We start from the raw sequence: 57,671 nt of genomic DNA, 5'->3' as shown, positions 1-57,671 counted from the left end.
TATCCTTTGGCACCATCATTTTAGCTCGCACTTTCCCCATTACTTGAATGGCTACTTCAACTTCATTTTCAATGAGTTTTGCTTCATCAAAAGCGGGCCAGCTTTGGTAAGCCAAAGTTTGGTTGTGGCCCAGTGTTTCCCACAACTCCTCAGCTATATGAGGAGCAACCGGAGACAAGATTTTTATAAAACCTTCAGCAAACGTTTTAGGGATTTCCTCTGCTTTGTATGCATCATTAATGAATACCATCATTTGGGAAATACCTGTATTAAAGCGAAGCGCTTCAAAATTCTCTGTAACTTTCTTGACTGTTTCATGGTAGCTTTTTTCAAGCGAGTTGTCCGTGGAGCCGTCGACAATTTTTTCAGAAGCCATTCCTTCATCTGTCACAAATAAGCGCCAAACCCTGTCGAGAAACCTTCTAGCTCCATCCAATCCATTGGTAGACCAGGCCACCGCTGCGTCTAGAGGCCCCATAAACATTTCATAAAGCCTAAGGGTATCCGCCCCGTGGGAAGCGACGATTTCATCAGGATTTACGACGTTGCCTTTGGATTTACTCATTTTTTCATTATTTTCTCCAAGGATCATCCCTTGGTTATATAATTTTTGGAATGGTTCCTTCGTCGGTACCGCGCCAATATCGTATAAGAATTTATGCCAGAAGCGGGCATAAAGAAGATGCAATACCGCATGCTCAGCGCCGCCAATATAGGTATCGACAGGCAGCCATTTTTGCAGCTTGTCATAATCGGCTAGGGCCTGTGTGTTGTCAGGATCGACATACCGCAAGAAATACCAGCAGCTTCCAGCCCATTGCGGCATAGTGTTTGTTTCCCTTCGTCCCTTCTTGCCGGTTGCAGGATCCACCACATTTACCCAGTCTTCTATATTGGCCAATGGTGATTCGCCAGTTCCGGAAGGTTTTATTTCCTTAGTCTTTGGCAGTTCAATTGGAAGGTCTTCTTCATTAACTGCAGATGTTGTACCATCTTCCCAGTGTATGATTGGAATAGGTTCTCCCCAGTAGCGCTGGCGGCTGAATAACCAGTCTCTTAAGCGATAAGTTACTTTTCGCTCCCCTTTTTGGTGGTCTTCCAGCCAATCGATTGCCTTTTGGATAGCAGCTGGTGTATCCAACCCATCAAGAAAGCCAGAGTTTATGTGGCTTCCATCTCCGATATATGCCGCCTCATTAGTATCTCCGCCTTCCACCACTGGAATGATGGATAAATTATATTTACGGGCAAATTCATAATCCCTTTCATCATGAGCTGGCACAGCCATAATTGCTCCTGAACCATAACTCATCAAGACATAGTCCGCCACCCAGATAGGAAGCTTCTCTCCATTAACCGGATTTACGGCATAAGCGCCTGTAAATACTCCGGTCTTTTCTTTGGCAAGATCCGTCCGCTCTAAATCACTTTTTGCCTGGACAGCTTTAATATACTCGGATACCCGAGATTGCTGTTCTTCAGACACAATTTTTGTAATTAACGGGTGCTCAGGAGCCATCACTGCATAGGTTGCTCCGAAGAGAGTGTCTGGCCTTGTAGTAAACACAGTAAACGTCTCATTAAAGCCATCTATGGCAAAATGCACTTCTGCTCCTTCTGATCTGCCTATCCAGTTTCGCTGCATATCTTTAATGCTTTCCGGCCAATCAAGGCCCTCTAAATCTTCCAACAAACGGTCCGCATAAGCAGTTATCTTCAACATCCACTGTTTCATCGGGCGGCGTTCTACTGGATGGCCGCCTCGTTCACTTTTGCCGTCAATCACTTCTTCGTTGGCAAGAACGGTACCTAGGGCCGGACACCAATTAACTGGTACCTCGTCAATATATGCAAGCCCTTTTTCATAAAGCTTGAGAAAAATCCATTGCGTCCACTTATAATAAGCTGGGTCTGTAGTATTTACTTCCCGGTCCCAGTCATAGGAAAATCCGAGTTCTTGAATTTGTCTTCGAAAGGTATCGATGTTTTTTTTGGTGAACTCTTCTGGATCGTTACCTGTATCCAAAGCGTATTGTTCAGCAGGAAGGCCAAAAGCATCCCAACCAATCGGATGAAGCACTTCATACCCTTGCATCCTTTTCATTCTGGATATGATATCAGTGGCTGTATACCCTTCCGGATGACCAACATGAAGGCCTGCTCCCGACGGGTACGGGAACATGTCGAGTACATAGTACTTATCCTTATTTGTATCCGACTTTGATTTAAACGTTTTGTTTTCCAACCAATAATTACGCCATTTTTTTTCTATCTTTTTATGGTCAAAAGACATTGGCCATTCCTCCTTGTCAACTGACAGTATTTATGAATTCGACTTGCCCGCCTTATGTGTCCTGCCTTTTTAAATTAAAAGAGGGTACAAAAAAAACCCCTTCATCCCAGAATATGGGACGAGAGATTTTTTCCCGCGGTACCACCCAACTTAGCGCATTCCTGCGCTCGCTTATAAGCCTTAACGCGAGCAAACGGCGAAAGCTACTGATAAAGTTCACTTCCGCGACATCAAAGGCGAGTTCATAAAGCCCAGGAGCAGCTTCCACCAACCGCTGCCTCTCTTATAACCTGGGACTTTACTAATATTCCTTATCCAAGTCGTTCATTATTATTTGTAATCGTATTGTAAAGAAAGCGCTCCTATTTGTCAAGGCTTGCCATTCTATGACATGACTACTTCAATTGTTGATATTATAACCGGAATTTGCCAACGGTATTATTAAGATCAGTTGTCATGTCTTTCAGTTTAGATACTTGCTCTACCATATGATTAAATGCGGTTAATTGTTCTTCTGTTGAAGCCGATATCTCTTCATTGCCCGCAGCGGACTGCTGGACAACAGCACTGATACTTTCCACATTGCTCAATACTTTGCCGCCAAGCCCTTTGGAATGTTGGATACCGTCCAACAGACCGGTTAATTCTGCAGTAATCCCCTGGACTTTCTGTTCAATGTCCCCGAAAGCTGAAGCAGTTTTATCCATAGAAGTCTGTTCTTCCTCTACAATTGCTGTTCCCTTATTTACTGAATCAGTAATATCATTGATGCCTGTTTCAATAAGTTTTACCATATCAAAAATATGCTTTGTAGCATTAGAAGAATCCTCTGCTAATTTTCGCACTTCTTCTGCAACTACCGCAAATCCTTTTCCAGCTTCACCAGCTCTTGCAGCCTCGATAGCAGCATTTAACGCTAGAAGATTGGTCTGTTCTGCAATCTCCGCAACAGATTTAGCCATTTGGTCGATTTCTCCGGTATAATTTGCAAACGTTTCTGCGGCCTGTTTTATTTGAATGGAGTTATCCGCATTTTCCCCCACTAGTTCTTGCTGCTTTTTAATGGCATCCTGGCCTGAAGCAACAGCCTGCATAGCTTGTTTTCCATAAGCAACCGACTGTTCGGTGTATTCCACGTTTTTCGAAAAACCTTTGTCCATTTGTTCAATCATTGTTACAGCATCCTGCAAATCCTCAGAGATGGTTTGTGTTCCAGCCGATAATTCATCAGTAGAAACAGCTACCTGCTTACTAACCTCTGTCAACGAAAGGTTTTCCTCCTCAATCACTTCAGCAAAACCCTCAACATCCTTACTTACACCTTCAATGGAATAAATCAGCTCTCTTAACTGTTCAGTCATTTGGCCGAATGATCCATTCAATGCACCGAGTTCATCTTTCCCTTTATAATCGATCGGTTCTACTGCGAGGTTTCCTGTTGCAATTTCCTTTGCATTTCCCGCTAGTTTTTGCAGTGCACCGGAAATCGAATTCGTCACTTTTAATGTGAATACGGATGCCAAAATAAGCAGGACAATGCAGCCAATGATAGATGAAATAATGGTAAACTGTATTTGTTTATCCAAATCCTGCTGCATTTGCTGATAATTCTCATTTGCAGATTGATTTAACATATATATATCGTTTAAGATTCCGTCTGTGCGTATCGACAGGCGTTTGGCCTCCCCTAAATCCCTTTCATTAAGGGAAGCAGCAGCACTTTCCTTCCAAACTTCGAATTTCTCTTCGGCTCTGGCCAGATATTGCATACTGTTATTATCTTTAACGAGTTGCTTTAAATCAGTGATTAGTTGTTCACTCGCGTCCATCTTAGTGATTGCCTCTTCCTTTAATGCATCTGTTTCAGAAAAAGAATAATTGCTTAAGCTTTGTTTTGCAGCATTCATTTCAGACTGGAATCTTTCAATATTAAGCAAAATCGTAACTTGATCCGCTGTTGACGATTGGATTTTAAGCATATTAAAAATAATGAATGCAACAATAAGACAAGCTAAAAACAATATACTCAGTGAATTTAACAGAAGCTTTTTCTTAATCGACATAATTTCCTCCTAGCTATCCTGTGAAAAGTTTTGTTTTGCTTTTTCTATTAATTGTTTCTCTTGATCCGAAAGTTCAATGATTCGGACAGGAGCTAACCCAACACCATTGTTGTCAATCCCCAACTCAATATGCCCTGTTTCGATTTCTCCCTTTTCCACTAAGCTTTGTGCCAAGTCGAAAACAGCGATATCGACCTTTTTCATTACAGAGGTGATAACCGCTTTTTCAGCATAAAAATATTGATCTGAATCGACTCCGATGGCAAATATGTTTTGTTTTTGCGCAGCTTTTAAAGCTCCTACACCAGTGAATCCAGCCGCGGCAAAAATTACGTCCACTTCATTATCGGCCATTTCTTCTGCAATCTCTTCTCCAAGTTTGTCATCCCCAAAGTCTCCTGCATACTCCACTTGGATATCAAGTTCAGGGTTCACTGATTTTGCTCCCTGTTCATATCCTTGAGCAAAGTCGTTGATTATTTGCGTATCATCGCCGCCAATAAAACCAATCTTGTTGTTGTCGGTTGTAATCGCCGCCATGATACCGGCCAGGTAGCTGCCCTGGTCAGCTTTAAATGTTACCGACGTTACATTTGATAATTCTGACACTGAGTCAATCAATACAAATTTTTGATCAGGATTTTCTTTTGCAACTTTCTCCAAATCTTCTTGCACCATATATCCTAGACCAATAATGACATCGTTTTCTTGTTCCACGAGTTCTTGCAAGCCTTCCTCATAGCTCCCAGACTCATCTACTTCCCTATAGTCAAATACAACTCCCAGCTCGTCCCTCGCTTTAGCCAGCCCTGTAAAAGCCGCGTCGCTGAATGACTGGTCTCCCAGTCCGACATCGGATAACATAATGCCTATTCTTGTTACGCTATCTTCTTCACCTGTTGCTTCCTGCTGCGAACAACCAGAAACATACATCATCAATAGCAAGACGAGCACAGTAATTTTCTTGATGCCCATTCATAAAACTCCCCTTTGTTAAATTAGTCACAAAAGTAATATCGGATAATCTTAGGGAATTTGTAGGAATATCCTCCTATAATTTAATCATTTATCATATATAAGATTATTCAAAAAATTATAATTATTAGGTGCGGTGAATAATATTGGTTTATCATTCTCTCAATAAAGGGACGCAGCTAGAAAGAGTGCCCGGGCGTTCACCCTTAAAACAGGTGGCAATCGTATATGATAAGGAAACAAAATCCTGGGTTCTTTACAAACTGAAAAACCACTGCCGCTCTTTTAACGGCAGTGGTTTTATTAATCGGCTAAGTCGTTTTGGTCAAGTATCATATCATTCAAGCATTGACTTGCTTTTAAATGCAGACGGTGTAGTTGGTCCCTTTGCTGAGGATTTGCGCTAACCATCATTTTTTCTATTTCCAACTCTATTTCTGAAAGCATTCTTTGGGCTTGAGAATAAGCAGCATCAACTTCATAACCATTTCTATTGGTAATATTAAGCTGTTGTTCTGCTTCGGCAATATACGAATTTGTTCGTTCAATAAGGTTTTCTACCGATTGTCTAGTAGCCATTTAATCACCTCGGTTATAAGATGTGCGAAATTCCCCTAATCCATACGCACACTTGTAAAGGGACCAGCATTTTTACATCTTTCGTGATAAAATTAACTTTCCATTAAGTATTGAAAGCTAAGAAAGGAAGAGAAAAATGCTGCAAAAAGTGATCCCATATGCACACCAACTGTTGAAAGAGGCAATTTACTCAGGTGACACCGTCATCGACGGAACATGCGGCAATGGGTATGACACCCTGTTTTTAAGCAATCTCGTCGGTGAAAGCGGTACTGTTTATGCTATTGATATTCAACAGGCGGCTATTGAAAACACCACCTCCCTTTTGAAAAAACATCAAATCAGCAATACGGTTTTATTATTAGAAGACCACCAATATATCAAACGGCATATCCCTGAAGAGGCATCAGGGACGATTGGAGCAGCTATTTTTAATTTGGGTTATTTGCCGGGGAGTGATAAACAAACAATTACTACTCCCGAAAGCACGATAAGCGCTATTGAAGCAATTACAGAAATACTTAGACCGGGAGGAGTTATTGCCATCGTTGTTTATTATGGACATAAGGGCGGCGAAATAGAAAAAGACGCACTGTTGAATTATGCGGGAAGCTTAGACCAGAAAACCTTTCATGTCTTAAAGTATGAATTCATTAACCAAAAAAACGATCCTCCATTTCTTCTCGCAATAGAAAAACGAACGCAGCCCAAAAAAACGGAATAAAACAGCTGTTTTCATTTTTCGGAGGCTGACTTCTTATTTTTTCCATTTGTTATAAACTTTTACGTTTAAGTAAAAAAAACTGGATCTCAATCCGCTTGCCTGTAATAACGTTTTGGTGACTTCTTTTCCGCCTTCTAATTTTCCTGCTTTAGGATCGGCTAAGTAAAGACCGACCAAGCCGTTATGGACCATTTCATGAAACTGGCGGTTGGGCAGATGCTGCACATGTTTATTGGTCTGTTCTATAAAGAAAAGCAGGCGCTCCTTCATATGGTCTGCGTCTTGATAATAATTGCAGAAATTTAAGTCTCCCTCCGCCAAGTCTTCCTGTTGATCTATATAGTAGTCCAGCAATATATGTAGACCTTGCATAAATGGGAAGTAACTATCAAATAAAAGCGCGGCAAGATGTTCGGACATTTTTTCTCCCATGGCATAAGAAACCATACAAAAGATACCGAGTGTAGACCCGCTCGAAGCTGAAAACTCATACCAGCTTAAATATGGCCACTTTTGTTTGTGGTTTTCATGCCACTCTTGCAAGCGCGGAATTCTTTCCTCTTCTTCGACATGCTTATGGACTTGGAGATCAGCATATAACCCTTCCAGTTCAAGAATATAGTCCTTAATAACCTGATAACTCGTTAATGTCCTCAAACTATTTTGACAGGTTCTGACCAGATCAGATAAGTATTCTCCGTCATTTTCTTCCTTCCGATAGAAATAATAATTTTTCATTTCATTTCCGGGAGATAAAGCATCCTGCATCGATTGGTGAAGCATTTGGAAGTCCGTTGGATCAAGCGACGTACTGCGGTCGCATAAATTATCCAAGTAATCGCTGATTGTTTGGTAAGCCACGATAAAACGGATAGCCTCTTTCCAGTTTGAACCAGCAAGGATACTATAAACCGATCCGCCTTGGCAGTGAAATTTTTTAGTGTGGATACTATCCAATGCTTGCTTTCTTAATTCCTTGTCAGGAATATCGTTCGCTCTTTTCTCCCAATAAGCCAATTCGGATTCGACTGCTGGAAAGATTTTTCGGTATACATGCTTCATTAATATGGGTGAGGTGCGCGGAACGCGGAACGTCAAAATATCTCCCTCTTTCTATTTCGATAAAATGCAGTACATTGTGTTGCTGCCGGTTGTATTTTTTTACTAATACAAATGATTGTTATGATACTATTATCTATAACATCATAATTTACAGGGGGTTTCAAATGATTTACGAATATAAGGGCAAAAAACCAGTCGTTCACGAATCTGCTTTCATCGCTGGCGATGCTATATTAACTGGAGATATAACGATAAGCGAACAAGCAAGCATTTGGTTCAAAACGGTCATAAGAGGCGATGTCGCTCCTGTATATATTGGCAAGCAGGCAAACATCCAGGACCTCAGCCTTCTGCATCAAAGCCCTGGAATGCCGCTGGTAATTGAAGACGGTGTGACAATCGGCCACCAGGTAACTCTTCATTCCGCAAAAATAAGAAAAGGAGCTTTAGTCGGAATGGGCTCAATCATTTTAGACGATGCCGAAATAGGTGAACAAGCATTTATCGGCGCCGGAAGCCTAGTTCCGCCCGGAAAAGTGATTCCTCCGCGATCCCTTGCATTCGGCCGTCCAGCTAAAGTAATTCGCGAATTAACCGAAAAAGATTTTTCCGAAATGGATCGGATTCGAAACTCTTACGTAGAAAAAGGCCAGTACTATAAGGGACAGCAGGAAAAATAACTACATTTTGTCATATTTGCACCCTGTTTTTTTTGTCGAAATGCGTTATCCTAAGAACAGGAGGTGCAGTGGCATCATGGTATTATATTACTTGGGAATATTCGCGCTTATGATGGCACTCATGCTCGTCTATTCCATGAAAAAGGCTGACAAAAGAGGCTCTAAGCTATTTTATAAAACGCACGCTGTCTTATTTGGCGTTTGTTGTTTCATTGTTTCGGTCATCGTCCTGAACAATTATAAGGAAGAATGGCTCCCGCAAACGAAGGCATGGATCAAGCACCAGGCTAACCCTGTCAGGGCCATGGCGGATGAGCTGCCCTCTGCTGAGCTGGAACCAGTCTTCCCTTTAATCGAACAATTTCAGATGAGGTCTTCCGTAGTGTTGGAAGCTCCAATTATTCAACAATATCCTCAGCTTCCCAGAGGTTGTGAAGTCACCAGCCTTGCGATGCTGCTCCAATTCCACGGAATTGATGCATCCAAGATGAAACTGGCCGATGAAATTGCTAAAGATGATACACCTTATAAACAGACAGAAGATGGAGTGTTTTTCGGCAATCCTGCCAAAGGATTTGTTGGCGATATGTATTCACTCAGCAATCCGGGTTATGGCGTTTACCACCAGCCAATTGCCGAGCTAGCTGAAACTTACGCTGGTGATAAAGTACATGACTTTAGCGGCGGCAGCTTTTATGAAATTTTCAAGCATATTAATAATAATCATCCTGTATGGGTGATAACAAACACTGCATTCAAAAAATTACCTAAAAGCAGCTTTCAAACTTGGAAGACTCCGCAAGGACCCATTGACATAACAATGAAAGAGCATTCTGTATTGGTTACCGGCTATGACGAAACATTTATTTATTTTAATGATCCTCTTGTTAACAAACAAAGAAAAGCACCCATTGACGACTTCGAAGAAGCATGGGTGCAAATGGGAAAGCAAGCAATTACGGTTATACCGTAAGCTTGCTTTTTGTTTTATCTTCTTCACGTAATTCAGCAAAAGGGTGTTTTCTTTCAATATAGATCTGGTGCCAAAGCATAAACATCAACACAGTCCAAATTTTACGGCTGTAATCGCCTTTTCCTTGGCAGTGCGCTTCTAATAAGTTTAGAATGTACGATTTATGCAACAAATGCTCCGTTTCACTTTCCAAAATAAGCGTCTTTGCCCAATCGTATAATTCATCTTTGAGCCAATGGCGGATAGGAACAGGAAAGCCTAGTTTTTTTCGATCCAGTACATGGTCAGGGACAATGTCTCTGGAAGCTTCCCGCAGAATGCTTTTTGTGGTTCCGTTAGCGATTTTTAAGTCGACAGGGATTTCACTGGCTACTTTAAACACTTCTTTGTCCAAAAACGGCACACGGAGTTCTAAAGAATGGGCCATTGTCATTTTATCTGCTTTAAGCAAAATATCCCCTCTCAACCACGTGTGGATATCTACATATTGCATTTGGTTGACCGGATGTTCATTAGCTGCATTTTCGTACAGCTGTTTGGTGATTTGCTGGTAAGCCACGCTGGAGTCATAGGTTTTAAGCAATTGCTCTTTCTCGTTCTCTTCGAACATTTTAGCATTGCCGATATAGCGATCCTTTAAAGGAGTTGTTCCCCGTTCCAGGAAGCTCTTTCCCCTAACTCCTTCTGGAAGAACAGATGCAACTCTCGACAATAACCCTTTGGCGGGGCCGGGGATGGAATGAAATAATTTCAGAGAATCAGGCTCCCGATAGATATTATACCCTCCGAATAATTCATCCGATCCTTCACCGGACAACACAACTGTTACATGCTTGCTCGCTTCTCTGCCGACAAAGTACAGCGGGACACATGCCGGATCTGCTAAAGGATCATCCATATGCCACATGATTTTAGGTAATTTTTGTACATATTCTTCCGGTGTAATAGTATATGAAATATTTTCGACGCCTAATTTTTCAGCAGTTTCCTTTGCTACATCTACTTCTGAATAACCATCTCTTTCAAAACCGACAGAAAATGTTTTTATATTTGGGTTAAATTCTCTTGCAATTGCAACAATCAGGGAAGAATCGATACCGCCTGATAAGAAAGAGCCGACAGGTACGTCACTGCGCATATGGACATTCACGGAATCATACATGACGTCCTGGATCCGTTTGATCCATTGCTTCTTTTCCATTAATACAGGCTCAAAACGCGCATGCCAATAACGAGTGAATTCAATGCTTTCTCCCGGCCTTTTAACAAAGAAATGACCTGGCTCTACCTTTAGCACTCCTTCGCTTAAAGTCATCGGTTCAGGAGCAAATTGAAAACTTAAATATTGCTGTAAAGCCTCTGTGTTCACTTGGTCATTATCTTTCATTAAAGTGATACTTTTTTTCTCGGATGCGAAGTATGTACCTTCGTCGGTTTCACTGTAAAAAAGCGGTTTGATGCCAAATGGATCTCTCACACCATACAGAACCTGTGCTTTTTTATCCCAGATTAGGACAGAAAACATCCCACGCAGGTGTTGAAAAGCGTCGGTTCCATGCTCTTTAAACATTGCGATAATAACTTCTGTATCTGATTCTGTATCAAACGAATAACCTTTGGCAATCAACTGTTCTCTTAGCTCAATATAATTGTAAATTTCCCCATTAAAAATCATCCAGTAATGATCATTATCATAATTGAACGGCTGCTGCCCACTCTCTATATCAATAATACTTAATCGCCTAAAACCTAAAGATATATATTCATCATAGAAATACCCTTCGTCATCAGGGCCTCTATGAGTAATTACATTATTTTGCATTTGAAATTCATCTTTATTATTTTGGTCTGGCACTTGAGGTTGGTTGCGGATCATACCAATAAAACCACACATATTCTTGCCTCTCTTTCTATATGTTTACATCTTGTTAATTATAGCACAATCGAAAATTCAATACTAATTCTATTTTGTTTGCTATTCCTTTATTACCCGATTCATTGGAGTAGAAACTCATTGTCCAATAAGGGCATCCTCCAACCCTTATATTAGTCGGAGCCATACCCTTAGGACAGGTTAAAAACTTACCAGAAAAGGAATGGAAGCAGCGTAAGAGCGGCTATCGAAGCAAATGCAATTCCATACCCGGGGCCATACCCCCATCCCCAGCCTGGTCCGTATAGAAAAAGGCCGGGGCCAGGTCCTGAATCGCCTATCCTGTTTTCAACAGGACGGATGAACACACGATCACGGTGGACTCTATCGATAATCCCCCGGTGAACATTCCCATCATGACAGGTGATCTTGACAGCTTCTCCGACATTCCTGCAACATGTTTCATAATGGCTCATTGACAAAAAACCTCCTTTAAAACAAAGTAAGGCATACAAATAAACTAACTACGTTAGTTACAGCCATCATATGACAAATCCTCCAAAACCAATCGGGCGAACAAAACAAAAAAAGAGCGGAAATTAAAAGAAAAGCGAAACCTGCCTGTTTGGCGATGTACAGACTGTGCCCGCGCATCGCGGGTAGTTCGACGTTGCCGCGCATCGTGGTGGGGTTAGATCGAACTTTCTTTCTTTTTGATAAAGAAAACACAGAGCGCTAGCGATGATGTTAACTTATCGGACGAAGGTGCAGGAAGTCTGCTAATCGCTGGGAGGTGGAGTAACAGCCAAGAAAAAAACAACCGGGCAGCCGGACAGGCCTATAGGAGTTTACCGGCTGAAAAATAATGATAGGACTAAGCCAAAGGCTTAGTCCTATCATTGTCTTTACTTACTATTCTGTTCTGCGATTTTTTTCAGGTTGTCTACTTTATCTGTTTTTTCCCAAGGAAACTCGATGTCAGTCCTTCCAAAGTGGCCATAAGCAGCTGTATCTTTATAAATCGGACGTTTTAAATCAAGCATCTTAATAATCCCTGCCGGGCGAAGATCAAATAATTCTCTCACAGCCTCCACTAATTGCAGTTCGGTAACTTTTCCTGTTCCAAACGTATTAATAGAAATAGATACAGGTTCTGCTACCCCAATAGCGTATGCAAGCTGAACTTCACAGGACTCTGCTAACTGAGCCGCTACAATATTTTTAGCAACATAACGGGCTGCATAAGCTGCGGAACGATCGACTTTAGTTGCGTCTTTTCCGCTAAATGCTCCGCCGCCATGGCGCGCATAGCCTCCGTAAGTATCAACAATGATTTTACGGCCAGTCAAGCCTGCATCCCCTTGAGGGCCGCCAATCACAAAACGGCCAGTAGGATTAATAAAGTACTTGGTTTGTTCATCCAATAACTCTTCAGGAACAATCGGGTTTATAACAAATTCTTTTAAATCCTGTTGAATTTGTTTTAATTCTATTTCCGGGTGATGTTGGGTAGAAATAACGATTGTATCCACTCTGACCGGTTTATCATTTTCGTCATATTCAATCGTTACTTGCGTTTTTCCATCGGGACGCAGGTACGGAAGAATACTCTCTTTCCTGACATCAGACAGCCGTTTACTGATTTTATGGGCTAATGAAATTGGAAGCGGCATTAATTCTGGGGTTTCATTGTTGGCATAGCCGAACATCAACCCCTGGTCTCCGGCACCAATCGCTTCGATTTGATCGTCGTAACTTGTATCCTCACGAGCCTCCAATGCTTGGTTCACACCGCCAGCAATGTCTGGAGACTGCTCATCAATAGCTGTCAGCACAGCGCATGTTTCCGCATCGAAACCATACTTCGCGCGGGTATAACCAATGTCTTTAACGGTTTTGCGCACAATACTAGGGATATCAACATAAGTAGTAGTAGTAATTTCCCCGGAGACTAAAACAAGGCCGGTGGTGACTGTAGTCTCACAGGCAACACGGGCGTTTGGATCACTTTTTAATATTTCATCTAAAATAGCATCAGATATCTGGTCACATATTTTATCAGGATGTCCTTCCGTAACCGATTCAGATGTGAATAATCGACGATTTGCAGCCATTCTGCTAAATCCTCCTTCATTTTCTTCAAGTATAATACGGAACTGCTCTTTCCTTTGGTATGTTATTACAGAATAGTTCAGCTGGTGAATCATGCTTTTCGTATCACTGTTTTTATCATTCAATCGGAAAATTGATAAGACCATAGTAGGTAGGCAATAAGCTCTAACAAAAGAAAAAATCCTTTCCTTTATGGGATAAGGAAAGGAAAATGGCCTTTCTCGTCTTATCGTCCAAGGAAAAAACCTTGCATCAGGTTAGCACCTTTTCATCTAAATGATGGTTGCCGGGTTTCTTCGGGCCTGTCCCTCCGCCGACTCTGGATAAGAGAGTATCCGTTCGCATTACATCGTATCTAAACAGACCGCCATTGTCAATAAATTACTACCACTTTTGTCGGGATTAACTCTCTAATTATTGGGGTATTAAGGTATTAATTATTGGGGTATTTTACATACTCCATTGGTGCACTTATTTTTAAAAAGCTGGTACCTATTCTTAGCGATCCATTTATATAGAGGTTCTCCGATAATTTCCGACTTAGGAATATACATTAATATTCCGAGCGGCATGGTTAGTAAACAACGAATTAACATGAACCTGACCGCCTGGTACCCGGTTATTCGATTGCCATTTGGCATAATAATATGAATTTCTCCTCTAATTGCTTCTTTTTCCTGGTTAGACAGGAGATTCGTTTGTTCATATTTCTGTAAGGACACCCAATCAAACACCTTGAACCAGTCAAGGATGTGAATAATTTTCTTTGTCTGCTGGCACAGATAACAATCTTTATCATACAAAACAATGGATTTGCTCTTCATATTTCCCGCCCTTTTCTTTTTTTACTTCCCTATTCCCCATTTTAACCTTAATTAAATTTATAGGGAAATAACGGGTTATTAGTATGGAATAAATGGATTAATGTGTTATACTATTTTATGATATTTAAGTACTAAGCAAGCTTAAAAAAGGATGTGAGCGCAAATGAACAAAATTAATGAAAGCGTTTTAACAAATGAACTAACAGGATTGCCTAATTGCAGCGAAAATTTGTCAATTCACCAATTAACCAGAAAAATCACTGCACGTGGGGAAGGTCATACGACTAATACAGGAGCTGTCAGTGTTGTAACCGGAAAATATACCGGACGCTCTCCAGAAGATAAGTTTATTGTTCAGACTGATGAGCTTAAGGACAATATTGATTGGGGAAAGGTAAACAAGCCAATTGATCAAAACACCTTTTACTCATTGTATATAAAAGTTGTTAATCATCTCCGTAACCAGGATGAGTTTTTCTCATTTACAGGTTATGCTGGAGCAGACCAACACTACCGCCTTCCCATCAAAGTGATTACCGAATTTGCCTGGCATAATTTATTTGCCAGACAACTGTTTATTGAAGCTGATGACAATGATTGGGACTGCGGCCAAGGTTGTTTTACAGTCATTTCCGCTCCTTCTTTTAAAGCAGATCCGGAATTGGACGGAACTAATTCGGAAGCCTTCATTATTATTTCCATGGAGGAAAAGGTAATATTGATAGGAGGAACGGAATATGCCGGGGAAATAAAAAAGTCGGTATTTTCTGTGATGAATTATTTATTGCCCCAGAAAAACGTCCTGCCTATGCATTGTTCAGCTAATGTCGATTACGATGGAGATGTTTCTCTTTTCTTTGGCTTGTCAGGAACAGGGAAAACGACACTGTCTGCTGATCCTGGCCGCCTTCTGATCGGAGATGACGAACACGCTTGGTCACCTAATGGTATCTTTAACATAGAAGGCGGCTGTTACGCCAAATGTGTCGGCCTCTCCCGGGATAAGGAACCGCAAATTTACGATTCCATCCAGAATGGTGCAGTTCTGGAAAATGTCATTTGTACCGACGGTGTACCAGATTTTGATAATACAAGCTTGACAGAAAATACTCGTGCAGCTTATCCGCTGCGCCATATAAATAATAGTGTTGTCCCCAGCACTGCCGGCCACCCAAGAACAATTATTTTCCTTACAGCAGATGCTTCTGGTGTACTTCCGCCAATCAGCAGGTTGAACAAGGAGCAGGCAATGTACCATTTCATGAGCGGCTATACGAGTAAACTTGCTGGAACGGAACGCGGGGTGACTAAGCCGCAAGCTACATTTTCCGCATGCTTTGGTGCTCCCTTTTTACCGCTTAATCCCCGGCGGTATGCTGATATGTTAGGAGAAAAAATTGATAAGCATGGGGTCGATGTTTTCCTAATAAATACAGGATGGATTGAAGGGCCCTTTGGAAAGGGGAAAAGAATTCCGCTTGAATACACTAGGGCAATGGTACGCGCAGCTCTGCAAGGTGAGCTTGATGAGGTTGATTCCTCTGCTGATCCAATTTTCGGCTTGCAAATACCGGTAACTGTTCCAGAAGTGCCAGAGAAGTTATTACGCCCTTGGGAGACATGGAATTCTTATGAATCATACAAACTTAAAGCTGAGCAACTGGCAGCCAGGTTTCACGAAAACTTTGAAAAATTTACCGATGTTGATTCTGCTATCGTTAATGCCGGACCTCTTTATAAGCCAGTCTAAACTCAAATTGGAAGGCTAAGGATATGACAATCCTTAGCTTTCTCCTTTTCATAAAGATACTTCTTGTTTCTCCACTAATTATTTATCTTTACCCTATGGATGAGAACCCCCTGCGTATTTTCGTTCCAGGAAAAGAAACAATTCGAAAACACCCCTTAATGACAACTGCCCATTTAGAGCATGGAGAAAATGGCCATCTACCTAGCGATCTAGCTAAATGAATCAGCGCCTTTTTCGATTTTGAGCTACTCTGTGGGAAAAATAAAAATCTACAAGCTGAGAGGTTGAGACAAAAGGAGTGACGACACTATTTCTTCCTTCGAACAAACTTCAGTGCTTGCGCCGGCAGCATACTTCGCTTCCCCTGGGCACGGCCTCAGCTCCTTGAAAATAAAGGAGCCATTTTTGGTTGCGATGATAGGGCTGTTGGCAGAAAACACTACACAGACTTTCAGTGGAGGGAAGGCCTCGGTGAGACCCCGCAGAGCGCAAGCTCGAGGAGGCTCACCAGCCGCCCGCGGAAAGCGTAGTGTATTTCCGCAGCGCACAGTACTAGCGCTTTACCGATACTACTGTTCCAACGCCATTTATATCCCATTACGCCAGCAATCGAAGCTTGAAGATGCTCTGTTAAAACTTTATAAGCTGTTATCGTTCGGGTTTTGCAAGTGGATGTGTATGTTATGTCCCAACCACTTTTTATTTACTTCCTATGTTTTACTGGGCGTTTCACACAATTCTGGGCTTGCGCATAAATTACAACATATGAATACATCCACTGAGAGGTTGACTAACATGATTAAATATCGATTGTTTCTTTTATCCGCATTAATACTTGTGCTTGGACTAACAGGCTGCAGCTCTGTTGGCAGCAAGACCAATATTAAGATTGCCGAAGTGACCCGCAGCATTTTTTATGCTCCCCAATATGTAGCCTTGGAAGAAGGATTTTTTGCAGATGAAGGTTTAGAGGTGGAGTTAAAGACGACATGGGGTGGAGATAAAACAATGACTGCTTTACTCGCAGATGATGCAGACATCGCCCTGGTCGGGTCAGAAACCTCTATTTATGTTGCAGCAAGAGGGACCAATGATCCAATTATTAATTTTGCCCAATTAACACAAACCGATGGAACCTTTCTCGTAGCTAAGCAGCCAGACGACAACTTTTCCTGGGAAGATTTAAAGGGCAGTGACTTTCTTGGACAGCGCAAGGGTGGTATGCCCCAGATGGTTGGAGAATACGTGTTAAAACAGAATGGTATCGATCCGCAACATGACTTAAACTTGATTCAAAACATTGACTTTGCGAATATTCCCGGAGCTTTCACTTCTGGAACAGGGGAGTATGTACAATTGTTTGAACCGCAAGCAAGCATGTTCGAAGCAGAAGGCAATGGCTATATCGTTGCTTCATTCGGTGAAGAATCAGGCCATGTTCCTTATACTGTTTTTATGGCTAAGCAAAGCTTTCTTGAGGAACATGAAGCTTCCGCCAAAAAATTTACGCGTGCGATTTATCAAGCGCAACAATTTATTCAGCAACACTCTTCCGAGGAAATTGCTGAGATTGTAGCGCCTTATTTTGAAGACACCGACTTACAGTTACTAGCTTCTTCGATTGAACGTTACAAGAGCCAAGGTTCGTTTGCCGAAAATCCTATACTTGATGAAGAGGAATGGGATAATTTGAAAAACATCATGGACGAATCAGGGGAACTGCCAGAAGATATTCCTTATAAAGACCTTGTCAACACAAATATTGCTGAAGATGTGATGAACGAATAGGAGGATGGAAAAATGTCTTTCTTAAAACTTAATCATATTTCCCACCAATATTTTCACGACAAAGGTTATACCAAATCTGTGGATAATATCTCGATGGCCATCGAGGAAGGAGCATTTATTTCCGTCTTAGGGCCGAGCGGCTGCGGAAAAACGACCTTGTTATCCATTATTTCCGGTATTATCCAGCCAACACATGGAGAGGTGCTTTTAAGAAACCAGCCCCTTTCCAATACTGCATCTGGTATAGGTTACATGCTTCAGCAGGATTACCTTTTTCCCTGGAAAACGATTCTTGATAACGTCTTAACCGGGCCAAAGATACAAAGTAAGGAAACAGAGCAAACCAAAGATAAAGCTATACAAATTTTACACGAAATTGGGCTTGCCAACGTCGTCCACTCTTATCCTAAATCCTTATCAGGGGGAATGCGGCAGCGGGCTGCACTGGCCAGGACCCTTATGACCGATCCGAATTTACTCCTGCTCGACGAACCTTTTTCTGCCCTTGATTACCAGACAAAGCTGAAGTTAGAAGATTTGGTATCAAGCCTATTGAAGGAGTATAACAAAACATCTATTTTGGTCACTCATGATATTGGTGAAGCAATCGCAATGAGTGACCGGATATTTCTGATGAAAGCAAATCCGGGAGAAATAGCCGAAATTTTTGAAGTGCCGATTGAAATAAGAAATCTGCAGCCATTTCAAGCTAGAAAACATTTAAAGTACCAATTATTATTCGACCGTATTTGGGAGGAGTTGAATGAACTTGAAAACAAACACCCTGTCTGATGAACAACTTTTCGAACAATATAAAAAGCAGCGCAAGGCATACAGGAAAAGTATTACTTTCTGGCAATTGGTTATCTTTGCTGCCTTTTTTATCAGTTGGGAATTCGCAAGCAGGATGGAATGGATTGATCCGTTAATTTTCAGCTCTCCCTCCAAGGTCGGCCACTTATTCGCAGAAAAATTAATAGATGGATCACTTTGGTTCCATCTACAAGTGACTCTATTGGAAACCATTATCGGTTTTGTTGCCGGTACACTGCTTGGAATTATTCTTGCAGCAATCCTCTGGTGGTCTGAAAAGCTTTCAAAGATACTGGACCCGTATCTAGTCATCCTCAATGCTATGCCGAAAGTTGCTCTTGGGCCAATTATCATCGTTGCCCTTGGTCCTGGTTATGTCTCAATTATCGCAATGGGAGCGATAATCTGTATTATTATTACTGCCTTAGTTGTTTACTCCGCCTTTCGGGAAGTAGACGAAAATTATGTGAAAGTGCTGAAAAGCTTCGGAGCAACTAGATGGCAATGCTTTACCACTGCGATTTTGCCTGCTTCTTTTCCAGCTATGATATCGACTTTGAAAGTCAACGTAGGCCTGTCGTGGGTGGGAGTGATTGTAGGGGAATTCCTTGTATCGGCAAAAGGGCTTGGTTACTTAATTGTATATGGATTTCAAGTGTTCGATTTCACCCTTGTATTATACAGTCTGCTTGTTATAGCGATTCTGGCTGCCCTTATGTATCAGCTTGTAGAAAAGCTCGAAAAATGGTTAATCAAAAATACTGCAGGTTAACTCAAAAACAGTTCAAGGTCTGACCTGAGTTCGGGCAGACCTTGTCTGTTATAACAGTTTGTTTTTATCTGGCATGTTGCTGCAGAAGACAAAGTAAGTAACAGATAAAAAAACGAAATGCTTACCGAAATTGAGCTAATTGGTAAATCCGGTTCAAGCTATTCGGCAAAACATCATCTTTCATCATAAAACTGAAGTCCGGATTAATTTTTATATGTTCAGGCAGCTTTTCCAATTGTACTGGACCAAAGGTTTCATAGTAGGAGTTTTGCTCAATAACTTTTTCAATAGTGGCAAAATAGATATTTTTGATGATGGTCCCACCTTTTCCGGCAACATTGTATTGCCCTACATAGATGAGCTCCTTCACAATTCCGCCGGTTTCCTCATTAACTTCTCTTATAGCCGCCTCTTCTGCAGATTCCCCTTCTTCCACTTTCCCTCCGGGGAATTCAATTCCTCTGTCTTTGTGATTTGTCAGAAGCCATTGCTCTTTCCACCTGCAAATTACCCATACATGCTTAGGGCTCTTTGAAAAAGGATGGTCATCGAATGATAGCTGCACTTCGTTGTTATAGTAATCAGTAAATGTAATCATTGAGTTCAACTGCCTTTAAGACCTCGAATAGTTTAAGAATGTTTAGTGTTTGTAATTTTCCAGCTATCAGTAAAAGTTAATTCTAACTCTATCTTATAGCTTCCGTATAGTTCGGTTTGATTTTCCTGAATGACTTTCACCTTTCCATTTTCCATATCCATCATCTCATATTCTGAGTCACTTTGAAACCACGGCGGTGTTTCGGTCGGTAAAAGATATAGACCATCCGCTTTTTCCGTATAGTATACATCTATGTATTTTTCCGCTACTGACGGTGAGGCAATTGTTCCGAATTCGTCTATAAGTTCTTCCTTAGAATCAAAGTTTTTGACTTGAAAACTTTCTGTGGTTTCCTGCACAAGCTTGTCCATAAACGATTTAGTCACAGAAGTTAGGTGCTCATGGTCAAGTTTTTCCGGCTGACTTTCTTTTTCCCGATGATCTTTCTCATTTTGGGCAGGATTCGATTCGGTAGTAACATTAGCTGATGCATTATCAGCAGTTAAGTCAGGATCACCCGATTGGAAAGAAAGCGTAAGTATAGATAGAATAAAAATAAGTGCAATAAACGCTATAATCTGGAACGATTGCTTTTTCATGCTGTTTCATCCCTCCACTTTATTTAGTTAGTTTTTTATTCCTTTAATCTCAATGTATTAAACTCTTTCCAAATAAATAATTAAAATTCGAAACATTTTTACATAACCATACGTTATCCAGATTCTTCGTTAACCATTTTTGTTTTGGGGTTTTTTTCCATGTGCAGATGTCTTATAATAAGAGTTAATGTAAAGAGTTAAAAAAGGGAGGAACATTATCCATGAAAAGGAAAAGGTTTCTACTACTGGCAGGCTGCAGCTTTCTGCTTGCTTTTTTCACCGCTGCCTGTTCTTCAACTGAAAGTTCGAAACTGGAAGATATTTACCAGAACTCTTTAGTGGCCAGTGAAGAGTTAAAAAACTTTGAAATAAGCGCGGATGTCAGCCAGACAATTGGAACAGGAGAAGCGGGATTTCCGGTGTCTTCTACTATTACGTCCCAGATACAGATGGAGCCAATGGCATTTTATCAAACAATGGAGTCGATGGGACAAACAATTGAAATGTATTATGCAGATCAGAATTTGTTTGTAAAAGATCCAGAACAAAACAAGTGGATAAAAGGGCCTGAAGATTTGGTTGGTCAATTGAATAATCTTTCGGGGCAGGAACAGCAAAATCCTGCTAAACAACTAAAAGAATTGGAACAATATACGGAAGAATTCAGCCTGGAAGAGACCGAAGATGCCTATTTGCTATCTTTAAGTGCTAATGGGGATGAGTTTAAAGATCTTCTAAAAGCCGAGCTTGGGAGTACTATCCCTAAGGATCAGCTGACAGAGGATATGGTTGAGTCTATTTCCATTAACAAACTTGATTATGCTTTTACCATTTCCAAGGATAATTATTATCCGCAGGCGATGACAATGGACATGGACCTTGATGTCGATGAGAATGGAGTGACGACCAATATCGTTCAAACATTTGATGCAACATACAGCAAATTCAATCAACTGGATGAAATTAAAGTTCCCCAGGAAGCTATCGACTCAGCAGAAGAAATGCCAGTTCCTGAACCGTAATTACAAAAAACCTTGCCTTTAAAAATAAGGCAAGGTTTTTACATATTTGGTCAGTAAAAGCTGTCATGCCATTCTCCCACTGAGGGTTATTCCCTTTCAAGAATCTTCATACTGCCGATATGTGCTTTTGTCGCATCATCCCCCAAGTCATAAACCATTTGATAAGCAGATACAATTCCAGCATCATACCTGTCATTTGCTGAATCCTTATGATAATGGATTGGCAAATGTGTACGAAAAAAAGCCGTGATATCGGAATTATACATTTCATCAAATAATTCTCTTAATTGGAAGACCTCCTGATCCGTAGCAAAAATGGTGAAATCATTGTTATCACCAGCTTCCACTTGTGATATTTCGAGTGTACCCATATTTATGAAGAACTTTTTCTTTTCCATCTTTCACCCTCCTATCCTTTAATTTTCGCCATTTGCAGTATTTTATGAACAACATTTTATCCTTTTTGCATAAGGTAAGTTACAAATAAATTTTAGAAAGGGGAAGGTTCAAGTGAAATTTGCAGACAACCTTTTTCAATTATATTTACAACATTTCGATGATCAGGATAAAGATTTCTTAGAAGTGTTCATTCACTCCGTTTTGGAACAAATGGATCATGACGATTTATTAGAGGTATTTGAAGCATGCCAAAAAGACGAACTAGATGAAATCCTCGGCAATTATTTAAACAGTAAATTAGAAACGAAAATTACAACCGCTCCCACCGTGGAAAGTGAATGGCAGAACATTCATTAAGATAGCTTTTCCGTAAATACTCCCGGAAACGACACAAAAAACCCATCGATTGAGGTAATCGATGAGTTAAAGTTAATACTAAACAATATTTTCTTACGAAAGCTTGGCTTGTGAACGCGCTTCTTCTACAGCACTCTTAATTAAGCAGCGGCCTCTGCCATGCGGGATACACATCGGGGTCCCGAACATCGGATCATAAGTAACATCACACTTCATATTAAATACGTCGTGAACCATGTTACAGCTGATAATTTCTTCCGGCCTGCCTTGAGCATATACCTGCTTATCCTTGATTGCGACAATATGATGGGCATAACGGCATGCTAAATTTAAATCATGCAGCACCATTACCACGGTCCGGCCATCTCGTTCATTCAGCTCAAATAAAAGATCCAGAATATCAATTTGGTGAGTCATATCCAAATAAGTAGTAGGCTCATCCAGCAATATGGTATCTGTTTTCTGGGCAAGTGTCATTGCGATCCATGCTCTTTGGCGCTGACCGCCAGATAAAGAATCGACTGGGCGATCCAGCAACTCCAGCATATTGGTTGCCTTCAATGCCTCATCAACAGCCAGGTCGTCTTCCTTTGACCATTTTTTGAACATTGTTTTATATGGATGTCTTCCCTGTTTAACTAAATCCTGTACAGTTAAACCTTCAGGGCTTACCGGGCTCTGCGGAAGAATGGCCAGTTTTTTGGCAACTTCCTTTGTCGGCATTTTAGCTATTTCTTCCCCATGAAGAATAACTCCGCCTTCTTTTGGTTTCAATAAGCGTGCCATTGAACGCAGCAGCGTCGATTTTCCACAGCCGTTCCCGCCAATAAAGACCGTTATTTCCCCTTTAGGGATGGTTATATTTAAATCATCTATGATGATCTCTTCTCCGTAGCCTAGGGTTAAGTCCTTAGCTGTCAAAGTTTCCATTTTGCAATCTCTCCCTTACGAGCGATGCTTACTTCTATATTCTCTTAACAGAAAAACCGTTCTTTCATCAATTTAGGTCTATTACCAGTTTATTTGGTTTAAGCTCTGCCGTCAATGATTTTGATAATCTTTATCAATTAACTTTTTTAGCCGATAATCACTTTCTCTTTTGGATAATGGTAAATATCCTTAGTCACTCTTCCCCTCATTAGGAATAGGAAGGAAAATATTCCTATTCTTCCGACGAACATGAGAAAAATAATAATACATTTCCCAGGGGTAGACAAGTCCGGTGTGATGCCCATCGATAACCCTGTTGTTCCAAATGCGGAGCACACCTCAAAAGCAATCGAAATCAAGGAAAACGGCTCTAAATAATTCAGTGAAATAATAGCAGTCAAACAGAGCATGGCTGCAGTAGTGATAACTATAAACGAGCGAATCACATCGTCATGGTCCAGTTCCCTGCCGAACACCTTTATACTGGTGTTTCCCTTGGCATAATTAAAAATTGATAAAAGCATGATTGCAAATGATGTTGTTCTGATACCACCACCGACACTGCTTGGAGATGCCCCGATGAACATTAATACGCAAATTAACACAAGAGTTGGGGAGGTAAACTCGCCTACATCCATTGTCGCCAATCCGCCACTCCTCGTCGTAACAGATTGGAAGAGGCTGTAAAATATTTTTTCATGCCATATCTTATCAGCTAAAAAAGCATTACGCTCTAAAACAAAAATTAACAGCCATCCGACTATAATAAGAGCAAAGAATGTGACGGTCGTAAGCTTTGAGAACAGTGAAAAAGAATATTTCTGGTTGATATCCGACTGCTGCCCCCTTAGCAGTTCCTGCACTTCAATCAGTACTGGAAAGCCAATAGCCCCTAATATCAGCAGGATAATATTGACGAACTGGACAAAATAATCACCCGCAAAAGGGATTAATGACGAACCTGTAATGTCAAAGCCTGCATTTGTGGTGGCACTGACCGCACCGAAGAATCCCTGCAATAATGCCTCTTGCCACGTATCAAAGTAAGATAGAAAATACGTGCTTAACACAATTGTACCTATCAATTCAATGGTAATGATAATCTTTAGTATTTTTAACATTAATCTTACTAAACCGGATAAGGTTGTCCTGTTTTGGTCGATTTGAATCAATTGTCTTCCCCGGAGTCCAATCTTTTTACCCAGGATAATCCAAATGAACGTCCCGAGGGTCATGATTCCGATTCCCCCAAACTGCAGTACGACTGTCAATGCAATTTTGCCAGCGGTATTAAAGGTGTCGGCAGTCGAAACCACCGTCAGGCCTGTTACACTGACCGCACTTACTGCTGTGAACAATAAATCAATAAAACTTAAATCCATTTCTCCATAGTGGAAAAACGGCATTCCCAGTAACATGGTAGAACCTAACACCGTAAGTAAATAAAACAATACGATCAGCCGAATCGTTGATAAATGGGTTATTTTAAATAGTCTCGAAAATATATTCATTCTAATTCTCCTTGCATCTCAAATACAGCAATGTAAGTTTACCAAAAAAAGCAGATTGTTTATAGAGTTTTTTTGTGCCTCGCTCATCTTTAACAATGTTTACTCATTGTTAGCATAGACAGGGTGCTGTTTGCAACTGAAAATATCCTGTGCAAAACCTGCTTGGAATAAATTAACACTGTTTAATTGCCGGGCAATGGGTTATATTATTATCAATAAGAACATACGTTCCTTGCGAGGGGGGATCCTTTTGCTTTCCGCAAATCTTAAATTACCTGAAAACAGTATCCTATGTATTGATATGCGTTCTTTTTATGCTAGTGTCGAGTGTGTAAAAAGAGGATTGGATCCAATGAAAGAGAAGCTAGCTGTTGTGGGAGATGTCAACCGTTCGGGGAGTATTATCCTGGCTGCATCACCTGAATTAAAAAAACAGCATGGCATCAAAAATGTCAGCAGATTTTTCGAGCTGCCAAATGATCCCGGTATCCATATTGCTGAAGCTAAAATGAGTGATTATTTAAAAGTATCGGTAGAGATCACTAAGCTTGTTAATCAGTATGTCCCAAAGGAAGCGATCCATCAATATTCCGTAGACGAACTATGGGTGACTGTTAACGGACTTGAAAAGCTGTATGGGGGCCGCTGGGAGATTGCCCGGATGATAAAACAGGAATTATATGACACCATGGGACTGACCTGTTCCATAGGGATTGGCGATAATAAATTTTTAGCAAAGGTTGTCATGGATCTTTATGCCAAACAAACAGGGATTGCTGAGTGTACATATAAAGATGTCAAAGAAAAACTATGGCCTGTCCCGGTTGAAAATATTTGGGGGATCGGAAAAAAAATGATGTCTAACCTTAACAGGATGGGGATTGTCACTTTGGGACAATTAGCGAATTTTCCGTTGGAGAGGCTGAAAAAACGGTTTGGAGTGATGGGTGAACAACTATATTGGCATGCATGGGGAGCTGATTTGAGTCCTGTTATTGGGGACTTTCAAAAACAGGAGCAAAAAGGATTCGGCCATGGAATCACCCTGTTGCGGGACTATCATGGCGATGAAGTGTTTGCTTGTATTCTTGATCTTTGTGAGGAAGCATGCCGGCGGGCAAGGACTGCAGGCAAGGCTGGCAGAACCGTTCACCTTGGCGTTGGCTATTGCCAGGAAACCGGCGGCGGGTTCAGCAGATCAAAATCGGTTGCGCTACCTACAAACATCACGATGGAGATGTATGGGGTATGTATGCAGCTCTTTAATGAATTCTATGATGGGGTCAGCAAAATCCGGCGAGTCTTTATTACTCTGAATAACTTGTATAAGGACGAGGAAACACAGCTTGATTTATTCACTGATAAAACAAAACAAAAAGACCTTGGTTATGTAATGGATCAAATCAGAGAAAAACATGGATCTACATCGTTATTACGAGCTACCAGTTTTACCGATTTAGGAATTACCTTAGACCGCAGCCGGAAAATTGGCGGCCATAAAGCATGAACCATGCTGTTCCTGCACCAAGGAACAGCATGGTTCGTTAATCAAGGGGGCTCGGAGCCTTTTCCTTTTCATCAAAAAAAATCTCGTTTTTTTCCCATTCTTCACGGAGCAATCCCATTCGAATCGAATCATAAAATTTCCCATTATAATAACGGCATTTTCTTAACCGGGCTTCCATTGTCATTCCCAGCTTTTCGCCTACCTTCACCATTCGGTTATTGCCTGACCAGGTCGTGTAGCCAACCCGGACAAGCGGCATGGTTGTAAAAAGATGATTAATCCATAATCGCATAGCTTCTGTACCGTATCCTCCGCTCCAATACTGGGGAAGATAAATGACTATCCCCATTTCCAGCCACAGAGAAGGTTTGTGCTCCCAGTAATAGCTGACCGTGCCGATAATACTCTCAGCCACTTCGATGAGCCACTGATCATCCTGTTTCACCAGCTCGTCCTTTTTCGCCAAGTAATCTTGCAATGTTACTTGCTTATGTTCAAAATAAGGAGCATCCCACTTTTTCCACTCAGGTGATTTTTCACCATACGCCAGTTTCCAAACCGTTTCTAAATCAGCTTCTTCCAGCTGTCGAATCCGTACAGGTTTATCAGCCATTATTCAGCCCCCCCTTATTTACTTCTCCTCGTCTTTCAAAAAAGCAGCAAGTTGGTGTCGAACCAGTTTGTTCGATGCATTACGCGGCATCTCACTAATAAAATAAATCTGCTTAGGCACCTTGTATTTTGCCAAATGTTTTCTACAGTGCTCGAGAACTTCTTCCTTTGTGAGATTCTTATCGGCTCTTACAGCAAAAGCGACAGGGACCTCTCCCCATTGCCGATCTGATTTGCCAATAACCCCGGCTTCTTTCACCCCTTCTATTCCTGTCAAAACACTCTCTATTTCGGCTGGATAAACATTTTCGCCACCAGATATAATCAAATCTTTACGACGGTCCATGACATAGAGGAAACCATCCTGATCCAGATAGCCTAAGTCTCCGGTCGCAAGCCAGCCATCTTGAAAAGTCTTTTGGTTTGCCTGTTCATTTTTATAATATCCCCTTGTGACCATCGGGCCTTTGACAAAGATTTCTCCCACCTCGCCTATAGGGGAAGATTCCTCAGCTGACATGATTTTTAACTGGGCAGGAAACAAAGGCTTTCCTGCTGAACCGAGCTTCGCAAGCGCCTCTTTCGGGCTTAATGTCACAATCTGGGAAGATGTTTCCGTCATCCCATAGGTTTGAAAGACAGGTACTTGGTATTGCTTAGCCTTTTCTAAAAGTGTCTGTGATGCTGGACCTCCGCCCAGGAGCATACAGCGGAAGGATGCAGGATAGCTGCCTCCTTCCAGCCTTTCGAGCAACCGTTCCAGCATTACCGAGACAACAGAAACAATCGTTACCTTGCCCGCAATAATCCCTTGATGAATTAACTCAACGTCAAATTTTTTCAATAAGTAAACCGGCATGCCGTAAACTACACTTTTGACCAAGAGAGACAGCCCTCCCACATGGAACAAAGGAAGAGAAGCAAGCCATTTATCTTGGCTGGCTAAGCCAAGGTTAAGTACAGAAGAAACAGCACTCCACCAATGATTGCCGTAGGTATGCTCTACTCCCTTGGGAAATCCAGTGGTCCCTGACGTATAAATAATTGTAAATAGATCATCCAGCCGTAATTCTTGTTTCAAAGAAATATTAGCAGCAGCATAACGGTCAATATCTGCAAAGCGGCGAATAACAAGGGAAGAGTCTTTGTATGTCCCTGCCTGCTCGGCAAGCTCTGCAGCCTCCGGATGTGTGAGCAAAAGGGAGACATGTGCATCATTTAATTGAAAGGCGATTTCAGAAGGGGACAGCCTTATATTTAACAAGACGGCCACAGCCCCTATGTAAGATATTGCATGAATAGCTATCGCCATCTCGATACAATTGCCAGACAATATTGCCACATGGTCCCCTTGCTTCACGCCGGCAGCAGCCAATTTTTTAGCATAGCTCCTGCTTTGATCTCTCAATTGCCAGAAAGTAACATTAATGCCAGCAGGTGTTTCGATTGCATTCCCATCCGGTGAGAGATCTGCTTGTTTGTCTAACCAGTGCGGAATCACTTCAGTCATAATCAGTCGTATCCTTTCTCACATTATAGCACGGGATAATAAATTACTATTACAAGTATAATTCTATATGTCCGCAAACAAAAATAAAAACTTCTGCCCTCAGACAGCAACAAAACAGGCAAGCACCATGGCGAGCCGGTACTTGCCTCAAACCCTACCTGCCGCTCAAACAAACAACAGGCTAGTTTTTATGAATCTTTCGAAAGCGCCCTGGGCGCTTTCGCTTTCTTTGTCTAGCTAACAGCTCCCAGCAATTAGCAGACTTCCTGCTCCTTCGTCCGATAAGTCAACGTCGTCGCCTTGCTCCGTGTTTCCTTTATCAAAAAACAAGGAAGTTCGATCTAACCCCACCGCGATGCGCGGCAACGTCGAACTACCCGCGATGCGCGGGCACAGTCTGTACATTGCTACCCGGGTACTTTCGCTTTTCTTTGTCTAGCTAACAGCCCCCAGCAATTAGCAGACTTCCTGCTCCTTCGTCCGATAAGTCAACATCGTCGCCTTGCTCCGTGTTTCCTTTATCTCCTGCGGTGCCGTCCAGTCTGTACATTGCTACCCGGGCGCTTTCGCTTTTCTTTGTAATGCTTTGGTTACGATGGCGGCTGCTTTTTGGCCGGAGACTACTGCACCTTCCATTGTTGAAAAATAAGGCTGCTTGGTATAGTCTCCCGCCAAGGTAAGTCCCGGGATAGTCGTAGCCTGGCCAGGCCTTAAAAAGTGGTTACCTGGCGCTAGGCTGTAGATATCTTCAGGATGGTCAATTTTCCTGTAATCCTCTATTTTACCTTCCAGGTGGACACCTAACGCTTTGGCATCCTCTATAACTATTTTTAATGCATCTTCCGCAGTCGTAGATAAGAATTTGTCGGGTGAATCCAAAATAATCGATAGTCTTCCTTTGCAATCCCTAAAAGTCGTCCGTGACTGTTCAGCAAAGCTTGCTAAAGCTGTTTTTGGGCCGAACGACGTTATATCCGTTTCTAATGCAGGTTGATTTAAATCAATTTGGAAGGTAGATGCTGGATTTATCGGCAATCGAAATAAGTTGGAAAACTCGGCTTTTTCCTTGAAGCGAGCTAACACCTGTTTAGCTCCAGCTAAAGATGCCGCAACCACAACCTGTTTGCTTCTGTACTCTTTTCGATTTTCTCCTTTGACCCCTGCTACTTCTCCTTTTTCATTGAGAATCACATCTGTCACTTTTTCTCCAATTTGGACAGCACCGCCAAGTTCGATAATCTGGTCGGCGATTGGCTGGCACATAACGTCTGTCATTCCACCTGAGAAAGCGCCGATCCTCATCTTATAAAATTTGTAAAATGCGGGCGCGAAAAGGCCAAAAAAAACATAGGCTGAGTAACGATCCGCCGGAAGGAAATAACTTCCCGAGCTTAAAGGCACCAGCAAATAATCAAAAGCGTTATCTGTAACATTGTGTAAACCCGCATACTCTTTAACACTATATTGATCAAGCTTTTTAGGGTTTAATAAAAAATCTTTATAGCCATTCAGAGAAAAAGGAATCAATGAAAGTTTATCTTTTATTGTCAGAACATCCTGGTTACCGGTAATTCCTCTTATCATTTTTAGTACCCCATGTACGGGAGAAATGCCTAATACCAACTTCTTCTTTTTCCCCTTTATTAACACATCGATTTTTTCTTCCCAGGTCAGTATATCATTAATATCGACACCGGCTTTTTTTAATAAAGCGGGAAGTGCTGAAAAATAACCTATGTACCTGTGAAAACCTGATTCAACTTCCATACCAGCATCATTCCAGTTCGAGCATCTTCCCCCGACAACGGGATTAGCTTCTAAAACCAATACTTTGTTTCCTTTAAGCGACAATTCCAATCCACATGTTAAACCCGCCAGGCCAGCGCCAACGATGATTACATCCCAATTCATATTCCTTCACCTCAGTAATAGAATTTACGGAGGACAGAGGAAATATCCGTATAACAAAATAACGGTTTGTGTTTTCACATAATAAAAAACCTGGAAGGTTCATTCCAGGTTTTTTAAACTATCTTATCACGGAAAGCGTGGGAATTGTTTAAAGTCAGGTTTTCGTTTCTCTTTAAAGGCGTCTCTTCCTTCTTTTGCTTCATCCGTCGTGTAGTAAAGCAAAGTAGCGTCCCCGCCCATTTGCTGAAGTCCTGCCAATCCATCGGTGTCGGCATTAAACGAAGCTTTTAGGAAGCGCAGAGCTGTCGGCGATTTTTCGAGCATCTCCTGGCACCATTGGACGGTTTCCGCCTCCAACTGATCAAGTGGGACAACTGTATTAACTAGTCCCATGTCTTCTGCTTCCTTAGCGCTGTATTGTCGGCAAAGGTACCAAATTTCCCGGGCTTTCTTATGACCAACAATCCTGGCCAGGAGGCCCGCACCATAACCGGCATCAAAGCTGCCTACTTTAGGGCCTGTTTGTCCGAATACCGCATTGTCGGCAGCAATTGTTAAGTCACAAACAATATGTAATACATGGCCGCCACCGATTGCGTAGCCGGAAACCATTGCTACGACTGGTTTTGGAATAACCCTGATTAACCGCTGTAAGTCCAACACATTCAAACGAGGAATGTCATCATCCCCGACATAACCGCCGTGCCCTCTTACTTTTTGGTCACCGCCAGCACAGAACGCCTCATCCCCTGCTCCAGCAAGTACAATCACACCAACTTCGGAATTATCTCTGGCACGCATAAAAGCATCAATCAGTTCATTCGTTGTCTTCGGTCTGAAGGCGTTGCGTACCTCCGGCCTATTAATCGTAATTTTTGCTATTCCATCATACGTCTCATAAAGGATATCTTCATATTCTCGTTCTGTCATCCACTCAATTGCCATTTTTAGTTCCTCCTTCAATTATTTAAATTAATTTCTTTTCAGGAAATCGTATACTATTGTATCAAATTTCCCGGGCTTCTCCACGTGAATTGCATGCCCAGTCGAAGGTATAACCTTCAGTATTTTGTTATTTAGCTTATCATGCATTCTTTTGGCAATACCGACAAATTTCGAGTCGACTTCCCCAGCAAGCAATAATACAGGCTGGCTAATAGCGGATAGTTTCTCCCACCAGGATGGTTGTACGCCTGTGCCCATTCCTTTCAAGGAATTTGCCAAGCCTTGTTCCGACTGGTTCAATCTCTCATTCCTTATCTTTTCCCTTAGTGGCGCCGGCAATTTTTGTTGGGACTCAAACAAGGGAAGATCTTCCCACTCTTTCACAAAAGAACTGATCCCTTGCCGTAAAATCCTTTTAGCAAGAGCATCATCTTTCATCTGCCTTGCTAACTGCTGCTGTTCCGTTTCCAATCCCGGTGAGGCACTCTCCAATACAAGCGACCGAACCCGATGAGGATAGAAAAACGCAAATGAAAGTGCTGTTCTGCCGCCAAGCGAATAACCGACTAGATGCGCAGTATGGACGGATAACTTATCTAAAAGCAGTGCTAGATCATCACAAAAGGCTTCCATTCCAATCGGTTCGTTTACTTGTGTGTTCCCATGGCCCGGCAAATCGACTACAAGCACACGAAAATCCTGTTTCCAGTGATTGATAAAAGGCTGCCACGTCCTGCTGCTGCCAGTGAAACCATGAAGTAGCAGCAGGGCAGGGCCTTGCCCGTACTCTTTTACCCAATAGCGCTTATCTGTTATCGAATAATGCATGCGCATCACCCTTCAAAGTATTCCATAAGCTTCTGTTCAATGATTGTCCATTTGGCTTTATGCCAACTGGCGTTTTCTTCACGTTCCGTTTGCACTTCAATTACTGACAGACCGTCCTCCTGGTAACTGTCCGTCAAGGCCTGTCGAAGTTCTTCCCAGCTTTCTGGTTTTGAATACCTTCCCTGATACATAGCAATGATATGCTGGAAATCAATATCCATCGGAGTGCCAAAGATGGTTTCAAAATGGTCTGATTGACCCGCCTGCGGTAGAAACGAGAAGATGCCGCCCCCATTATTGTTGATTAACACTACCGTAAGATTCATATTGTATTGCTTGGCGAGCATCAATCCGTTAAAATCATGGAAAAAGGATAAGTCGCCTAGTAGCAATGCAACCTTTTCCCCATGGGCGGCTGCCCCCAGAGCGCTGGAAGTCATACCGTCAATTCCATTGGCTCCTCTGTTTCCCAATATGCGGATCTGCTTCGGCGTCGTCATAAAAAAAGTGTCCATATCCCGAATCGGCATGCTGTTTCCGACGTAAATAGTGCTTTCCTCTGTTGCTGCTTCCGCAAGCTGCTTGACCGTATGCCCCTCAGTCAAAAATGTGCTCTCCTGTTCTGCAAGTAACTGCCTTTTGGCTGTTTGATTCATTAATCTCCATGACTGGAGCCATTCCTCATTGAACGCTAGGTGGCCAGCCGCCTCACAAAAATCGCTGCAAAGTTTAACAGGGTCAGCAAAAATAAATTGTGCAGGTGTCCCTGCCGGCTCGCGATAACCGTGATGCGCTTCTACAATAAAATGTTCGATTTCAGAATGCTCCTTAATGAATAACAAATAAGGCTTAGACACCGGCATTGCGCCAAAGCGGATAATAAAGTCTGGATTTAGGCGATCTCTAATTTGTTTACTCTTCAGAATGGCATCATAGCCTTCAATAATATTTGCCTTATCATGCTGGCCTGCCCGTAATTGAGAAAGCGGATCAGCAAGTACTGGAATGTTCCATTGGTTTGCCAATGCCGAAACAGCTTCTGCCAACTCAGTGTCAAATTGCGGCCCAACGACAATCAGCCCTTTTTCATGGCTGGAAAGCTTGTTGATTATCCATTCCAATTGGGATGGTTCCAGCACATCCTTTCCCTCCAACACCTGATGGAAAGAAGGATACTCCTGCTTTTCCCACAAATTTTCCAAAGAAAAGTCCGGCAGCAATGGTTCCCTAAACGGAAAATTCAGATGGACAGGACCGGCATTGCCAAAACAGGCAGTTTGCACTGCCCTGGCTGCTTTACTTCTGGCATATTGAAGCATCGGCGGTGTACTTTCCGGCAGGGCCATTTCGTGAAACCATTTTACGTATTGCCCGTACATATTTATCTGTTCAATCGCCTGCGGGGCACCGACATCACGAAGTTCGTGCGGTCGGTCAGCTGTCAGCACAACAAGCGGCACCCTGCTGTAATACGCTTCGACAATCGCAGGAAAATAATTGGCAGCCGCAGTTCCAGAAGTACAGACAACAGCTACCGGTTTATTCTGCTGCTTAGCCATTCCCAATGCAAAAAAAGCAGCAGACCGCTCATCCATATTGACCCAATGGTTTATAAATGCATGCTCGGCAAAGGTCAAAGCTAACGGAGTTGATCGGGATCCAGGAGAGATCACTACATCTGTTAAACCATTCCGATGTAATTCATCTATAAAATTGGCAGTGTACCTAGTCAATGTCTCTTCATGAGTCATGATCGTCCTCCTAAAACTGACAGCATCGGTGTAAATTTGATATTTGTTTCCTGATATTCAGCTTCTGGATCAGAATCTCTCACAACACCGCAGCCGGCAAATAGGGAAGCTTCTCCGCCTCTTATAAGCGCAGAGCGAATTGCTACCGCGAATTCCCCGTTGTGATTCGCATCAAGCCAGCCGATAGGGGCACCATACCAGCCTCGATCCATGTTTTCATGTTCCCGGATGAATGCCACAGATTTTTCACTCGGCATACCTCCTAAGGCTGGAGTAGGATGAAGTCTTTTTACAATATCTATAATGGTATAATTCTCATTTAACACCGCTTCTACAGGTGTATATAAATGCTGTAGGTTCTTTAACGGATAGAGTACAGGCGCTTCAGGAACCTGGACATTTTCACAACAGGCGGCTACTGCTTTCTTAATCATCTCTACCACAAAATGATGCTCCTGACGATTCTTTTCATCAGATAGCAATTGACCGCCGATTTTTCTGTCTTCAGCTTCTGTTCTTCCTCGTGGAGCTGTTCCTGCAAGACAAGTAGAAAGAAGCTGCTGATTTTCAACCTTAACTAACCTCTCAGGTGTGGCACCAAGAAAGCAGTCTTCTCCGTTTTCAAAAGCAAAAATGTAACTGTTCGTCTGCATATCTGCCAGCTGTCTCAATATGGGAGAAACATTCACCTTATTTTTAAAGAAGACCTTCATTTCCCGGGCAAGAACGATTTTTTCCGCTTTTCCCTGCTTAATCGTGTTCGTTGCATTGCGTACCAGCTGTTTCCAGGAGTCTGGTTCTATTTCCTGTTTGTCAGTAATTACTGGCCCTTCTGGTAAAATCGCCTGTTGCTTCAACAGCTGCTTCTTATGATTTTCTACCTGCAGCTCGATCTGCTCAGGCTGATCGTATTCATAAATAACAACATTGCAAGTAAGGAAACAATCGCCATTTACCATTGTCAATAAGTATGCAGGCACCCTAAGCAGGCTACTGTTAAAATCTGCCCACAGCGGCGTCGTTTCTTTGTCAGGATCAAACGAAAAGCCGCCAAATGCAATCGGCCCGGTTCCTGGCACGCGGTGTGGATTATGAATCAGCGCATTTTCCAGCATTTCTTTCCATTGGCGTTCGGTTTCCTCAAAACGATGGTCGGCTGCCGTCAATGCCAATGCTTCACCTGCACCCGCAAGCCAATGGCCCTCGGCAGAGTTGTTCCAGAATATACGCCCCCCCGTAAATTTCTCCGCATTATCAAAAAATGAGAAAGGATCTATCGCTGCAAGCGGTTCGGTTATACTCAACAATTGAGGTTTCTGCTTTATTTTAGCTGTACGGACCGCTTCTCTGACAGCCTGTCCTAGTTTTTTTATTTCTGTATCAATCATGTTAGATACCCTCCAATACCAATAGGGAGAAAGTATTTATCAATCGTTAGACAACTGGCTTTAGATAGGGTTTAGTAAACTTTCTACAAAGACCAGCGAATTGTGCATCAATATTTGTAAACAATAGAGCAAGGCTCCAATGTTAGGTAACGCACATTAATAAAAAATATAACTTCTCACCAATAAAAGCAAGTATTCAACCCTGGCTTCGATTGTTACAATTACCATTATCTATTTTATTCTCTTTTTCTCTGTTTCTCAACAATTGGCACTAATTCCTAGCAAATAATTGTAATAGATAATTGACACCAACCACCTGTTTCCCTAAACTTAATATGATATACCATGATTTGAAGGCATAAGTAAGGAGAGAAACATTATGCAATCCCTTGATAAAAAGGCAATAAGCAGCGCTTTAAATGAAAAAGCAGGTTTTCAAGTATGGTGGCGGCTCTTGCGCCCACACACGCTGACAGCATCATTTGTTCCGGTCTTCGTTGGAACCATGGCAGCTACATTGGATGATTCGATTAATTACCTATTATTCATTGCCATGCTTGTTGCTTCAATGCTGATTCAGGCAGCAACAAATATGTTTAATGAATATTATGATTTTGTCCGGGGGTTGGATAATGAGAAGTCAGTCGGAATCGGGGGCACGATTGTCCGGGACGGTGTGTCACCAAATACTGTCCTGAGTTTGGCGCTTAGCTTCTTTGCCATTGCCATCGCTCTCGGTGTGTATATCTGTTTCCAATCAAGCTGGTGGATAGCAGTTATAGGGGTTATCTCCATGCTGTGCGGATACTTATACACTGGCGGACCGTATCCGATCGCCTATACTCCCTTTGGTGAACTGGTTGCAGGTTTTTTTATGGGTACAGTTATTATAAGTATTAGTTATTTCATTCAGACCATGACACTTACAGGGGAAGTTATATTGATATCCATTCCCATCGCAATTTTTATTGGTACCATCATGCTATCGAATAATATCAGGGACTTGGAAGGCGATAAAGAAAACGGCAGAAAAACCATTGCGATTTTGATAGGCAGAGAAAAGGCAGTTGTACTGCTCGGCAGTTTATTTGCCATTAGTTACCTCTTAATGGCCATATATGTATTCGCCGGGATCCTGCCGATTTGGTCATTTCTGACCCTGCTCGGGGTTAAAAAGGCGATTACTGCTATAAAAGGGTTTAAAGGGAAAACAATTAACCTGGAAATGATGCCTGCCATGAAGGCGACAGCACAAACAAACACTTTCTTCGGCTTGCTGCTGGGATTGTCACTGCTTATCCATTTCTTTATACCGTTCAGTTTTTGATAAACTCCACACCAACGACGACAAGCTGGCAGCTTGTCGTTTTTATATATAATATTTAGCAGCCATGACTGTTGAAATAGAAGTTTTATCCGCCAGGGCAGGGGAAATATGATAAAAAGGAAGATGAGTAATGAATCTGCAAAATACATTAATGGAAACACTGGGAATGGAACTGGTCAGCCTGGAAAAAGATTTGGTTGAAATAAAAATGCCTGTTAATAAACATACACATCAACCGATGGGTTTTTTACATGGCGGCGCAAGCGTCGCCTTAGCAGAATCTGCTGCCAGCATCGGCGCTTATGTGAATGTCGATCCTGACACACAGCAAATATTTGGTTTGGAGATAAACGCAAACCATATGAAAAGCAAACGCGATGGCTGGGTGACAGGCAAAGCCACCCCCCTCCACAGGGGAAAGACCACCATGGTATGGGAAATTAAAATTGTTGATGAAACAGATGATCTAATCTCCATTTCCAGATGTACAGTAGGAGTTGTACCGAAGAAAACTCCTGAGTAGAAAGGAGAAGAAAAATGGACCGCGAAAAATTGAACCATTATAAACAATTATTATTGGATATGAAAGAAGAAGCCAAGAAAGAGTTAGGAGAAAATGATAAAAGTTATAATTTAAGCAAAGAATATCCAGACGATTCTATTGGAGAAGTGACTAACTATGATAATCACCCTGCCGACTTGGGAACAGAAATGTTCGAACGGGAAAAGGCTGCAACTCTGAATTCCCAGGCTCGCCAGCGCATTAGCGAAATTGAACACGCATTAGACAAAATTGAAAAAGGCAAATATGGGTATAGCGAAGCTTCAGGGAAACCCATTCCTGAAGAAAGACTGGAAATAGAACCAACCGCAAGATACCTTGTCGAAGAAGTAGATAACGAATAAAAAACACCTGTATGATATGCGTAGCAGTTCACTTTTTAGGCAGAAAAATAAAAAAAGATAACAAGAAGCCCCATTCACAAATGAATGGGGCTTCTTATTATTTATATCTAGGAACATTTGCAGATATTTTCAGCGCTAAAACTGAACTGCAGCAGGTGCTTTGCTTATTTGTAAGAAATAGATATTCGTTTTTGTTCCAGCCAAGGCCTTAACTTAATGAACAACGGGACAAATATCGCTCCAATAGCAATTCCTTTTATAACGTTAAATGGTAATATACCAACTGCTACTGTCATGAATTTCACTTGGGAACTCATTGTCTCCCATCCCATAAACCAGCTGTAAGCAGGTAGTAAAACAAAGTAATTCAAGATACCCATTCCGACAGCCATCAAAATGGTACCTGCAACAAGACCGGAAACAAGGCTTTTAATTCCTCTAAATTTATGATATAAAACTGCGGCTGGGACGACGAAGATGACTCCTGCTAAAAAATTGGAGGCTATGCCAATTGGATCTCCTGCACCAGTATAAATTAAATACAACAAATTTTTAACAGCTTCAACGATAATCCCTGCTCCTGGTGAAAAAATCAATGCAGCGATCAATGCCGGCACTTCGCTGAAATCTACCTTTAAATATTGAGGGAGCATTGGCAGCGGAAAGTTCAGGAACATCAGCATCATTGAAATGGTTCCTAATAAAGCTAGAATGATTAGTTTTAATAAATTAGATGATTGCGTTTTGTTAGAATGCAATATCTTCTCCTCCTTCATCTTTTCATCGATTCATATCTGGTGATGAAGGTCGAACAGTTTCCTTTTTGAACGCTTCTTGTTAAAATTAAAACCCTAAAGCCTTTATTAAAGGCTTCAGGGCGTATAGTTCAATAGGAATAAAAGGCAGAGTGGTATCCTCACCTTTTCTGCTCCGTATCTTCTCCCATCCAGACTGTAACTGTCGGTCCCGGAATCGCACCAGGTCAGCCATTCGGCACATGCCGAACAGGTCACGGACTTAGAGTGTAATCACTCCTTACCGTCGGTCGGGAATTTCACCCTGCCCCGAAGATAGAATCGATATTCATTTTCTTACCTTAATTATACTATGCCAGTGTTTGTATGAAAAGTAAAAAGTTTTCCTTGCTGTTTAATCATCCAAGGGGTTTAAGCTTTCTTCTCCTGTTAAATCTTCAATCATTTTAACAAGTAAATCAACTTCCTCATCGATATCTCTTATGCTTACTGTTTCAACCGGTGAATGCATATATCTTAACGGAAGTGATACTAAACCAACCGGGACTCCCCTTCCTGTCAGGCGCATCTTATCTGCGTCCGTACCAGTGGCCCTTTGAGTCAATTCATATTGCACTTTCATGTTTAAAGAGCGTGCCGACTTTTCCAGGAGCTGATTGATTTTAATGTTAATCGGTGCACCTTTCGCCAATACTGGTCCTTTTTCCAACTGGACATCGCCATGTTTATTTTTATTGACACCAGGATAGTCAGTTGCAAACGTAACATCACAGGCAATCGCCATGTCAGGAGCTATTCCGGCTGCTGCAAAGTAAGCTCCCCCCATATTCGTTTCTTCGTTAACCGTACTTGCCGCATAAACGCCAACCTTTAAATCTTTTCCTGCCAGACGGCGGAGTACTTCGGCAACAATAAATGCGCCTGTCCGATTATCAAGTCCACGTCCGGAAATGTAACGGTCCATCAAAATTTCCGGTGTTCGTTTATATACAGCAAGATCACCGATTTGTACGTATTTTTCCATTTCTTCCTTGGATTTAGCGCCGCAATCAATGAATAAATCCTCTAAATCAAAATCCCCTTTAATTCCTCCATGGTGCTGTGCATTGACACCGATAACTCCGGTGATTGTTCCGGAAAAGCCAAGAACAGTAACCTTCATGCCAATCGCTGCCTTTGGATTTATCCCTCCCATTTTATCGAAGTGCAAATAACCATGATCATCTATTCGATTGATAACAAGTGCAATTTCATCACAATGCCCGGCTAAAAGTATTTTAAATTCAGCCTCCGGGTTGAGGACCCCAATAGCATTGCCAGCGTTATCGGTTATGATTTTGTCGGCAAATTCACTTACCTCGTTGATCCATTTTTTCTGTATTTGCATTTCCATACTCGACGGAGATGGCGTCTGCAATAGTTCCATTAAAAATTCTTGGCGATTTTGTTCCATATGTACTTCCTCCTTCTGCATAGGTTAATGATACCAAAAAATTGGGAAAATACTAAATGTTGCGTAGCTTTCATCATTTTATATACAATAAACAATAATGGGAGTGATGATAATGGCCTTACAGGCTTGGTTTGAAAAAGGGATGAACCCTGATGAATACATTGAGTCGATGGAAAAACACAAAGAAAATTTATTGCATGTGTACGACAACTTTATTTTACCTGATGATTCCCAGCTTTTCAGCAAATTGAAAGCAGAAAAGTTACGTGTAATCGTTCTTACGGAGGATTGGTGCGGTGATGCCATGATGAACACTCCGATCCTTTTCCATATTGCCCAAAAAACAAACATGGAAGTCAGCCTTCTGCAGCGCGATAATCATTTGGAGTTGATGGATCACTATTTGACGAACGGAAAGTCACGATCCATCCCGATTTTTATTTTTATTAACGAAAAGGGAAACGAGGTAACCAAATGGGGGCCTAGAGCCCCTATCGTCCAGTCATTTATCGACGATTCGCTGGCAAATCTGCCTAGCCAAGATGCTGAAGACTTTAAGGAAAAAAGAAATGAACTATTTACGTTCGTTATGAAATCTTTTCGGGACAACACGGATTTTTGGAAGCATACGTATGAAAGTATCGTTGATACTCTGAAAAAACAATTGTGATTGCTAATTACTAGGCACCTCCAGATGTGCTTTCATAGTAAAATTTCACCTTTTTGGAAATACTTAAGAATAAAATGGAAAAAAAGGTGACCTAAGCCATATGCAAACGTTTCTGCAAATATATTTTCGCATGCCGATTTTTTTTCGATTATTAACAACTGTCATTATATTAATGTCTTTCTTTGGAATTGTCATCCATTTACTAGAACCAAGCCACTTCCCGACCATTTTCGATGGCATTTGGTGGGCATTTGTGACAGGTTCTACAGTTGGATACGGAGATTATGTACCATTAAGCTCTGTTGGCAGAGTAATTGCCATCCTGTTAATATTAGCTGGCGGTGGTCTAGTCACTTTTTACATGGCAACTATATCTGCTGGCACAATCAAACATGAACATGATTTATCCAAAGGATTGGTTAAATACCGGGGAAAGGAACATATTATTTTGGTTGGCTGGAACCAACGGACAAGACAACTGTTAGAATTGATGATGAAAAACAACACGGGGAAACAAGTGGTATTGATAGACCATACTCTTAACAATTTACCTTACCAAAAGCATCAACTCCATTTTATTCGGGGATCGGCCTCTGATGATGAAACATTAAAAAAAGCAAATATCGAGGAAGCAAAGTTCGCAGTGATTACATCTGATCCGTCAAAAAAAGAATTTCAAGCAGACCAGACGACTATCTTGACGGCTGTTGCCATGAAAGGGAATAATCCTGATATATTTCTGATCGCAGAGCTGCTGATGATACAACAAATAAAAAATGCAAGCCGGGCCGGGGCTGACTCTATTATCCGGTCCAATGATTTCATGAGCGTTTTAATATTACAAGAGCTTTTTCGGGAAACACCGGTGAATCCTTTTGATTTATTGCTGCAAGTATTGAACGACCAGCAATTCAATCAAATCCTGTTGCCAGAGAGATTAAACGGTAAATCCTTTTTAGAGTGTGCCGGCTATTACGCTGTCAGTGACCAGTTATTAATCGGGATGATGAGGGAAGAAGAGCTATTGGTCAACCCTCCTTTCCACACTAAATTATGCACAGGTGATGTTCTAATTGTCCTGTCAGCGCTCCATAAGTAACTGTTCCACTTTTTGCAGCAATTGTCTTCCTTCATGGATGAATTTATCAGCAACCTGAGCGTCCGCATCCACTGGCGCCTGGAATTGATCAACAGCTCCTCTCAGTGCCCCGTTGCGTCCATCCTCGTCAATACCTGATTGGTAGACATGCGATAAAACAAACGGCTTACCAAGCTTTACGATTACTCCTGGGGAGTCTAACATACCCTTGACAGCTGTAAACGGAATGCGCAAAAATTGATATCCATCCTCCACCCCCATTTTATAGTCGAATGAGCCTTGATCATAATCCCAATTACCCCCAATACTGAATCCAATGGGTTTTAGCGTTTCTTCCAAAGCATGCAGGGAAAAATCCCTGTTTTCCAAATTAGATGAAATAGGAATCATAGCCGAAATACCTCCTTTTTTAACAGCATGCCCTTTAGACACGATTTCATGAATACAAGGTGGAGTGTGTTAAGGCAAGGGGGACGCCTGTTTTCCTCTTGTTCATAAAAAAACCTCCGCCAGCTGACGGGCAGAGGTTTGGTATGTTATTTAAGTCGTTTTTCCAATTCTTGCTTTTGTTCTTCGAAACCAGGCTTACCCAGTAAAGCGAACATATTTTTCTTATATGCTTCTACTCCAGGCTGATCAAATGGATTAACGCCAAGCAGGTAACCGCTTATTGCGCAAGCTTTTTCAAAAAAGTAAACCACATAGCCAAATGTATAAGCATCAAGCTTCGGCAAATGTACGATTAAGTTGGGAACCTGGCCATCTGTATGGGCAAGCATGGTTCCTTGATAAGCTTTTTCGTTGACCTCATCGATGGTTTTACCGGCAAGATAATTTAATCCGTCCAAGTCTTGCTTATCTTCTTCGATGGTAATATTTGATTTCGGCTCTTCCACATGGAGTACCGTTTCAAATAAATCTCTGCGCCCTTCCTGGACATATTGCCCTAAAGAATGAAGATCTGTTGAAAAATTAGCCGATGATGGATAAAGGCCTTTTAAGTCTTTTCCTTCGCTTTCGCCAAACAATTGCTTCCACCACTCTGAAAAGTACTGCAGAGATGGTTCATAGTTGACCAACATTTCTATCGTCTTTCCTTTATTATAAAAAATGTTCCGGACAGCAGCATATTGATAGGCAGGATTGTCTTCAAGGTTATCAGCAGAAAGTTCCTGTTGGGCCTTGCGGGCACCTTCCATCATCGCATCTATGTCGATTCCGCTTGCGGCGATTGGTAAAAGTCCTACAGCAGTTAAGACGGAGTAACGTCCCCCAACATCATCCGGAATGACAAAACTCTCATACCCTTCTTCATCGGCTAGTGTCTTTAATGCACCTTTTTGTTTGTCGGTAGTTGCATAAATCCGCTTTCTAGCTTCCTCTACACCATATTTATCTTCCAAAAATTTACGGAAGAGACGGAAAGCAATCGCTGGTTCGGTCGTCGTACCGCTTTTGGAGATAACATTAATGGAAACATCTTTGCCTTCCAGCATATCATACAAGTCATTCATATATGGTGCACTGATACTGTTCCCAACAAAGAAAACCTGCGGGGATTTTCTTTGTTCTTTGGATAATTCATTATAAAAGGAATGGTTAAGCATTTCCAAAGCAGCACGAGCTCCTAAATAAGAACCGCCTATTCCTATAACAAGCAATACGTCTGAATCCGATTTTATTTTTTCTGCAGCCTTTTTTATTCGGCTGAACTCTTCTTTATCATAATTTTCAGGTAAATCCAGCCAACCAAGAAAGTCATTTCCTGCTCCTGTTTGGTTATGTAAAGCTTGATGGGCTAACTTTACAGGTTCTTGCAAATAATCAAGTTCATGCTTTCCGAAGAAAGATAAAGCACGATCATATTCAAAACGGATATGTGTCATTCTTTAACCTCCATATTTATGATAATACTACTTAAATGTACCGAAACACTCTGTGTAAATCAAGCAATCCCTATCCACTTCAACTCATACAACCTCTGCATAAGTTTTTTTTAGTTTTGAATAATTTTTTGAGGGTTGGGAATTTCTATGTAAAGAAAGTTACTTTAAAAGGAGGAATGCTTTGTGAGTACACTGCAGCGTATTTCTTTGTTGCTTGTTATCATTGGAGCTGTGAACTGGGGACTAGTTGGTTTATTTCAATTCGATTTGGTGGCTGCCATCTTCGGAGGCGGAGAACAGAGCGGTGCATTCGCCAGAATTATATACACATTGGTTGGAATTAGTGGTTTGGTTTGCCTCTCTTTACTTTTCAAGCCTGCCGAAGAAATGGCAGCTGGAAAAGAACCTGAAACAGAACGTTAACTGCAAAAAATAAACCTGCAAATAAAATTCTTTGCAGGTTTATTTTCATAAAAAAACTGCCCATTTTGCGGCAGCTTTATTACTTATCACTTCTTTAATTTTTGTACGTGTTTTCACGCTCTTCAGACTGTTCAATCCACTCTTCCAGTTTATCTTTCAAAGTGTTGAAGCCTGCTTGTTGACTGTCTTGCTGTGCTCCTCCGGCAGCCGGCTGCTTTCTTTTGGGCTCTGCCTTCTTCGGTGCCTCTTCAGTTGCACGGATAGATAAAGAATATTTATTTTTTTCCTCATCGATTTGAAGAATTTTAACTTTAACCTCATCACCTACAGAAAGGTGATCATTAATATCTTTTACATAACCATGTGTCACTTCCGAAATATGAACAAGTCCCTGTACTTCATTGTCAAGGGCCACAAATGCACCATAAGGTTGGATACCTGTTACTTTACCATCTAATATTTGTCCTGTTTCAAACTTCTCTGCCATGCTGAACAACTCCCGATATATTTTCATTTATTAATACACAATTATTAATTTTAGCATAGAAAACAGTATATCGCAAAAGATATCTTTATTCTTGCGGAATAAGCCGTTTTCTTCACAAAATATTAAAAATATACCATAAATGACTTAATATCTAATTTTTTTCAAAAAATATGTTTATTATTAATTAAAAATGGTAATACATATAACTGTAAGACTTTCTCGTATTCCCCCTGTTAAAGACAAAGCTACGTAGCTTTGTCTTTTTTTTTGCCTTACAGATAGCCATTGAAAATAAATATGCCTTTTTGAGAAAGAATAATCGTATCTTCCAACATTCAAGGGGTTCCTATAATGAGAATAACCAACAAGAAGAAGTATCTACAATTCCAACATTGTACAGTCAGCTATCAAATCTTCCAGACAAATACTTCCCTGGATAAACCGTATATAATTTTCATTCATGGATTTTTGTCTAGCCAGTTTAGTTTTCGTAAGATGATTCCATTGTTAATCGATAAATTTCACATTATAACAATTGACCTCCCGCCATTTGGAGACAGCGAAAAAAATCGCAACTGTAATTTTTCTTACCGCTGGATGGCAGAATTGATCATCTTTTTCATGGACAAATTGGCGATTTCAAAAGCCTCTATTGCCGGGCATTCGATGGGAGGACAAATCGCTATGGTGTGTGCCTACTATTATCCGGGCCGTATTGAAAAGTTGTTCCTTATGGCGCCCTCCTGTTACCTGAAAAAGGCCTCCAATTTATTAGGTTTGATTAGCAGACTGCCTATATCACCCTATCTATTGCGAAAACTCTTCCAAAAAATCGGGGTCAAGGGTGTTTTGGAAAAGTGCATTTACTTTCCTGATTTGATTACCAAACGAATGCTGGCTGCTTACAGGAAGCCCTTTTTAGACAAAAATATATATTATTGCCTGTCTAAGATGATTCGTGATCGCGAAGGCGATTTAAATTTTGACTGCTTAAAAGCAATCAAGCTTCCTTGTGTGATCTTTTGGGGAAAAAAAGATCAAATTATTCCTATTTCAAATGGATATCAACTCATCCAGCATTTGCCGAACGCGGAACTTTGTGCTATTACCCTTACCGGCCATTTTCTTCCGGAAGAAGCTCCCGAGATAATAAGCGAATACATCAAAACCAAAACGTGAAAACGATTGATAAGTTGATTCAAATCGTTTCCAATCACAATAAGCTATTAATATAATATGGATATAGTGCGAAATAAAGGAGGACATCTATATGCACACTTTCAATGAGGTTCGCCAACGGACAGGTACACGGTCTGTCAAATGGGATTTAATAAAATCCATCTATGGCTCTAATGATGTACTTCCCATGTGGGTAGCTGACATGGACATTCCAGTGCCAGAACCGGTAAGAAATGCGCTTGTTTCCAGAGCTGAACACGGGATTTTTGGCTATACCGTCACAGATCACTTAATAAACCAATCTGTTTCCAATTGGATGAAAACAAGGCATGATTGGGAGATTCATCACTCATGGTTATTATATAGTCCTGGCGTGATTACCAGTTTACATATGGCCGTGCAGGCGCTGACTTCAGATGGCGATAAACTGATGATCCAGACTCCAGTATATCCACCCTTTTACGATCTTGTTCATATGCATAACAGACAGCTGGTGAAAAACCCGCTGAAATTGGAAGGCAATAGATATACCATTGACTTTGAAGCATTCGAAGCTGAGTTAAAACAGGGGGTTAAAGCCTTTATTTTGTGTAACCCGCATAATCCGGTAGGAAGAGTTTGGACGGAAGATGAACTGCGGAAAATAGGGGAATTGTGCCTGAAATATGGTGTATTAATATTCTCAGATGAAATCCATGCTGATATCGTTTATGCTGGCCATAAGCATACACCGATTGCATCTCTCTCAAAAGAAATCAATGAGATTACCATTACTTGTATGTCCCCTACTAAATCATTCAACCTTGCGGGATTACAGGTTTCCTATTTAATTAGTCCTGATAAGCATAAGAGGGAAAAAATCGATAAGTATTTTCATATGCAAGGGATTAAAATCCTTAACACCATGGGGATTACTGCGTTAGAAGCTGCTTATAATGATGGGCAGGAATGGCTGGATGATCTCCATCAGCTGCTCGAAGGAAACAAACGTCTAGTAGAAGAAGCCTTCGAGAGTCGGAAGGAAATAAACGTAATCCCAGCTGAGGGTACCTACTTAATTTGGCTTGATTGCCGTCCGATGAAGCTGTCGAATGATCAGTTGAAAAAGTTTATGCAGGAACAAGCAAAGGTTGGCCTGAATGATGGATTGTCCTTTGGTGAAGAAGGCGAAGGGTTTATGCGTATTAATATCGCCTGTCCCCGAGTAACGGTAGAAGAAGGAATAAACCGGATTATAAAAGCTTTAAACGAGCGTTAGCTACTAAAAGGCTGCCACTCCAGGGAACGAGAACCCTTCAGTGGCAGCCTTACTTTTCTTCTTTTTCTTTATTGTCTTTTGTCGGATCAGTTGGCGATTCATTTCCGCCTGACTGTCCAACTTGTATTTTTCCGCAGGCAATTCTTTCACCTGACTCGCCGCCAGGCTGGCTAACTCCATCGTCTTGCCCATCATGCAGTACCAGTGATGTTCCATCTTCTTTGAGAAGTGAATTTTTCCCATCGGTCAATGTTGCTCCATTGACCATCAGTTCTGCCTCAGCCATTCCTTCCGCATCCACTTCCACGTTAGGCAAATCGCCCAAATGGGCGCCTTCGGGGTGCATCAAACCATGCTGGTTTCCTTCGGGATTTAGATGGCTTCCAGCTGACTTAAAATCAGGCCCTTCACAATTTGGAAACTCATGTACATGAATTCCATGTAAGCCAGGTGCCAACCCCTCCAAAGAGAGTTTCACCTGTACACCGTCTGCTTGCTCTGATAGCGTTGCAGTACCAATCGAATCGCCATCACTGTTAAACATATCAATCTCCAAAGGTGACTGGATATCCTCTTGGCAGCCCACCAATATGAGCATAAATAACAATAATATTGCCATTGACGCTCGCCGCATAAAATCATCTCCCAATAGCTGCTTTTCTATAATAATAGTATAGCCATCAAGAAACAGATTTATCCTGAAGCAAATTTAAAAAAGAAACCCCCGCAATGAACGGGGGCACTGAAAAAGTCCGTTTTAATCTAAAGGGGCGATCAAAGTTTGTTGTTGTTTCCGCGAATCGCTTGTCGGTGGAGGCTTGCCGCAGGCGTCACCACCGAACGCCCCATCGCGGAATCAACATAGACACGGGATATGAGGTCGCCTCATCTTCCGGTCTCAAAGGCATGTGCATTCAAGGGGCAATCGCGATTTTCACGGCAATGTGAAACGAATCGTTAAACGAATGAAGGAATAGAGGGCACAAACCTCTTGAAGTTAGACGAAAGCGGTCTGTATGGAAATTAAATCCCACACAGACCGCTTTTTTTATAATTCTACCTATCATAGAGCTTCAGTGCCCTCCAATGACCAGCAGAGGTTTTCAATCGTATTTTTCCTCTTCTTTTGGATATGGGGCCGAAATCCTTGAAGCATATTCTTCATCCACTCGCTTTGCCTCTTTCTTGGAATGCTTATATATTAAGTACATCGTTACGGTGGCTCCGATAAAAAATATAATTAATGAAATCACAGCCGGAAGATACTCTGACTTGTCCTCTGGAAAATACAAAAATTCCATCATTGTCAATCACGCCTTTCCTTCTCTGGTTATTATAACAAACACTGTTTCCGCTTGTACACAAGCAGTCCTTCTGGCAAAATTGAATTAACAGTGTAAAAAGGAGGAGTTCACTTTGGACAATGCAAGCATTGGAGACATCGTCAAAGCCCATTATAAATCAGGAAGCTATATTGGGGAAATCGTAGAGGATCGGGGAGAAAATTACTTGGTGAAAGTACTTGCTGTTGTTAAGCATCCATTGCAGGGGGATCTACATAATTACGGAAAGACGGAAAATGTTTTTTTTCATCAACGAAAAGCTTTGAGTTACTTGGAAAAAATGAACGTTTCCAAGCCTGCTGTACATCCTTACACCGAAGACACCATTCCGGACTATCAAGCCTCGTTAAAACAGTCGCTTAACGAGATGAAGGAAAAACTAACCAAAGAAGATTCCCAATTCAATAACCAGGCAAAAGAAAGTTTGGATGATTTGGAACGGCATTACTTTACGTAAGACAAAAACTGTCTCCCTTCAATCGATAAGGGGCAGTTTTTGTTTTTTCAGGAGCCCGGTACCTTTAAATCTTTCTTTTTCGGTTTTTGCTTCCCATAAAGTTTATTTGCTATCCTAGGTGCCTGCTCAAATAACACCATTCCTAAAAAAGCAGCTGCTACAATATATATGCCAGCCATGACTTTAACAGCTCCTGCTGCGACACTGGCAATGACCACAGAAAACTCTCCTCTTGCACAGAGAGACAAACCGGCACGCAACGACACTTTTTTCGAAAGTCCAAACCAGCGTCCGCCGATAACACCAACCAAAACTTTTGCCACGATCGACCATACTAACAAAGTAATCAATAACAATGGCATCGGGATTCCATTTCCTAATTCAATTGATGTTCCAAAGTAAACAAAAAAGGTGGGCAGCATCAAGTCTCTGATTGGAATAACTGTTTGTTCCACCCGATGGATATTGCTGATTTCCGCTAGCATCATTCCTGCCAAAAATGCCCCAAGCACTTCTGACAATCCGAGAAACAATGCCAATCCTCCGTAAGCTAAAGCAAGCCCCACTAAGAGCGCGATTTTGAAATCCTCGTCCTCCACTTTTTCCCATAAAGCATCAAACCTTTTAAAAACAAGCTTTCCGATTATTATTGCAGCTGCTGCCAGTCCGATTATCTTTCCTAAAAGAATCAGCAGATCATTGGCTGCAAAGCTGCCTCCGCTGCCAACGCCAATAAGAATAGCTACAATAATCGGTGCTATTAAATCTTCAAATATTAAGATAGCCAATATATATTCCGTTTCTGTATTAGCCATCCGGCTCTTGTCATCTAACAGTTTTGCAGTGATTGAGGAACTCGTTGCATAGGCTACACCACCAACTAAAAAGGCAGTAAATAAGCCCATGCCAAAGCCGATAGCAATCATCATGGAAACACCAAAGCTTAATACGAGATCAAGCAATCCAGAAGGCCATGCACGCTTGGCAATTCGCCCCAGCCGGGATACACTGAATTCCAAACCTAGAAGGAAGAATAATAATACGATTCCGATTTCGCTTGCTACATGCAATATTTCATTTTCACTAAGGTAATCGGCTAACAAGATTCCTAACAAAATATATAAAATGACACTTGGAAATTTAATCTTCAGGCTTAAAAAACCTAAATAAAAAATCCCGATAAGGATTAGTCCGGCTCCTAATATAACTGGAAGTTCAGTATGCAATCAGGATCAATCCTCCCCTTTGCACAGCGATGCCAACACTTCAATTTGGTCTTTTTTCCCAACACACACCAGCATGTTTCCTGATGCTAATCGAGTGTCGGCATCAGGAATTGCAATCGTTTCATCTCCTTGAATAATGCCGATGATGGTGGCTCCCGTCCTGTTCCTGACGCCAGACTCCTCTATCGTCTTATTAGCTAAGGGAGAGTCATCCTTTAACTTGATATAATCAATGACAATTTGCTTTTGAAAAATCTTCATTTTTTCAGTGTCTACTGGCTGATAGGTGGCGCCAAGCAACTGTGCCCCAAGCTCTCTTGTTTCGTCTGGCGTCAAATCCATGGCAAAGTCAGCTTCATCGCTGTCGGCATCATTAAAAAAATACAACTCCCGTTTACCAGTATGGTGGACAATAACGACCAGCATACTATCATCGGCTGTTTTAAGGGTTATCTTTTGCCCGATCCCTGGAAGTTGAGAAACAGAAACATTCATTATGTACACCTCTTCTACTCGTTCTGATTAACATTTACTTTAGTGATCCTTCTAACAACCGGCATCTGATTCCATAACGTGAGCGTGTAAAAAAAAGCTAGAGAATACTCTAGCTTTTTTTATACAATAATTCCGATAAATTATTCACCAAGGTGTTCTTTAATTACTTCTTCTACCCCTTGCAATGCCTGGTCTTCGTCACTGCCGTCAGCAGTTACAGAGATTTCAGCCCCTTTTGGTACGCCTAGGGACATAACACCCATAATTGACTTCAAGTTAACCGTTTTGCCATTGTAATGCATCTCAATTTCAGATTCATACTGGCCTGCTTTATTAACAAGAAGTGTTGCTGGCCTTGCATGGACTCCTGTATCATCTGTAATGGTAAATTTCTTTTCTTTCATCATTTATCCTTCCTTTCACAGCTTCCCATTATATATATCACTTTTCCATAAAGATAACATTTCAAACCACCCAAATGTGAAAAGTTGAACTACAATTATTATATACGAAAATGATTTATTTAGAAACAAAAAAATCCCCCATTTAGAAGGAGCAGAAAAATACGATCGTTCTCAGCAATTGCTGTTTGTATATTTGAGTTATAAAAATGGTTATGATAACTTTACGTTGTATGGATTGAAATTAAATAGGAGGTTAGACCATGAGTGTACATATTGGTGCAAAACAAGGGGAAATCGCTGACAAAATTTTGCTTCCGGGTGACCCTTTGCGAGCTAAATATATCGCTGAGAATTTTTTGGAAGATGTGAAATGCTATAATGAAGTCAGAGGAATGTACGGCTTCACGGGAACATACAAAGGAGAAAAAATATCGGTACAAGGAACAGGAATGGGTGTGCCTTCCATATCGATTTATGTAAATGAGTTAATTCAAAGCTACGATGTGAAGAAATTGATTCGGGTAGGTACATGCGGGGCTATCCAGAAAGATGTACAAGTAAGGGATGTCATCCTGGCTTCTGCATCCACAACCGATTCGCAAATGAACCGAATGGTGTTTGGCGGTATTGACTTTGCACCATCAGCCGACTTTGAACTGCTGAGAAATGCTTATGACACAGGAAGCGAAAAAGGGCTTAAGCTTCGGGTCGGCAGTGTATTTACGAGTGACAGTTTTTACCGGGATAATGGACTGGAGCTGTTTAAGCTGTTAGCTGAATATAAAGTATTAGGAGTAGAGATGGAGACTACTGCTTTATACACACTTGCAGCAAAATATGGAAGACAAGCATTATCAGTACTAACCGTTTCAGATCATATCCTTACCGGAGAAGAAACTAGTGCAGAAGAAAGGCAAACAACCTTCAATGAAATGATTGAGGTAGCATTGGAAACTGCAGTTAAATAAATAAATAAAGCCGGCGGCTTGCTGACTGCATTTACGCCGGCTGTTATTTCACCCATATGTTAACCTATATATTATTTAGGTTGACATATATATCACTCTCTTCTATTATCAAATAGAAAGGAGGAGAAACAAAATGAAAAAGTTAACTGCTATGGAGATAAGTGCAGGCGCTGTCTTTGTCGGGCTTATGGCGATCGGAGCAAACATCGCTGTCTGGTTCCCCTTTTTGGCAGTCCCAATCGGGGGAGTTTCAGTACCATTATCTTTGCAAACCTTTTTTGCCATACTGGCTGGATTAATGCTGGGCAGAAAACTAGGTACATTTACCATGCTTACATATCTTTTAGTCGGCCTTGCCGGTGTTCCTGTCTTTGCTAACATGAAATCCGGCCCATTCATATTCTTTGATTATACAGGAGGTTTCTTGCTGTCCTTTGTTGCAGTAGCGTTTGTCTCTGGACTGATAACAGAATTCTTAAAGAAACCAGGGTTTCTTCCTTATATAGCCGCTGCCTTGGCTGGTGTAAGCGCCAACTACTTGATTGGCGTCAGTTACATGTACTTGGCTATGAATACCTGGCTTGGCCTGGAAATAGCTTATCACACGGCTTGGCTCGGCATGCTTCCATTTTTATTAAAGGACATCGGGCTGACTTTCATTGTTGCTGTCTTGATGCTTAAAATAACTACAAGGCTGCAGACCGGCCTCATGTCTTTTTCCTCTGCCAAATAATAAATATCCTATTTTCATCAATATCTTCCAGAGCTATAAGCCATCGGCTTATAGCTCTTATTCTTTTATTGGTTAATGCGCTTTTCACTATGATATAATCAAACTTGATTAAAAGACTTTCGTTGCTTTTTACCACAATTATAAAGTTTTTCTTTTACCTCTGTTATGGAGACGGGATGTTGGGGAAAACTACTTAAACATTAATTTGGCTGAAAGGATGTTTCACTTCATGGATTTATTCTTTAATTTTCCTTTATTTGCTGCTCTTACGGGCATTATTTTTGCACAACTAGTAAAAATCCCCATACATTTAATAGCAACTAAAGAGTTCAAGCCTGGATTAGCATTCAGTACAGGCGGGATGCCAAGCAGTCACTCTGCGGCTGTTGCAGCAGTGACTACCAGTATAGGGCTGCAGGAAGGTTTCTCAACGGGTGTTTTCGCCGTTTCCTGTGTTTTCAGCATCATTATAATGTTTGATGCTTCCGGGGTCCGCCGGCAAACCGGAGAACAAGCAATCCTTCTGAATACACTTGTTAAAGATTTTAGTTATTTTGTAGAAGAAGCTAAAGTCTGGGGAAAAAAGGGTGACTACCAGAAGAAAGAAGAATTGAAGGAACTACTCGGGCACCAACCGATAGAAGTATTTTTTGGAGCACTCACCGGCATTATTTTAGCTTTAGTTCTTTACCAGATCGCATAAACAGCATTCACTAAGCTTGAATGTTTGCAACAAGCTTAAGGAATATATTGCAATAAACAAGGCTGTCCGTATCAAGCAGGTACCTGCTTGATACGGACAGCCTTTACTATTTATTAACTTTTTTTGATTTCCTCACGGAATACCTGTAAGGCCTCTGTTTCATTCAAGGCGGTCAATTCCTGTTCCGTCAGCTTACCATTCCCTTTTTCTACTAAATATACATCTACTTCTTTTTTTCCCCATTTATCAAATACGTCAGCAACAGTCGGATAGTATAAGTCGATTTTATTTCCCTGGATAGCAGATCCTTTATCGGCAACCACCCCATAGCCATAGCCTGGAATATAAAGAATCGTCCCTATCGGATAAATAGTTAAATCGGCTGCAATGGTAGAGTACAAATCTCTCGTTACCTTTACACCTGAATAAGTAATTCCATACTCCGGATGGCCTGGTGACTTCCCTGTCGACTCCACTCCTGCAGTGTATCCTGTCGCTACCACAGTAGCAGAAGGATACTGTTCAAAATTGATCGCCTCATCAAGGGTTTCTGGTCCATCGACCTGTTCACTCGAAATATAGGTAGTATCTGCCTGCTGGTGAATTAGCGATTTTTTTTGTAAAACAGGTTCCCTGGCTTCCGGCTGACTGGATACAGGTTTGCTTGAAGGGACATCGGTCAGCTTCTGATAAACACCATTTCTAAGATCCTCTGCCGAAACGTTGGTCAGTCCAGCAAATGTAGCGTAAAACGCACCAAAAAACAAAAGAATCATCATGCTTCTTCTTAGAAATACTAATTTTTTCATGGATAACACCTCTCTGGGTGTCATCCTTTCCTAAAGTAGTATTTTTTATACATTGGTAATATTATCCTATTTCCCTTTAGTGTATTAAAACATTTGATAGCCGCTTTTACGGAGCATCCTTATGACAACACCAGATACAATCGTTCCGATGAAGCCGCTTAGCAGTATGGCAATGTCTACCATAGTCAATCCTAGAAGCCTGTCCCAAACGGCCGGAAAAGATTGGCCGGGTGCTGTAAAGTATTCTTTAAGCGGAAAATCATCTACAATTAACAATATAATCACAGGGTATAAAAATGCCATCAGCCATGATTGGCGGAGTAGCATATTTAGTATAAAGGCAATCCCAAAAAACAAAACAAAAAACAATAAAATGGAAACCACAAGCTGTATCAATCGTTTTTCCCCCTTGAGCAAGAAAGCTGCTCATATAGTCTTACATCCAAAACCAATTCTATAATTAAAGGAATAATTGCGCAAGAGCCCCCGATTATACCGGCAGACCATTATACTTGCCGCTCTTTTTTCTTGCACAAAAGAAAAAGCAAAGACAGTTTCCTATCTTTGCTTAGAAGCTTCCGGCATTAATGAAAAATATTAAATTTTCCTTTTTTCAATAACAAGCCCAATCCGCCTAATTTTAATAAATAACGGTTGTCGATCATCTTTTTCATCACAGATGCAGACCATCCGAACAGCTTTTTGTCCCCAAAAACGACGCCGATGGCATCGTCATGACCTAAAGAAGCAACTGTGCCGCGATCCATAAATTCAAATGATTCTAAATGAGTGCCGCCTCCTACCAGAATTGCCAGGTTTTTGGCTGCAAGTTCTGCTTCTTGTATTGCTATTTGGGCAGTAGGTGGGTAAGGGCGTCCTGTTTCTTCATTCATGATGAGTGCGCAGTCGCCAACAACAAATACATCTGGATGAGAAGGCGCCCGCAGGTCAGGCTGTACTTCGACTTTGCCTCTATTCACTTCCAGTCCGGATTCTTCAACGAGGGAATTAGCTCTTACCCCTGCAGCCCAAACCGTTGTATTGGTCAAGATTTCTTCCTGCTTATCATCCTTCTCAATCAGTATACTGTTAGGCGTACATTCTTTCAGCATGGCACCGACTTTAAATTCAACACCCCTAGCTTCCAGTGAATTCATCGCATACTCTACAAGCTGGGGATCAAATCCCGGCAATACAGTTGGCGCAGCTTCCACATTGATAATTCTCACCTGATTGCGGTCAATATCATACTCTTTGCATAATTCCGGAATTCTGTTGGCAAGCTCACCGACAAATTCAATTCCAGTAAATCCGCCTCCGCCTACTACAATGTTCAAACGTTCCTGCTTCTTCTCTGTTTCATTGTTGTACTTGGCAAAATTGTATTCGATATGCTCTCTGATTAAGCGGGCAGAGTTAATATTGCCAATCGTGAATGCATTGTCGAGCAGGCCTGGGATTCCGAATGTTGCCGCTTCGAAACCAAGTGCTACAACTAAATAGTCATAATCCAATTCGCCATTTTCCAAGGCCACTTTTTTCTCTTCCGGCTTAATGCTTACTACCGTGTCCTGGACAAAATTCACTTTGCTGAAATCTACTACATCTTTGATCGGCAGCCGTGTGCGGTCGTGGTGCAATGTTCCTGCAGCATTTTCATGAAGCCAAGTTGTTTGGTAATGGTAGTCATGCTTGTTCACAAGTGTAATGTTCGCATCGTTGACACCAAGTTTTTTTTGTAACTTTACCGTAGTCATTATTCCGCCATAACCAGCGCCAAGAATGACAATGTTTGGTTTATTCATTTTTATCACATCCATAATAAATTTAATTACTAACTATTTTCCGATAGTATGCGTCTTTTATAAGTTCGTGATATTTTTCACGTATAGAGGCATAAAAGACAGTTGGACTTCCTCCTGGTCCATTCTGCTCTTTAGCTGATCACCAGCCAGATTAAATATGTATTTTGTCACAATATCGTAATATATTTTACACAATGATAATCTTAGCCTCTTTTTTGACAATTTTCAAGCCTAAATAACAATTTTAGAAAATTGAAATTAAGATATCGATTCGTTCATTTATAGACGGCGTACATTTTATGTTAAAATAGTGATTGTGCATTTAAGGTAATAGGAGGAATCTATCATGACCAACGAGGTATATGATGTAACAATAATAGGTGCAGGACCTGTTGGGCTGTTCACAGCTTTTTACGGCGGGATGCGCCAGGCTAGTGTTAAAATATTAGAGAGCTTACCACATATAGGCGGACAGTTATCCGCTCTCTATCCGGAAAAATACATTTACGATGTGGCCGGTTTTCCAAAAGTACGGGCACAGGAATTAGTCGATAATTTAAAGGAGCAAGCTGACATGTTTGATCCTGAAATTGTCTTGGGTCAATCCGTTGATTCCATTGAAAGACTGGAAGATGAATCGTTCAAAATCACTACTAACACCAATGATATCCACTATACAAAAACGATTATCATTACTGCTGGAAATGGAGCTTTTCAACCGAGAAGATTGACGATTGAAGGTATTGAAGCATTTGAAGGCATCAACCTTAATTATTATGTAGAGGATATGAATAAATATGCCGGCCAACGTGTGCTGCTATGCGGCGGCGGAGATTCGGCTGTCGACTGGGCATTAATGCTTGAGCCAATTGCCGAAAAAGTGACATTAGTTCATCGCCGTGATAATTTCCGTGCGCATGAACACAGCGTGGAAAAATTAATGAATTCCAAAGTGGAGATCATGACCCCTTTTGTTCCTGAGGAAATGATCGGGGAAGACAGAATTGAGCAAGTTAAGTTAAAAGAAGTGAAAGGCGACCGGGAAGAAATTATCGATGTCGATTCCGTTCTTGTTAACTACGGGTTTATTTCCTCCTTGGGCCCGATTAAAAAATGGGACTTAGAGATAGAGAAAAACAGTATTGTTGTTAATTCAAAAATGGAAACTAACATACCAGGAATATATGCTGCTGGAGATATTTGCACCTATCCAGGAAAAGTGAACCTGATCGCCTCCGGATTTGGCGAAGGACCGACAGCTGTCAATAATGCAAAAAATTATATTGATCCAAATGCCAGAATCCAGCCAAAGCATTCCACAAGCATGTTTTAATCTCTTGTATTCCACGTGGTTGGGACATAACATAAATCAACTTGCGTAAATCGAGCGGTAACAGAATAAGAGTTTTAAAAGGACATCTTCAAGCTTTTTATTGTTAAGCAATGGATATAAATCGACATGCAACAGCAGGTAATTCCTTAATAGTATCGGATAAGCCATAGTACTTCGCTACGGAAATCCACTACGCTTTCCGCGGGCTGGTGGTGAGCCTCCTCGAGCTTGCGCTCTGCGGGGTCTCACCGAGGCCTTTCCTTCCGCAGGAGTCTCCGTGGATTTCCCCTTCGGAAGATTTGCGTATTGTTTTCAACCAATAGCCAGGCAGAATTCGAAGACTCCCGTGGAACAGCACGGGCCTGAAGACCCACCCCGGAAGAAGGCGTTTGTGCTTCTGAGGGGGCTGAAGCCGTGCCCACGGAAAGCGAAGTATGCTGCCGGCGCAAGTAAGCACTGCACCTTGATATTACGAAAAAATAGTTGGTTACTTTGTCCACAGGTTATATAGAGAAGAAAAATCGAACGAGTTCGCATCCTTAGGATTGCGAATCATCGTTCGATTTTTGCTTTGTCCACTATCCTTTGCTCTCAGCCTCCATTTTTAAACCTCGGGTTATGTTTACTGCAAATACCGCATTGGTATACATACTTTAAAGAGGCTACAATGGCTGATAGAAATTCGTTATCTGGGAATAATAAGCGAATTGATTGTACTAATCAACGGAGGTGCCTTCATGGAAAATGAATTTGAAGACAGACTAATACCCGCTACATCTGTTGCCAGTGGAGTCGGCAAAGAA

At 41.4% G+C, this 57,671-nt stretch carries 58 protein-coding genes, 2 riboswitches and 1 other annotated feature (2 of these 61 cut by a window edge); of the genes, 24 read left to right on the top strand and 34 right to left on the bottom strand.

What is annotated here, in order from left to right:
• The 4 genes from leuS to BLR93_RS09140 all read right to left on the bottom strand — a co-directional run.
• Positions 1–2,293, bottom strand: partial view of a leucine--tRNA ligase gene (gene leuS / locus BLR93_RS09160; RefSeq protein ID WP_093213433.1) — the 5' portion only. Its footprint begins 125 nt before the window's first position; only the first 2,293 of its 2,418 coding nucleotides appear in the window; the start codon lies at positions 2,291–2,293; the stop codon falls past the left edge of the window.
• A gap of 111 nt (positions 2,294–2,404) precedes the next feature.
• Positions 2,405–2,620: a binding site (T-box leader), on the bottom strand.
• An 86-nt stretch (positions 2,621–2,706) separates the two neighbouring features.
• The gene (locus BLR93_RS09150) at positions 2,707–4,356 is read right to left on the bottom strand and encodes a methyl-accepting chemotaxis protein (protein ID WP_093213431.1); all 1,650 of its coding nucleotides are present in this window, start codon (positions 4,354–4,356) and stop codon (positions 2,707–2,709) included.
• Between the two features lie 9 nt (positions 4,357–4,365).
• Entirely contained in the window at positions 4,366–5,325 is a 960-nt protein-coding gene (locus BLR93_RS09145; RefSeq protein ID WP_093213503.1) for a BMP family lipoprotein, read from the bottom strand.
• Between the two features lie 309 nt (positions 5,326–5,634).
• The gene (locus tag BLR93_RS09140) at positions 5,635–5,910 is read right to left on the bottom strand and encodes a DUF2524 family protein (RefSeq protein ID WP_093213430.1); all 276 of its coding nucleotides are present in this window, start codon (positions 5,908–5,910) and stop codon (positions 5,635–5,637) included.
• Between the two features lie 136 nt (positions 5,911–6,046).
• Here BLR93_RS09140 and mnmM point away from each other — a divergent pair, with 136 nt between their 5' ends.
• Positions 6,047–6,634: a tRNA 5-(aminomethyl)-2-thiouridylate-methyltransferase MnmM gene (gene mnmM / locus BLR93_RS09135; RefSeq protein ID WP_093213429.1), complete on the top strand. Its 588-nt coding sequence runs from the start codon at positions 6,047–6,049 to the stop codon at positions 6,632–6,634.
• A gap of 33 nt (positions 6,635–6,667) precedes the next feature.
• Here mnmM and BLR93_RS09130 read toward each other — a convergent pair whose 3' ends face one another.
• Positions 6,668–7,732, bottom strand: a complete 1,065-nt coding sequence (locus BLR93_RS09130; protein ID WP_281241690.1) for a tetraprenyl-beta-curcumene synthase family protein — start codon at positions 7,730–7,732, stop codon at positions 6,668–6,670.
• A 128-nt stretch (positions 7,733–7,860) separates the two neighbouring features.
• Here BLR93_RS09130 and BLR93_RS09125 point away from each other — a divergent pair, with 128 nt between their 5' ends.
• Positions 7,861–8,376 carry a gamma carbonic anhydrase gene (locus BLR93_RS09125; RefSeq protein ID WP_093213428.1) on the top strand — a complete coding sequence of 172 codons (516 nt, stop codon included), beginning with the start codon at positions 7,861–7,863 and terminating at the stop codon, positions 8,374–8,376.
• 76 nt (positions 8,377–8,452) lie between these two features.
• A complete protein-coding gene (locus tag BLR93_RS09120; protein WP_245690100.1) occupies positions 8,453–9,349 on the top strand; it encodes a C39 family peptidase in 897 nt (298 codons plus the stop codon).
• Here the strand turns inward: BLR93_RS09120 and asnB are convergent.
• The 4 genes from asnB to BLR93_RS09100 all read right to left on the bottom strand — a co-directional run bounded on the left by asnB (position 9,339) and on the right by BLR93_RS09100 (position 14,158).
• The gene (asnB, locus tag BLR93_RS09115) at positions 9,339–11,243 is read right to left on the bottom strand and encodes an asparagine synthase (glutamine-hydrolyzing) (protein ID WP_093213427.1); all 1,905 of its coding nucleotides are present in this window, start codon (positions 11,241–11,243) and stop codon (positions 9,339–9,341) included. The genes BLR93_RS09120 and asnB overlap by 11 nt on opposite strands.
• A gap of 188 nt (positions 11,244–11,431) precedes the next feature.
• A complete protein-coding gene (locus BLR93_RS09110) occupies positions 11,432–11,698 on the bottom strand; it encodes a hypothetical protein (protein ID WP_093213426.1) in 267 nt (88 codons plus the stop codon).
• A gap of 429 nt (positions 11,699–12,127) precedes the next feature.
• Complete coding sequence (gene metK, locus BLR93_RS09105) at positions 12,128–13,336, bottom strand: methionine adenosyltransferase (protein ID WP_093213497.1); 1,209 nt, start codon at positions 13,334–13,336, stop codon at positions 12,128–12,130.
• 221 nt (positions 13,337–13,557) lie between these two features.
• Positions 13,558–13,664, bottom strand: a riboswitch (SAM riboswitch).
• A gap of 107 nt (positions 13,665–13,771) precedes the next feature.
• Complete coding sequence (locus tag BLR93_RS09100) at positions 13,772–14,158, bottom strand: thiol-disulfide oxidoreductase DCC family protein (RefSeq protein ID WP_093213425.1); 387 nt, start codon at positions 14,156–14,158, stop codon at positions 13,772–13,774.
• Between the two features lie 163 nt (positions 14,159–14,321).
• On the opposite strand from BLR93_RS09100, the gene pckA reads away from it, so the two are divergent.
• The 4 genes from pckA to BLR93_RS09075 all read left to right on the top strand — a co-directional run bounded on the left by pckA (position 14,322) and on the right by BLR93_RS09075 (position 19,281).
• Positions 14,322–15,908 (top strand): phosphoenolpyruvate carboxykinase (ATP), encoded by a 1,587-nt coding sequence (gene pckA / locus BLR93_RS09095; protein WP_093213424.1) that lies wholly within the window; start codon positions 14,322–14,324, stop codon positions 15,906–15,908.
• A 795-nt stretch (positions 15,909–16,703) separates the two neighbouring features.
• Complete coding sequence (locus BLR93_RS09085; protein ID WP_175559299.1) at positions 16,704–17,696, top strand: ABC transporter substrate-binding protein; 993 nt, start codon at positions 16,704–16,706, stop codon at positions 17,694–17,696.
• A 12-nt stretch (positions 17,697–17,708) separates the two neighbouring features.
• Entirely contained in the window at positions 17,709–18,488 is a 780-nt protein-coding gene (locus BLR93_RS09080) for an ABC transporter ATP-binding protein (protein ID WP_093213422.1), read from the top strand.
• On the top strand, positions 18,460–19,281 hold the full coding sequence (locus BLR93_RS09075) for an ABC transporter permease (protein WP_093213421.1): 822 nt from the start codon (positions 18,460–18,462) through the stop codon (positions 19,279–19,281). Before BLR93_RS09080 ends, BLR93_RS09075 begins: the two co-directional genes overlap by 29 nt.
• A 121-nt stretch (positions 19,282–19,402) precedes the next feature.
• On the opposite strand, the gene ytkD is transcribed toward BLR93_RS09075, so the two are convergent.
• The gene (gene ytkD, locus BLR93_RS09070; RefSeq protein ID WP_093213420.1) at positions 19,403–19,879 is read right to left on the bottom strand and encodes an RNA deprotection pyrophosphohydrolase; all 477 of its coding nucleotides are present in this window, start codon (positions 19,877–19,879) and stop codon (positions 19,403–19,405) included.
• A 32-nt stretch (positions 19,880–19,911) separates the two neighbouring features.
• Positions 19,912–20,478, bottom strand: a complete 567-nt coding sequence (locus tag BLR93_RS09065) for a hypothetical protein (RefSeq protein WP_093213419.1) — start codon at positions 20,476–20,478, stop codon at positions 19,912–19,914.
• A gap of 221 nt (positions 20,479–20,699) precedes the next feature.
• Here BLR93_RS09065 and BLR93_RS09060 point away from each other — a divergent pair, with 221 nt between their 5' ends.
• A complete protein-coding gene (locus BLR93_RS09060; protein ID WP_093213418.1) occupies positions 20,700–21,500 on the top strand; it encodes a DUF6612 family protein in 801 nt (266 codons plus the stop codon).
• Between the two features lie 86 nt (positions 21,501–21,586).
• Here BLR93_RS09060 and BLR93_RS09055 read toward each other — a convergent pair whose 3' ends face one another.
• Positions 21,587–21,898, bottom strand: coding sequence for a hydrolase (locus BLR93_RS09055; protein WP_093213417.1), 312 nt, complete (start codon positions 21,896–21,898; stop codon positions 21,587–21,589).
• A gap of 112 nt (positions 21,899–22,010) precedes the next feature.
• Here BLR93_RS09055 and BLR93_RS09050 point away from each other — a divergent pair, with 112 nt between their 5' ends.
• Complete coding sequence (locus BLR93_RS09050; protein WP_093213416.1) at positions 22,011–22,256, top strand: DUF6154 family protein; 246 nt, start codon at positions 22,011–22,013, stop codon at positions 22,254–22,256.
• 93 nt (positions 22,257–22,349) lie between these two features.
• On the opposite strand, the gene BLR93_RS09045 is transcribed toward BLR93_RS09050, so the two are convergent.
• A complete protein-coding gene (locus BLR93_RS09045; protein ID WP_093213415.1) occupies positions 22,350–23,186 on the bottom strand; it encodes an ABC transporter ATP-binding protein in 837 nt (278 codons plus the stop codon).
• A 146-nt stretch (positions 23,187–23,332) separates the two neighbouring features.
• Positions 23,333–24,697 carry a TrkH family potassium uptake protein gene (locus BLR93_RS09040; RefSeq protein ID WP_093213414.1) on the bottom strand — a complete coding sequence of 455 codons (1,365 nt, stop codon included), beginning with the start codon at positions 24,695–24,697 and terminating at the stop codon, positions 23,333–23,335.
• A 301-nt stretch (positions 24,698–24,998) separates the two neighbouring features.
• On the opposite strand from BLR93_RS09040, the gene BLR93_RS09035 reads away from it, so the two are divergent.
• Positions 24,999–26,204, top strand: a complete 1,206-nt coding sequence (locus BLR93_RS09035) for a Y-family DNA polymerase (RefSeq protein WP_245690107.1) — start codon at positions 24,999–25,001, stop codon at positions 26,202–26,204.
• A gap of 37 nt (positions 26,205–26,241) precedes the next feature.
• Here BLR93_RS09035 and BLR93_RS09030 read toward each other — a convergent pair whose 3' ends face one another.
• The 7 genes from BLR93_RS09030 to BLR93_RS09000 form a co-directional block, all read right to left on the bottom strand.
• Entirely contained in the window at positions 26,242–26,820 is a 579-nt protein-coding gene (locus tag BLR93_RS09030; protein WP_093213413.1) for a GNAT family N-acetyltransferase, read from the bottom strand.
• Positions 26,821–26,835: 15 nt separating this feature from the next.
• Complete coding sequence (locus tag BLR93_RS09025; protein WP_093213412.1) at positions 26,836–28,326, bottom strand: o-succinylbenzoate--CoA ligase; 1,491 nt, start codon at positions 28,324–28,326, stop codon at positions 26,836–26,838.
• Positions 28,327–28,878: 552 nt separating this feature from the next.
• Positions 28,879–30,237, bottom strand: coding sequence for an FAD-dependent oxidoreductase (locus BLR93_RS09020; RefSeq protein ID WP_093213411.1), 1,359 nt, complete (start codon positions 30,235–30,237; stop codon positions 28,879–28,881).
• Between the two features lie 126 nt (positions 30,238–30,363).
• On the bottom strand, positions 30,364–31,182 hold the full coding sequence (gene menB, locus BLR93_RS09015; protein ID WP_093213410.1) for a 1,4-dihydroxy-2-naphthoyl-CoA synthase: 819 nt from the start codon (positions 31,180–31,182) through the stop codon (positions 30,364–30,366).
• Between the two features lie 27 nt (positions 31,183–31,209).
• On the bottom strand, positions 31,210–32,010 hold the full coding sequence (gene menH, locus BLR93_RS09010; protein WP_093213409.1) for a 2-succinyl-6-hydroxy-2,4-cyclohexadiene-1-carboxylate synthase: 801 nt from the start codon (positions 32,008–32,010) through the stop codon (positions 31,210–31,212).
• Between the two features lie 5 nt (positions 32,011–32,015).
• Positions 32,016–33,761 (bottom strand): 2-succinyl-5-enolpyruvyl-6-hydroxy-3-cyclohexene-1-carboxylic-acid synthase, encoded by a 1,746-nt coding sequence (gene menD, locus BLR93_RS09005; protein ID WP_093213408.1) that lies wholly within the window; start codon positions 33,759–33,761, stop codon positions 32,016–32,018.
• Complete coding sequence (locus BLR93_RS09000) at positions 33,758–35,149, bottom strand: isochorismate synthase (RefSeq protein ID WP_093213407.1); 1,392 nt, start codon at positions 35,147–35,149, stop codon at positions 33,758–33,760. The genes menD and BLR93_RS09000 overlap by 4 nt, the downstream gene beginning before the upstream one ends.
• 379 nt (positions 35,150–35,528) lie before the next feature.
• On the opposite strand from BLR93_RS09000, the gene BLR93_RS08995 reads away from it, so the two are divergent.
• The 3 genes from BLR93_RS08995 (at position 35,529) to BLR93_RS08985 (ending at position 37,382) form a co-directional block, all read left to right on the top strand.
• Entirely contained in the window at positions 35,529–36,476 is a 948-nt protein-coding gene (locus BLR93_RS08995; RefSeq protein ID WP_093213406.1) for a 1,4-dihydroxy-2-naphthoate polyprenyltransferase, read from the top strand.
• A 130-nt stretch (positions 36,477–36,606) separates the two neighbouring features.
• Positions 36,607–36,999, top strand: a complete 393-nt coding sequence (locus tag BLR93_RS08990; protein ID WP_093213405.1) for a PaaI family thioesterase — start codon at positions 36,607–36,609, stop codon at positions 36,997–36,999.
• 14 nt (positions 37,000–37,013) lie between these two features.
• A complete protein-coding gene (locus BLR93_RS08985) occupies positions 37,014–37,382 on the top strand; it encodes a TraR/DksA C4-type zinc finger protein (protein ID WP_093213404.1) in 369 nt (122 codons plus the stop codon).
• A gap of 164 nt (positions 37,383–37,546) precedes the next feature.
• On the opposite strand, the gene BLR93_RS08980 is transcribed toward BLR93_RS08985, so the two are convergent.
• Positions 37,547–38,140 (bottom strand): ECF transporter S component, encoded by a 594-nt coding sequence (locus tag BLR93_RS08980; RefSeq protein ID WP_245690099.1) that lies wholly within the window; start codon positions 38,138–38,140, stop codon positions 37,547–37,549.
• Positions 38,141–38,312: 172 nt separating this feature from the next.
• Positions 38,313–38,458, bottom strand: a riboswitch (FMN riboswitch).
• Between the two features lie 73 nt (positions 38,459–38,531).
• Entirely contained in the window at positions 38,532–39,590 is a 1,059-nt protein-coding gene (locus BLR93_RS08975) for a M20/M25/M40 family metallo-hydrolase (RefSeq protein ID WP_093213402.1), read from the bottom strand.
• A 112-nt stretch (positions 39,591–39,702) separates the two neighbouring features.
• On the opposite strand from BLR93_RS08975, the gene BLR93_RS08970 reads away from it, so the two are divergent.
• Both BLR93_RS08970 and BLR93_RS08965 read left to right on the top strand, forming a co-directional pair.
• Positions 39,703–40,260, top strand: coding sequence for a thioredoxin family protein (locus BLR93_RS08970; RefSeq protein WP_093213401.1), 558 nt, complete (start codon positions 39,703–39,705; stop codon positions 40,258–40,260).
• Between the two features lie 100 nt (positions 40,261–40,360).
• Positions 40,361–41,359 (top strand): potassium channel family protein, encoded by a 999-nt coding sequence (locus BLR93_RS08965; protein WP_093213400.1) that lies wholly within the window; start codon positions 40,361–40,363, stop codon positions 41,357–41,359.
• Here the strand turns inward: BLR93_RS08965 and BLR93_RS08960 are convergent.
• Positions 41,342–41,749: a YugN-like family protein gene (locus tag BLR93_RS08960; RefSeq protein WP_093213399.1), complete on the bottom strand. Its 408-nt coding sequence runs from the start codon at positions 41,747–41,749 to the stop codon at positions 41,342–41,344. The two genes, BLR93_RS08965 and BLR93_RS08960, sit on opposite strands and share 18 nt — an antisense overlap.
• A 146-nt stretch (positions 41,750–41,895) precedes the next feature.
• Positions 41,896–43,245 (bottom strand): glucose-6-phosphate isomerase, encoded by a 1,350-nt coding sequence (locus tag BLR93_RS08955; RefSeq protein WP_093213398.1) that lies wholly within the window; start codon positions 43,243–43,245, stop codon positions 41,896–41,898.
• Positions 43,246–43,428: 183 nt separating this feature from the next.
• Here BLR93_RS08955 and BLR93_RS08950 point away from each other — a divergent pair, with 183 nt between their 5' ends.
• Complete coding sequence (locus BLR93_RS08950) at positions 43,429–43,668, top strand: DUF378 domain-containing protein (RefSeq protein WP_093213397.1); 240 nt, start codon at positions 43,429–43,431, stop codon at positions 43,666–43,668.
• Positions 43,669–43,762: 94 nt separating this feature from the next.
• Here BLR93_RS08950 and yugI read toward each other — a convergent pair whose 3' ends face one another.
• Positions 43,763–44,155, bottom strand: a complete 393-nt coding sequence (gene yugI / locus BLR93_RS08945) for a S1 domain-containing post-transcriptional regulator GSP13 (RefSeq protein ID WP_093213396.1) — start codon at positions 44,153–44,155, stop codon at positions 43,763–43,765.
• Between the two features lie 351 nt (positions 44,156–44,506).
• On the opposite strand from yugI, the gene BLR93_RS08940 reads away from it, so the two are divergent.
• Both BLR93_RS08940 and BLR93_RS08935 read left to right on the top strand, forming a co-directional pair.
• Positions 44,507–45,334 (top strand): alpha/beta fold hydrolase, encoded by an 828-nt coding sequence (locus BLR93_RS08940; RefSeq protein ID WP_093213395.1) that lies wholly within the window; start codon positions 44,507–44,509, stop codon positions 45,332–45,334.
• Positions 45,335–45,425: 91 nt separating this feature from the next.
• On the top strand, positions 45,426–46,592 hold the full coding sequence (locus BLR93_RS08935) for a MalY/PatB family protein (protein ID WP_093213394.1): 1,167 nt from the start codon (positions 45,426–45,428) through the stop codon (positions 46,590–46,592).
• 49 nt (positions 46,593–46,641) lie between these two features.
• Here the strand turns inward: BLR93_RS08935 and BLR93_RS08930 are convergent, their stop codons facing one another.
• Together BLR93_RS08930 and BLR93_RS08925 are read right to left on the bottom strand one after the other, a co-directional pair.
• The gene (locus BLR93_RS08930) at positions 46,642–47,226 is read right to left on the bottom strand and encodes a superoxide dismutase family protein (protein WP_245690098.1); all 585 of its coding nucleotides are present in this window, start codon (positions 47,224–47,226) and stop codon (positions 46,642–46,644) included.
• 469 nt (positions 47,227–47,695) lie between these two features.
• Positions 47,696–47,896: a hypothetical protein gene (locus BLR93_RS08925; protein ID WP_093213393.1), complete on the bottom strand. Its 201-nt coding sequence runs from the start codon at positions 47,894–47,896 to the stop codon at positions 47,696–47,698.
• A gap of 112 nt (positions 47,897–48,008) precedes the next feature.
• On the opposite strand from BLR93_RS08925, the gene kapB reads away from it, so the two are divergent.
• Entirely contained in the window at positions 48,009–48,392 is a 384-nt protein-coding gene (gene kapB, locus BLR93_RS08920; protein ID WP_093213392.1) for a kinase-associated lipoprotein KapB, read from the top strand.
• Between the two features lie 47 nt (positions 48,393–48,439).
• Here the strand turns inward: kapB and BLR93_RS08915 are convergent, their stop codons facing one another.
• From BLR93_RS08915 to BLR93_RS08905, 3 genes are all read right to left on the bottom strand, one after another.
• The gene (locus BLR93_RS08915; protein WP_093213391.1) at positions 48,440–49,618 is read right to left on the bottom strand and encodes a cation:proton antiporter; all 1,179 of its coding nucleotides are present in this window, start codon (positions 49,616–49,618) and stop codon (positions 48,440–48,442) included.
• A 6-nt stretch (positions 49,619–49,624) separates the two neighbouring features.
• Positions 49,625–50,113: a cation:proton antiporter regulatory subunit gene (locus BLR93_RS08910; protein ID WP_093213390.1), complete on the bottom strand. Its 489-nt coding sequence runs from the start codon at positions 50,111–50,113 to the stop codon at positions 49,625–49,627.
• 140 nt (positions 50,114–50,253) lie between these two features.
• Positions 50,254–50,517, bottom strand: a complete 264-nt coding sequence (locus tag BLR93_RS08905; protein WP_093213389.1) for a phosphocarrier protein HPr — start codon at positions 50,515–50,517, stop codon at positions 50,254–50,256.
• Between the two features lie 260 nt (positions 50,518–50,777).
• Here BLR93_RS08905 and deoD point away from each other — a divergent pair, with 260 nt between their 5' ends.
• From deoD to BLR93_RS08890, 3 genes are all read left to right on the top strand, one after another.
• On the top strand, positions 50,778–51,485 hold the full coding sequence (gene deoD, locus BLR93_RS08900) for a purine-nucleoside phosphorylase (protein ID WP_093213388.1): 708 nt from the start codon (positions 50,778–50,780) through the stop codon (positions 51,483–51,485).
• Between the two features lie 133 nt (positions 51,486–51,618).
• Positions 51,619–52,218, top strand: coding sequence for a biotin transporter BioY (locus tag BLR93_RS08895; protein ID WP_093213387.1), 600 nt, complete (start codon positions 51,619–51,621; stop codon positions 52,216–52,218).
• 229 nt (positions 52,219–52,447) lie between these two features.
• A complete protein-coding gene (locus tag BLR93_RS08890) occupies positions 52,448–52,921 on the top strand; it encodes a divergent PAP2 family protein (RefSeq protein ID WP_093213386.1) in 474 nt (157 codons plus the stop codon).
• A 113-nt stretch (positions 52,922–53,034) separates the two neighbouring features.
• Here BLR93_RS08890 and BLR93_RS08885 read toward each other — a convergent pair whose 3' ends face one another.
• From BLR93_RS08885 to BLR93_RS08875, 3 genes are all read right to left on the bottom strand, one after another.
• Positions 53,035–53,730 (bottom strand): 3D domain-containing protein, encoded by a 696-nt coding sequence (locus BLR93_RS08885; protein WP_093213385.1) that lies wholly within the window; start codon positions 53,728–53,730, stop codon positions 53,035–53,037.
• A gap of 84 nt (positions 53,731–53,814) precedes the next feature.
• Positions 53,815–54,126 carry a YuiB family protein gene (locus BLR93_RS08880; protein WP_093213384.1) on the bottom strand — a complete coding sequence of 104 codons (312 nt, stop codon included), beginning with the start codon at positions 54,124–54,126 and terminating at the stop codon, positions 53,815–53,817.
• Positions 54,127–54,314: 188 nt separating this feature from the next.
• Positions 54,315–55,535 (bottom strand): NAD(P)/FAD-dependent oxidoreductase, encoded by a 1,221-nt coding sequence (locus BLR93_RS08875; RefSeq protein WP_175559298.1) that lies wholly within the window; start codon positions 55,533–55,535, stop codon positions 54,315–54,317.
• A gap of 346 nt (positions 55,536–55,881) precedes the next feature.
• Between BLR93_RS08875 and BLR93_RS08870 the strand changes: the two genes are divergently transcribed.
• Both BLR93_RS08870 and BLR93_RS08860 read left to right on the top strand, forming a co-directional pair.
• The gene (locus tag BLR93_RS08870; protein WP_093213381.1) at positions 55,882–56,868 is read left to right on the top strand and encodes an NAD(P)/FAD-dependent oxidoreductase; all 987 of its coding nucleotides are present in this window, start codon (positions 55,882–55,884) and stop codon (positions 56,866–56,868) included.
• A 737-nt stretch (positions 56,869–57,605) separates the two neighbouring features.
• Positions 57,606–57,671: the 5' end (the start) of an MBL fold metallo-hydrolase gene (locus tag BLR93_RS08860; RefSeq protein ID WP_093213377.1), read on the top strand. The gene runs 762 nt beyond the window's last position; the window shows 66 of its 828 coding nt (coding positions 1–66); it begins with the start codon at positions 57,606–57,608; its stop codon lies beyond the right edge, outside the window.

The sequence above is a fragment of the Sediminibacillus albus genome (genome assembly GCF_900101125.1).
In the GTDB taxonomy this organism is placed as follows: Bacteria; Bacillota; Bacilli; order Bacillales; family Amphibacillaceae; genus Sediminibacillus; species Sediminibacillus albus.
Note: the sequence above shows the minus strand (reverse complement) of the source record. Positions and strands in the feature narration are given on the sequence as shown.

Coding starts and splice junctions, on each gene's coding strand:
- BLR93_RS09150 (WP_093213431.1), bottom strand. CDS start 4,356: ATGTCGATTAAGAAAAAGCTTCTGTTAAATTCACTGAGTATATTGTTT.
- BLR93_RS09140 (WP_093213430.1), bottom strand. CDS start 5,910: ATGGCTACTAGACAATCGGTAGAAAACCTTATTGAACGAACAAATTCG.
- mnmM (WP_093213429.1), top strand. CDS start 6,047: ATGCTGCAAAAAGTGATCCCATATGCACACCAACTGTTGAAAGAGGCA.
- BLR93_RS09125 (WP_093213428.1), top strand. CDS start 7,861: ATGATTTACGAATATAAGGGCAAAAAACCAGTCGTTCACGAATCTGCT.
- BLR93_RS09120 (WP_245690100.1), top strand. CDS start 8,453: ATGGTATTATATTACTTGGGAATATTCGCGCTTATGATGGCACTCATG.
- asnB (WP_093213427.1), bottom strand. CDS start 11,243: ATGTGTGGTTTTATTGGTATGATCCGCAACCAACCTCAAGTGCCAGAC.
- BLR93_RS09110 (WP_093213426.1), bottom strand. CDS start 11,698: ATGAGCCATTATGAAACATGTTGCAGGAATGTCGGAGAAGCTGTCAAG.
- metK (WP_093213497.1), bottom strand. CDS start 13,336: ATGGCTGCAAATCGTCGATTATTCACATCTGAATCGGTTACGGAAGGA.
- BLR93_RS09100 (WP_093213425.1), bottom strand. CDS start 14,158: ATGAAGAGCAAATCCATTGTTTTGTATGATAAAGATTGTTATCTGTGC.
- pckA (WP_093213424.1), top strand. CDS start 14,322: ATGAACAAAATTAATGAAAGCGTTTTAACAAATGAACTAACAGGATTG.
- BLR93_RS09085 (WP_175559299.1), top strand. CDS start 16,704: ATGATTAAATATCGATTGTTTCTTTTATCCGCATTAATACTTGTGCTT.
- BLR93_RS09080 (WP_093213422.1), top strand. CDS start 17,709: ATGTCTTTCTTAAAACTTAATCATATTTCCCACCAATATTTTCACGAC.
- BLR93_RS09075 (WP_093213421.1), top strand. CDS start 18,460: ATGAACTTGAAAACAAACACCCTGTCTGATGAACAACTTTTCGAACAA.
- ytkD (WP_093213420.1), bottom strand. CDS start 19,879: ATGATTACATTTACTGATTACTATAACAACGAAGTGCAGCTATCATTC.
- BLR93_RS09065 (WP_093213419.1), bottom strand. CDS start 20,478: ATGAAAAAGCAATCGTTCCAGATTATAGCGTTTATTGCACTTATTTTT.
- BLR93_RS09060 (WP_093213418.1), top strand. CDS start 20,700: ATGAAAAGGAAAAGGTTTCTACTACTGGCAGGCTGCAGCTTTCTGCTT.
- BLR93_RS09055 (WP_093213417.1), bottom strand. CDS start 21,898: ATGGAAAAGAAAAAGTTCTTCATAAATATGGGTACACTCGAAATATCA.
- BLR93_RS09045 (WP_093213415.1), bottom strand. CDS start 23,186: ATGGAAACTTTGACAGCTAAGGACTTAACCCTAGGCTACGGAGAAGAG.
- BLR93_RS09040 (WP_093213414.1), bottom strand. CDS start 24,697: ATGAATATATTTTCGAGACTATTTAAAATAACCCATTTATCAACGATT.
- BLR93_RS09035 (WP_245690107.1), top strand. CDS start 24,999: ATGCGTTCTTTTTATGCTAGTGTCGAGTGTGTAAAAAGAGGATTGGAT.
- BLR93_RS09025 (WP_093213412.1), bottom strand. CDS start 28,326: ATGACTGAAGTGATTCCGCACTGGTTAGACAAACAAGCAGATCTCTCA.
- BLR93_RS09020 (WP_093213411.1), bottom strand. CDS start 30,237: ATGAATTGGGATGTAATCATCGTTGGCGCTGGCCTGGCGGGTTTAACA.
- menB (WP_093213410.1), bottom strand. CDS start 31,182: ATGGCAATTGAGTGGATGACAGAACGAGAATATGAAGATATCCTTTAT.
- menH (WP_093213409.1), bottom strand. CDS start 32,010: ATGCATTATTCGATAACAGATAAGCGCTATTGGGTAAAAGAGTACGGG.
- menD (WP_093213408.1), bottom strand. CDS start 33,761: ATGACTCATGAAGAGACATTGACTAGGTACACTGCCAATTTTATAGAT.
- BLR93_RS09000 (WP_093213407.1), bottom strand. CDS start 35,149: ATGATTGATACAGAAATAAAAAAACTAGGACAGGCTGTCAGAGAAGCG.
- BLR93_RS08995 (WP_093213406.1), top strand. CDS start 35,529: ATGCAATCCCTTGATAAAAAGGCAATAAGCAGCGCTTTAAATGAAAAA.
- BLR93_RS08990 (WP_093213405.1), top strand. CDS start 36,607: ATGAATCTGCAAAATACATTAATGGAAACACTGGGAATGGAACTGGTC.
- BLR93_RS08985 (WP_093213404.1), top strand. CDS start 37,014: ATGGACCGCGAAAAATTGAACCATTATAAACAATTATTATTGGATATG.
- BLR93_RS08975 (WP_093213402.1), bottom strand. CDS start 39,590: ATGGAACAAAATCGCCAAGAATTTTTAATGGAACTATTGCAGACGCCA.
- BLR93_RS08970 (WP_093213401.1), top strand. CDS start 39,703: ATGGCCTTACAGGCTTGGTTTGAAAAAGGGATGAACCCTGATGAATAC.
- BLR93_RS08965 (WP_093213400.1), top strand. CDS start 40,361: ATGCAAACGTTTCTGCAAATATATTTTCGCATGCCGATTTTTTTTCGA.
- BLR93_RS08960 (WP_093213399.1), bottom strand. CDS start 41,749: ATGATTCCTATTTCATCTAATTTGGAAAACAGGGATTTTTCCCTGCAT.
- BLR93_RS08955 (WP_093213398.1), bottom strand. CDS start 43,245: ATGACACATATCCGTTTTGAATATGATCGTGCTTTATCTTTCTTCGGA.
- yugI (WP_093213396.1), bottom strand. CDS start 44,155: ATGGCAGAGAAGTTTGAAACAGGACAAATATTAGATGGTAAAGTAACA.
- BLR93_RS08940 (WP_093213395.1), top strand. CDS start 44,507: ATGAGAATAACCAACAAGAAGAAGTATCTACAATTCCAACATTGTACA.
- BLR93_RS08935 (WP_093213394.1), top strand. CDS start 45,426: ATGCACACTTTCAATGAGGTTCGCCAACGGACAGGTACACGGTCTGTC.
- BLR93_RS08930 (WP_245690098.1), bottom strand. CDS start 47,226: ATGCGGCGAGCGTCAATGGCAATATTATTGTTATTTATGCTCATATTG.
- BLR93_RS08925 (WP_093213393.1), bottom strand. CDS start 47,896: ATGATGGAATTTTTGTATTTTCCAGAGGACAAGTCAGAGTATCTTCCG.
- BLR93_RS08910 (WP_093213390.1), bottom strand. CDS start 50,113: ATGAATGTTTCTGTTTCTCAACTTCCAGGGATCGGGCAAAAGATAACC.
- BLR93_RS08905 (WP_093213389.1), bottom strand. CDS start 50,517: ATGAAAGAAAAGAAATTTACCATTACAGATGATACAGGAGTCCATGCA.
- deoD (WP_093213388.1), top strand. CDS start 50,778: ATGAGTGTACATATTGGTGCAAAACAAGGGGAAATCGCTGACAAAATT.
- BLR93_RS08895 (WP_093213387.1), top strand. CDS start 51,619: ATGAAAAAGTTAACTGCTATGGAGATAAGTGCAGGCGCTGTCTTTGTC.
- BLR93_RS08890 (WP_093213386.1), top strand. CDS start 52,448: ATGGATTTATTCTTTAATTTTCCTTTATTTGCTGCTCTTACGGGCATT.
- BLR93_RS08885 (WP_093213385.1), bottom strand. CDS start 53,730: ATGAAAAAATTAGTATTTCTAAGAAGAAGCATGATGATTCTTTTGTTT.
- BLR93_RS08875 (WP_175559298.1), bottom strand. CDS start 55,535: ATGAATAAACCAAACATTGTCATTCTTGGCGCTGGTTATGGCGGAATA.
- BLR93_RS08870 (WP_093213381.1), top strand. CDS start 55,882: ATGACCAACGAGGTATATGATGTAACAATAATAGGTGCAGGACCTGTT.